Below are 57,671 nucleotides of genomic sequence, written 5' to 3'. Positions count from 1 at the left end.
GCCGCGTGCGCGATCATCACCACCACCAGGTTCTCGGTCACGTGGTAGACCCAGCCGAGATACAGGCCGATGAGGGTGGCGAAGACGAAGTACAGGTGGCTGACGTAGTGCGCCAGCCCGAACAGCACCGAGGCCAGCAGGATTGCGGCCCCGGGCGGCAGGTGCAGACCCAGCCACTGCTGTAGCACGCCGCGTACCAGGAGCTCCTCGCCGACCCCGGCGAGCACCGCGATCAGCACTACCGAGCCGGCCGGGGCCCCGCGAAACAGCAGATCCAGGAACTCCTGCAGCTGTGCCCGAATGTCGCGAAACGCCGGGTGGTCGGTCCAGCCCAGCACGGCGACCAGCAGGAACATCGGGGTGGTGACCAGCAGGCCCAGGGCCACGGCCTCGATGCTCCAGTCCATCGCGCCCAGAAGTGGCACGCCGGCGAGCGCCGCCAGCGCGAACGCCACGGGGATGAGTGCACCCTGGAACAGGGCCCCGGCGAGCAGTGGATGACGGGCGATGAACGGTCGCAAGGTGGCGGGAGGGGCAATGGTTGGTTGCGGGCGGGCCGGCCGGGCGATCGCCGCGGCCGGCCGTCCGCCCGGGGCTTTGCCTCAGGCCAGGCGCGCGCGGTGGTCGAGGATCACGCGCACGCCGTGACGCTTGCCGCCGGGCAGGGCACCGAGCACGTCGCGGCGCTCGGATTCCGCCAGGTGTTCGCAGGCCTGCGCCAGACCATGGCTGGGCAGACGGTCGGCCAGCCGCGCCAGGGTATCGGGATCCAGCGCCTGCAGCACCTCGGCCTGCGCCCGTTCGGTCAGCTTGAGGAAGCGCATGCGGGCGGCGGCCAGCTGGCCGGCGTCCAGCGCGCCCAGGATACCCGCCACGGCGGGGTCGGGACGCATGTCGGCCCAGTGCACGCCCCCAGCGGCATGATCGCCGCGGAATTCAGTGGCCGTGGGGAAATCCTGCACGGTGTCCATTGCCAGTTCGGTCATCTTCGGTCTCCTCGCATCGATTCAGTGAAATTAACCAACAACACGATGCGAAGGCCGTCCGGAGGTCCCCGATCGGGGAGCGGGCGGTGGGGCAGGCACGACCCGGTCACTACCGGGATGTGCGGGAACCCGTGATCCGGCGTGTATCCAGGTCACGACGGACCGGGTTCCGGGGCCTCGTTCAGACGAGGAGGCGGCGGGTCCGGGTCCGACGGACAGCTGGATACACGTCATCCGCCGCGCCGGCGGCCTTCGTGCATCGGCAACTGCAACTGTCCATGGGTGTCGTCATACCTCGTATGGCTCAACATGCGCTCGTGGCACCCGGCCACGAACGGGCGCGAATCATAGCCAAAGCGCGGGTGGCGAAACAAGCCTTGCGGCGGAATGCGTTGACAGGTTTCGGTGCGGGTTATAGTTTGACCCGTTTCCCGGCGCGCGCCGGATCAGGGTGCGCGTACCCTGATCGCGCCGGTCGCCAGCGCCGCAAAGCCTACGCCCGGTGATCCCGGGCCCAATCAGGAATCGACCCGTGACCGACGTCTTTCCCCGCATCGAGCGACTGCCCCCCTACGTCTTCAACATCGTGAACGAGTTGAAGGCCGAGGCTCGAGCTCGCGGCGAGGACATCATCGACTTCGGCATGGGTAACCCGGATCAGCCCACCCCGAAGCACATCGTCGACAAGCTGACCGAGGCAGTGCAGCGCGGCGACACTCACCGTTATTCGGTATCGCGCGGGATCCCGCGGCTGCGGCGTGCCGTCACCCGCTGGTATCAGGATCGTTTCGATGTAGAACTCGATCCGGAAACCGAGGCGATCGTGACCATTGGCTCCAAGGAAGGCCTGGCGCATCTGGCGCTGGCCACCCTGGGGCCGGGAGATGCGGTGCTGGTGCCGAATCCGGCGTATCCCATCCACCCCTATGGCTGCGTAATCGCCGGCGCCGACGTGCGCCACGTGCCGCTGACGCCGGACGTCGATTTCTTTGCCGAGCTGGAGCGCGCGATCCGCGATTCCTGGCCCAAGCCGAAGATGCTGATCCTGAACTTCCCGGGGAATCCGACCACGCAGTGCGTGGATCTGGAGTTCTTTGAACGGGTGGTGGAGATCTGCCGCGAGCACGGGATCTGGATCGTGCACGATCTGGCCTACGCCGAGATCGCGTTCGACGGCTATCGGGCCCCCTCGATCCTCGAAGTGCCGGGCGCCAAGGACATCGCGGTGGAGTTCTACACCCTGTCCAAGACCTACAACATGCCCGGCTGGAGGGTGGGATTCATGTGCGGCAATCCCACGCTGGTGGCGGCCCTGGCGCGCATCAAGTCGTATCTCGACTACGGCACCTTCACGCCCATTCAGGTGGCGGCGATCTCCGCACTGGAAGGGCCGCAGGACTGTGTCGACGAGATCCGCGAGACCTATCGCGTGCGCCGCGACGTGCTGTGCGACGGCCTGAACAAGCTGGGCTGGGCAGTGGAAAAGCCGAAGGCGACCATGTTCGTCTGGGTGCCGATCCCCGAGCCCTATCGCGAGATGGGGTCGCTGGAGTTCGCCAAGAAGCTGCTGCGCGACGCCAAGGTGGCGGTCTCGCCCGGGATCGGCTTCGGCTCCTACGGGGATGACCACGTGCGCTTCTCCCTGATCGAGAACGAGCAGCGCACGCGCCAGGCCCTGCGGGGGATCAAGGCGATGTTCCGGGCGGATTCCGTCCTCGCCGATGCCTCCGCGTAACCAGGCATTCGAAGACCAAAACCCGGATGCGGTGCATCCGGACGATCAGGGAAACAGGATCATATGACGCCGGTAAAGATCGGAATTCTCGGACTGGGTACCGTGGGCTGTGGCACGGTGAACGTGCTGGCCCGCAACGGCACCGACATCGCCGGGCGCGCCGGACGCGGGATCGAGGTCGTGGCCGCGGCAGCCCGTGACATCGAGCGCGAGCGCGACTGCGACACTTCCGGAATCCGCCTGACCACCGACCCTGGCGTGGTGGTGGACGATCCTGAAGTCGAGGTGGTTGTCGAGCTGATGGGCGGAACCGATGCCCCGCGCGACCTGGTCCTGCGGGCGATCGACGCCGGCAAGCACGTGGTCACCGCGAACAAGGCGATGATCGCCCTGTACGGCAACGAGATCTTCGAGCGCGCCCATTCGCGCGGCGTGATGGTGGCGTTCGAGGCAGCGGTCGCCGGCGGCATCCCGATCATCAAGGCGATCCGCGAGGGCCTGGCGGGCAACCGCCTCGAATGGCTGGCGGGGATCATCAACGGGACCGGCAACTTCATCCTGACCGAGATGCGCGACAAGGGTCGTGACTTCGAGGACGTGCTGGCGGAGGCCCAGTCGCTGGGTTACGCCGAGGCCGATCCGACCTTCGACGTGGAGGGTATCGATGCCGCCCACAAACTGGCGATCCTGGCGTCCATCGCGTTCGGCATCCCGCTGCAGTTCGACCGCGTGGCGGTCGAGGGCATCAGCGGGATCACCCGCGAGGACGTGGGCTTCGCTGCGGAGCTGGGGTACCGCATCAAGCATCTGGGCATCGCGCGTCGCATGCCGGACGGCTACGAACTGCGGGTGCATCCGACCCTGATCCCGGAACGCCGGCTGATCGCCAATGTGGACGGGGTGATGAATGCCGTGCTGGTGCAGGGCGACGCGGTGGGGCCCACGTTGTACTACGGCGCCGGAGCCGGTGCCGAGGCGACCGCCTCGGCCGTGGTCGCCGATCTGGTGGACGTGGTGCGCGCCCTGACCACCGACCCCGAGAATCGCGTGCCGCATCTGGCGTTCCAGCCGGACGCGCTGTCGGAACGCCCGGTGCTGGCGCTGGAGGACGTCCAGACCTCGTTCTACCTGCGCCTGCGTGCCCAGGATCGTCCGGGGGTACTGGCCGACATTACCCGGATCCTGGGCGAGCATGGCATCAGCATCGAGGCGATCCTGCAGCGCGAGCCCGACCCGGAGCGGGGCGAGGCGACCATCATCATGCTGACGCACGCCGTGCGCGAGGGCGCGATGAACCAGGCGATCACGGCGGTGGAACAACTGCCGCACCTGCTGACTCCGATCACGCGTATCCGCATGGAAGCGCTCTGAACAACCAACTGATCCGATCCACGACACGAGAATCCGCATGGCCCACGGACACCGCTACACCGGACTGATCGACCGCTACCGCGATCGGCTGCCGGTCCACGACGACACCCGCGTGATCTCCCTCGGCGAGGGGGCCACGCCGCTGATCCGGCTGAACAACATTCCCCGCGAGCTGGACAGCGAGGTGGAGATCTACGTCAAGTACGAGGGTCTGAACCCCACCGGCTCGTTCAAGGACCGGGGCATGACCATGGCGGTCACCCGCGCGGTGGAAGAGGGTTCGCGGGCCATCGTGTGCGCCTCCACCGGCAACACCTCGGCCGCTGCCGCGGCCTATGCCGCCCGCGCGGGGATCACCGCGTTCGTGGTCATACCGGACGGCAAGATCGCGATGGGCAAACTGGCGCAGGCGATGATGCACGGGGCCACGGTGATTCAGATCGCCGGGAATTTCGACGACGGCATGCGGCTGGTCAAGGAAGTGGCCTCGAATACCCCGGTGACCCTGGTCAATTCGGTCAACCCGTACCGTCTGCAGGGCCAGAAGACTGCGGCGTTCGAGATCATCGAGGAGCTGGGTCGGGCACCGGATTATCACTGCCTGCCGGTGGGCAATGCCGGCAACATCACCGCGCACTGGATCGGCTACAGCGAGATGGCCGCCCGCAGCAGCGAGGACGTGACCGACGCCTGCGCCTACTGCCAGGGGCACTGCAAGTATGCCGGCGGCGGCATGGTCGGGAACCGGCCGCACATGGTGGGCTATCAGGCCTCGGGTTCGGCGCCGTTCATGCGCGGGGCCATGGTGGACGATCCCGACACCGTCGCGACCGCGATCCGCATCGGTCACCCGCAGTCCTGGGACATGGCGTGGAAGGTGCGCGAAGAGTCCGGCGGCTGGTTCGACGAATGCGCGGATGACGAGATCCTGGCCGCGCAGAAACTGCTGGCGGAGAAGGAGGGGGTGTTCTGCGAACCGGCCTCCGCCGCCTCGCTGGCCGGCGCCCTGCGCGACATTCGCTCGGGGCGAATCCCGGCGGGGTCCACCGTGGTCTGCACGCTCACCGGCAACGGCCTCAAGGACCCGGACACCGCGATCAGTCAGAGCGTGGTCCAGCCGACGCGGGTGCCCGCAGAGCTGGGCGCCGTGTCGCAGGCGATCCGCGACAACCTCGCCTGAAGCCGTCGGCCTGAACCCCGGGGGCCGGTTCCGGCCCCGCGGGCAGGGTCAGTTTGCCGGTCGTTCGGGGATCTCGATCCGGGCGGCCTCGCGCAGGCGTTCGATCTCTTCCTGGATCGCGCGGCTTTCCAGGATCTCGATCAGTTCGGCCCGCACGTCTTCCATGGGCGGCGGGTCGACCGGGCGCGTCTCTTCCAGCCGGATCAGGTGCCAGCCAAAGCGACTTTCCACCGGATCCGTCGTCGTCTCGCCGGGTTCCAGGCGCTGCACCGCATCGCTGAAGGCCGGCACCATGCGGCCGGCTTCGAACCAGCCCAGGTCACCTCCGCGTTGGGCGGAGCCGGGGTCGGTTGAATGCGTTTCGGCCAGCTCGGCAAACGAGGCCCCGTCCTCGAGTTCGGCCAGCAGGTCCCGGGCGGTCTCCTCGCTCTCGACCAGGATGTGGCGGGCGCGGTACTCCTCGGCGGCCATCTGCTCCACCTGCCGCTCGTATTCGGCGCGCAGGTCGTCCTCCGTGAGTTCCAGTTCGGCCGTCAGGCGTTCCATCATCTCGGAGGCGAGGAAATTGGTGCGGACCATCTCGAGGATCCGGCGCGTTTCTTCTTCCTCGTGCAGGCCACGCCGCTCGGCTTCCTGGCGCAGCAGCCGCAGGCTGATCAGTTCGTCGATCACGCCATCATCGCCGGCCAGCCCGGGGTCGTCGTCCAGGCCGGAGTAGGTAAAAACATCGGCCCGGGTGATCGGTTCGCCATCGATGCGCGCGAGGATTTCGGCGTCTTCGGTCGTCGTGGCGGCATCGGTTTCGTGGCCATTGCGTTCGTCAGACGGACCATCGTTGCCGCAGGCGGCAAGCGAGGTGACGGCGGCCAGGATCGCGGCCGCGAGCAGGCCGCGGGGTGCGGACAGGGGGAACGTTGATGCGGCCATTCAGAACACCTGCTTGAAGGGGCGGACATCCACCGAGGCATACACCCCGGCCCGGACATAAGGATCGGCATCGGCCCATTCGCGGGCCGCTTCCAGCGACGGGAATTCGGCGACGATCAGGCTGGCGCTGAAACCGGCCGGCCCCGGATCGGGGCTGTCGATCGCGGGGCACGGACCGGCCAGCACCAGGCGTCCGGCATCGCGCAGGGCCTGCAGGCGTTCCAGGTGTTCCGGACGCGCCGCCAGGCGGGCGTCCAGCGAATCGGGGGCATCGTGGCCCTGGATCATGTAGAGCATCGGCATTCCGTGTCGGGGGGACAGGCGGGCATTGTAACGTCACGGGCGGGTGCGGCGTGATGGTCGGGTCACAGTTGCGCTACACTGCGCGCTTTGTCCGATCTGCGGTTCCCCATGAGTACGTTCGCGATCCACCCCGAGAATCCCCAGCCACGGCTGATCCGCCAGGTCTGCGACCGGCTGCATGAAGGTGCGGTGATCGCCGTGCCCACCGATGCCTGTTATGCGCTCGCGTGCCTGCCCGGTGACAAGACCGGCGCCGATCGCATCCGCCGCATCCGCGAGGTGGACGAGACCCATCATCTCACCCTGCTGTGCCGTGACCTGTCCGAACTGGGGGTGTACGCCAAGGTGGACAACAGCGCCTTTCGGCTGATGAAGACCCTGACGCCGGGGCCCTACACCTTCATTCTTCCCGCCACCCGCGAAGTCCCGCGGCGGCTGCAGCATCCCAGGCGCCGGACGATCGGACTGCGGGTGCCGGACAGTCCCATCGTGTCCGCGCTGCTGGCGGAACTCGGTACGCCGCTGATGTCCGCCACCCTGCAGCTGCCGGGGGACGATACCCCGCTGACCGAGGTGTGGGAGATCGAAGAGCGTCTTGCGCATGCGGTGGACGCGATCCTGGACGGAGGAGCAGGGACGCTGGAGGCCACCACGGTGCTGGACCTGACCGGTGACGGCGTGGAAGTGGTGCGACAGGGCCTCGGGGACGTGGCCTTTCTGGAAGAATAGCCATGCGTAAATGGATCATCCTGGCCGCTCTGCTGGTCGCCATTGGTGCGGCATGGCCCTGGTACGTCGGGGGACAGGTGGAAGACACCCTCGACGCGCGCATGGAGCTGCAGGCGGACGGTCTGGAGCTGCGCCACGAGCCCGTTCGCTACGAGCGGGGCTATCGCGAGGCGCGTGCGGAAGGAACACTGCACCTGCGTCGGGGCGAGGACGCTTACGAACTACCGGTGGTGCACGAGGTGCAGCACGGGGTGCTGGGCGCGAGGATCGCCACCCGCCTGGATCACGCGGCCCTCGACGACGCCCTCGCGGAGCATGACGGGCTGGCCGCGATCCTGCAGCGTCTTGCGCCCGAGGCGGAGAGCCGGACCGGCCTGGGTGGCGGCGTCACGACCCGCCTGCGCGTGCAGGATACGCGCCTGGATGTTGCGCAATGGGCGGCAGTGGCACCGCTCCGGGACGCGGAGGGCCCGTTGTGGCTGGAGTTCGAGGACGCCCTGGGGCAGTTCGCCTGGTCGGACGAGCAGGCGATGGCGAGTCTGTCGGTCCCGCGTCTGCGACTCGATCAGGCGGACGGAACCCTGGTGTTCGAGGGGCTGCGGCAGGTCCTGGCGCTGGAGCCCGACGCCGACGGGGTCTATGGCGTGCTTCCGGATTATGAAGGCGGCGTGGCGGCCGACCGGATGGAATGGACGGGTCCGGGATGCGAGGGCAGCCTGCTTATGGAGCGTGCCCGGATCAATGCATTCCAGAGCACCCATGGAGACCGGCTGGACGCCCGCGCGCGCCTGGAAATCGACCGGATGACCGTGACGCGGGGCACGCAGCGTCTCGTGCGCCATGGCGGACCGATGGATCTGCAGCTGGGGCTGGAGCGCTGGGACCGCGCAGCCATGGAGCAGCTCGCCGGAACCCTGCGTGACCCGGCGCACCGGCGCCAGGAGGCCGAGCAACGCCGCGATCTCACCCATGCCGCGATGATCGATGCCGTGAGCCAGTCGCTGGAGCGCAGCCCGGCCGTGACGCTCGGGGCGATCATGAACGACGAGCCGGAGCAGCGGCTGGAGCTGGAGGGCAACCTGGTCTTTTCCGGTACGCCCGAAGGCTTCCGCATGCGCCCGGTGGAGGCGATCGCGCTGGACATGCAGGCCGCGGTCGGGCTGCAATGGCCGGAGTCGCTGGCCGGGCTGACCGACCCGCAGCCGTTCGGCCGGGTGCTGGCCGCGGCCGAGGCGGATGCCTGGCTGGAACGCGACGGCGAGATCCTGAGCGGGACTCTGGCGATGCGGGACGGCCGCATCCACGTCAACGAGCGGGACCGCACCGCCAGTGCCCTGGGCCTGCTGTTCGCCGCCGCCGGCGGCATGTTCTGACACCGACCATCTCAGCCTCATCAGTCAACCATCAGGAAGGATCGCGACCGTGACCACCAATCAGGGGACGAATCAGCGTGTCATCTCGGGGATGCGGCCCACCGGGCGTCTGCATCTCGGGCATTATCACGGGGTCCTGAAGAACTGGATCGAGCTGCAGCACAACTACGAGTGCTTTTTCTTCGTTGCGGACTGGCATGCGCTGACCACGCATTACGAAGACCCGGGCGACCTGCAGCAATACGTGACCGAGATGGTGATCGACTGGCTGGCCGCGGGGGTGAGTCCGGGATCGGCCACCCTGTTCGTGCAGTCGCGTGTGCCGGAACATGCCGAGCTGCATCTGCTGCTGTCCATGATTACCCCGCTGGGCTGGCTGGAGCGGGTGCCGACCTGGAAGGACCAGCAGGAACAGCTGCGCGAGAAGGATCTGGCGACCTACGGGTTTCTCGGGTATCCAGTGCTGCAGAGTGCCGACGTGCTGGCCTATCGCGCCGGCATGGTGCCGGTGGGCGAGGACCAGGTCTCGCACCTGGAGGTCACGCGCGAGCTGGCGCGGCGCTTCAACCATCTGTACGGGCGCGAACCCGGGTTTGCCGAAAAGGCCGAGCAGGCCGTGGACAAGATGGGCAAGAAGGCAGCCAAACGCTACCGCGATCTGCGCAAGCGCTTCCAGGAGCAGGGCGAGGACGAGGCCCTGGAGGTCGCCCGGGCGATGCTGGAATCCCAGCAGAACATCTCGCTGAAAGACCGCGAGCGGCTGTTCGGCTACCTCGAGGGCGGGGGCAAGATCATCCTGCCCGAGCCGCATCCGAAGCTGACGCCCACCGCGAAGATGCCCGGGCTTGACGGGCGCAAGATGTCCAAGAGCTATGGCAACACCATCAGCCTGCGGTCCGAGCCGCAGGAGGTGGAGAGCCAGATCCGGACCATGCCCACCGATCCGGCGCGGGTGCGCCGGACCGATCCGGGGACGCCGGAAAAATGCCCGGTGTGGGAGCTGCATCAGGTCTACACCGGCGAGGAAAAGCGGGGCGAGCTCTACGAGGGCTGCACCACCGCCGGGATCGGCTGTCTGGACTGCAAGAAGCCCCTGATCGCGGCCATCCAGGAGGAGCTGGAGCCGATTCAGCAGCGCGCGCGCGAATACGCCAGTGATCCCGGACTGGTGCGCTCGATCATGGTCGAGGGCTCGGAGGCCGCCCGCGAAGAGGCGCGCGAGACCCTGGAGGAGGTCCGCCGCGCGATGGGGCTGGACTACCTGCGGTAGAACCGGTGAGCGAACATGCCGAAGACGCCACCGTCGACCCCGTTGATCCGGCCGCCGCCGGGGAGGGCGAGCACGTCTGGCGTGTTCACGGCGAACCGGTCGCGGAGCTGCCCGAGGACCTGTACATCCCTCCGGATGCACTGGAAGTGTTCCTCGATTCCTTCGAGGGGCCACTGGACCTGCTGCTGTACCTGATCCGCCGGCAGAACCTCGACATCCTGGCGATCCCCATCGCCGAGATCACGCGCCAGTACATGGCCTACATCGAGGTGATGCGTGCCCTGCGCCTGGAGCTGGCGGGCGAATACCTGGTGATGGCGGCACTGCTGGCCGAGATCAAGTCGCGCATGCTGCTGCCACGCCCGGCGGAGTCGGGCGAGGAAGACGCCGGTGATCCGCGCATGGCCCTGATTCGGCAGCTGCAGGAATACGAGCAGTTCAAGACCGCGGCCGAACGCCTGGACGCACTGCCGCGCATGGAGCGGGATTTCTTCGCCGCCGGCGCCGCGACCGACGCACTGGAAGGCCCGCCGCCCCCGGCGCCGTCGCTGGATGCCCTGATGGATGCGCTCGCCGGGGTGATGCGGCGTGCCAGCCTGAACGCCCACCACCACGTGGCCACCGAACAGCTGTCGGTGCGCGAGCGCATGACCCGGCTGCTGCACGAGCTGGACAGCGAGACCTTCACCGACTTCGTCGGCCTGCTGGAACGGGCCGAGGGCCGCCAGGGCGTGGTGGTGTCGTTCCTCGCCATCCTCGAGCTGGCCAAGGCGGGGCTGGTGGAGTGGGGGCAGAGCGAACCCTACGCCCCCATCCGCCTGCGTCGGCGCGGCGGCGACGCCTGACCCCGACGCGCCCCGCCACCCCGTGCCCCCCTTCCGCGGGGCTGCGGTCAGCTCGCGTGGTGGGTGGACGTGGCGCCGCGATCGAATGCCCCCTCGTACAGGCGCAGCAGCGCCGGGATCACGAACAGTACCAGCACCGTGGCCACTGCCAGCCCGAACACGATCGAGATCGCCATCGGGATCAGGAACTGCGCCTGCACCGAGCGCTCGAACAGCAGCGGGGTGAGGCCCGCGATGGTGGTGACCGAGGTCAGGATGACCGCGCGCAGGCGCTGGCAGGAGGCCTCGATGATCGCCTCGCGCAGGGCCAGACCGCTCTCCCGCAATCCCTGGTAGAAGCTGACCAGGATGATGGAGTTGTTGACCACGATCCCGGTCAGGCCGAACAGGCCGAACATCGACAGCACGGTCAGCTCCACCCCGAGGATCCAGTGGCCCAGCAGGGCCCCGAGGATGCCGAACGGGATGATGGCCATCACGATCAGCGGCCAGCCCCAGGAGGCGAAGACCCAGGCGAGGATGATGTACATCAGGCCCAGCGCCAGCACCAGGCCCGTGCGCATGTCGGCAAACGTCTCCTCCTGATCCGCCGCGCGGCCCTCGAAGGACCAGTCCACCCCGTGGCGCTCGGCGACCGCGTCCAGCGGACCGTCTTCCAGCGCGGCGCGGATGCGCGCGGCATTGTTTACCGAGCGGTCGACTTCGGTGGATACCTCGATCGCGAGGCGGGTATCGGCATGCCGCAGGGTCTCGAAGCCGGGACGGGATGCGAGTTCCGCCACGTTCTCCAGCGGGGTCAGCTCGCCGTCCGGCAGGCGGATCTGCAGGCGGTCCAGGCTTTCCGTCGCGTGGCGTTCGTCGTCGGGCAGACGCACGCGCACCTCGACCTCCTCCAGGCCATCCTGATAGATCTGCGCCAGATGGCCGTCGTAGGCGTCGCGCAGCTGCGCGCCGAGCTGCTCCGTGGTCAGTCCGAGGGCGCGGCCTTCCGGCAGGATGCGGAAGGTCAGCTGCTCGCGGCCGAACGGGGTGTCGTCCTGGGTGGCGAAGGTGCCCGGGAACTCGTCGAACAGATCGGCCACGTCCAGTGCCGCGTCCTTGAGGATATGCGGGTCATCGCCGGTCAGACGCACTTCGAGATCGCGCCCGGGCGGGCCGGCCTGACGCTCGTCAATAGAAAAGGTCTCGATGCCGGGGGCCTCGCGGACGTTGTCCCGCCATGCCTGGATGAACGCCCGGTTGCGCACCTCTCGGGCCTCCGGCGAGATCAGCTCGACCTGGATGTTGCCGAACTGGTCGCCCTGCGGGGCGTTGCCGTCGCCGGGGTCGATGCCGCGTCCGAGCCGGGTCACCGAGGCACGCACCAGGCCGCCGCCGAGTTCCTCGTCGGTTTCCTCCAGCGCCTGTTCGACGTGGATGAGGAATTCTTCGACCCGTTCCGGCGGGGTGCCGGCCACGAAGTTCACGCCGGCATGGACGACCGTGCCCTCGGGCGAGGGGAAGAAGGTGAAGCCGATGCGCCCGGATGCCGCGAGGCCGATGGCCAGGATCACCGCGCCCACCGCCAGGGCGAGGGTGACCCCGGAGTGGTCCACGGCGCGCGTGACGGCACGGCGGAACGGGCCGTTGCGCAGGTTTTCGAAACCCCGGTCGAAGCGCGCCCGCAGGCTGCCGGCCGGCGGTTCCTCGAGGCGATCCATCACGCCCTTGAGATGGGCCGGAAGGATCAGGAAGGCGATCAGCAGGGTAGCCACGATCACGCAGATCACCACCAGCGGGATGTCGAACAGGATATTGCCGATGATCCCGCCGATCAGCATCAGTGGCATGAAGGCCGCGACGGTGGTCAGTGACGCGGCGACGACCGGACCGACCATGCGCTGAGCGCCCTGACGCGCCGCCCGACCGGCCGACAGGCCCCTCTGATGCAGGCTGTAGGCGTGCTCGGAGACGACGATGGCGTTGTCGACGATGATCCCCAGCGACATGATGAAGCCGAACAGCGACATCATGTTGATCGAGCCACCCACCAGCCACAGCACCACGAATGCGGCGGTGAAGGCGATCGGGATGCCGAGGGCGACGCGCAGGGCGATGTGGCGGTTCAGGAACAGGAACAGGATCCCGAGCACCAGCAGGAGTCCCCCGGCACCGTTTTTCAGCAGCAGGGTGATGCGCTCGGACAGCAGCTCCCAGAAGGCATCGGTCTCCTGCAACTGGACACCCGGGGGCAGGGCGGGCCGGGTGCGCTCCAGCCACTGTTCGAGGATGCGCGCGGATTCCAGGGCGTCGCCGGTCTCGCTGCGCATCAGCTGCATCTCGATGGCCCGCGTACCCTGGGAGCGGACACGCACCTCGCCGTCGCGGGGGCGCAGGTCGATGTCGGCGATGTCGCCCAGCAGCACCCGACCACGTTCGGGGTCGCCCTGCAGCACCAGGCGTTCGAAGGACACGATGTCGCGAGCCTGCTCGAGGCTGCGCAGCTGTCGGGCGGTGTCGTCGCGTCCGACCGAGCCGGCGGGCATGTCGCGGCTCATGCCGGCGATGGCCGTGCCGATGTCGGCCAGGGTCATGTCCAGGCGGTAGAGATTGAAGGCCGGCACCTGGATGGCCATCTCGTCTTCCGTGAGGCCGGTGAACTCGACCCGCGCGATGCCGGCGTCCAGCAGTTCGCGTTCGTACTGCCGGGCCAGCGTCCGCAGCTGTTCCGGGTCGTCGGGGCCGGTGATCAGCAGGCGCGAGACCGGCTCGTAGTTGATCACCTGATTGACGATCGGGGTCTCGGCATCCGCCGGCAGGTTGCGCTGCTGATCGACCCGGTCGTTGACCTGTTCCAGCGCATGCGACATGTCGGCGCCGGGTTCGAACTCCAGGGTGATGGTCGCCACCCCAAGCGCGGAGGTGGAGGTCATTTCGCGCAGGTCGTCGACCGTGCGCAGGTCCTGCTCCAGCGGGTCGGTGATCGACTGTTCCACGTCTTCGGCGGCAGCGCCCGACCACACGACCTGGACCGTGATGATGTCGAGATCAAAATCGGGGAAGAACTGCGAGTTCAGCTGGTTCAGGGCATAGGCGCCCGCCAGCAGCATCAGCGCGATCAGCAGGTTGGCGGCCAGGCGGTGTTCCAGGAACAGCCGGATCGGACCGCGCCCGGCCGCGCCCTCCGCATCGCCCCCGGCCGGGGCGCCGCCCGGCATGGGTGCGCTGGTTTCACTCATCGCCGGCGTCCTGCGGCTGGAGGTCCGGGTCGCCTTCGCGCACGGCTTCGGCCGCGGTGGGCAGGTCCTCGCGGTCCTCGACCTCCACGCGCAGGCCATCCACCGCATTGGGCAGGCGGGTGGCGATCAGGACGTCGCCGGCCGACAGGTCCGGATTGCGAACCAGCGCCAGGGTGTCCCCGGCCTCGCTGCGGTATTCGCCCAGACGTTCGACGTTCAGGGACTGCAGGCGGCCGTCGATTACGCGGAACATGGTGTCGCGCCCGTACAGGGCCTCGAACGGAACGGCCAGGCTGTCGTCTTCCTCGGGCAGGCGCAGGTTCAGCTCAAGGAAGCGGTTCAGACCCAGCGAGCGCCCGCCTTCGCGGATCGCGAACACACCGTGCGAAGCGCTGGCGCCAGGCCGGGTTTCGCCTTCGATGCGGACCAGTTCGCTGGTGATCTCGCGCCCGCCGTTGCGGGCCGAGGCTTTTAGCGTTGCCCCCTCGGCCAGCAGCGCCTCCAGCCGCGGTTCCAGTGACACGGGAAGTCCGGCCCGGATCTCCAGGTCGTCGACGTCGAACAGGCGTACCAGTTCGTCGCCCACCCGGGCGCGTTCGCCCGGCGAGGTCCGGACCGCGGTCACGCGGGCATCGAACGGGGCGCGGATCTCGGTGCGTTCCAGGTCCAGTTCCGCCTGTTCGGCCGCGGCCCGCGCCCGGTTCAGCCGGGCCTCGGCCCCGGCCAGCCGCATGGGGGCGTCGGCGATCGCCTGTTCCCGGTTCTGGATGGTGAGTTCGGCCTGCTGCAGCCGCTCCTGGGCTTCATCCACGTCACTGTCGGATGCCATATCGCGTTCGCGCAGGTTGCGGGTGCGTTCGAGGTTGCGGCGAGCAATCTCGCGCAGTTCGCGTTCGCGCACCAGGGCCTCGCGATCGAATCGCGCGCGCAGCTGTTCGCTTTCCAGCGCGCCTTCGAGTTCATCGACCTCGGCGCGCGCCTGCCGCAGGGCCAGGCGCGCCTCGGCGGGGTCGATCCGGATCAGGACGTCGCCCCTGGCGACCCGCTGGCCTTCGCGCGCGGAGACCCGGGCCACGTCGCCCTGTACTGCGGCTCGCAGGGTCGCGTCGTGGGCCGAGGCACTGCGCCCGTAGAGCATCACCGAGGGCTCATGGGTCCCGGGTTCGGCGACGAAGCCGCGCACCGGCCAGGCACGTTCCTCGCCCTCGGGCGCGGGGGCCTCGGGGCCGGTGGCGCGCAGGATCATGAATCCGGCCACGCTGAGCGCGACGATCAGTACGGGGATGAGGGCACGGCCGACTCGCGGCATGACACGGGACATGCAGTTCTCGCTCGGGTCCTGGGCTGGATGGGGCGCGGGCCTGATGCCCGGGCCTTGGAGACGGTGCACCGGATGAAGTTCCCGTCCGCGGGAGACCGGTATCAGTGTCTCCTGATATGGCCAATCCTAACATCGGCGGCACGAGGGCCGCAGGCGTGGGGAATGCCTTTCTCAGGCCAGGTTATAGCGATGCAGCTTGCGCCACAGGGTCGTACGGTCGATTCCGAGACTGCGCGCGGCCCGCGAGCGGTTGCCATTATGAGCGGCAAGGGCCTGACGCAGGCGCCGCGCCTCTTCGGACTCCCTCGGGGATACCTGCGGGGCCGCGTCCGTGGGGGGCCCTTCCGGGAAAGCCGTTGCCGGGGCGGCGGCCTCCGGCTGTGGTGAAACGGTCCCGGGAGGGCGGCCTTCGGGCAGGGGAAAATCCTCCACGCGACCGTTGACCGCGTGCAGCTGGAGGCAGGCGAACACGTTTTCCAGTTCGCGGAAATTGCCGGGCCAGGGGTGGGCTTCCAGTTTGCGCCTTAACGCCGGCGCCAGCTGCAGCGCGTGTTCCTCGACGAAGCGGTCGAGGGTGGCGGCCAGGTCACGCGGCCGGGTCCTCAGGGGCGGCAGCTCCACCGTGGCGACAGCCAGGCGGTAGAACAGGTCGGCGCGGAACTGTCCCGCATCCACGCGGGCCTGGAGGTCCTGATTGGAGGCGGAAAGGATGCGTACGTCCACCTGCCGCGTGGTGTTCTCGCCCACGCGTTCGAACTGTCCGTCCTGCACCGCGCGCAGCAGCTTGGCCTGCAGACGCAATGGCAGTTCGCCGATCTCGTCGAGGAACAGGGTGCCGCCGTGGGCGGATTCGAAACGGCCCTCGCGATCGTTCACCGCGCCGGAAAAGGCCCCGCGCACATGGCCGAACAGCTCCGATTCCAACAGCTCGTCGGGGATGGCCGCGCAGTTGACTTCGACGAAGGGTCCGGCGGCACGCGGGCTCCATTCATGGATGCCCCGGGCCAGGCGGGTCTTGCCGGTTCCCGACTCGCCCAGCAGCAGCATGCGAATGTCGCTGCCCGCCGCCCGGCGGGCGAAGACCATCTGGTGATGGCAGTCCGGATCGGCCGAACGGAACGCGTCCGGCAGACCCTCCCCACGGTTCATTTTCATGGCCTTCCTCTCCGGGAAATTCACCGGGAGTATGGCAGCGGCGTTGCAACGCCGCCACCGTTGTTGCAACAAAAAAATTTCGGCAGTAACAGATGCTTATATTCGAATCTCCGGGTGCCACGTGTTGCAACACCCTGAGTGCGCCTTGTTTTTTCACGGAGACAAATATCTGAAATTTAATAATATTCTAATATTGGCATCTCTCTTGCTTGTGTCGAGGCGTGCTTTTCTTTACAACGGAACAACACGAAACGGAACAGGCACGCTGTCGGGGGGAGGTGCGAATGACGCTGATGCGAACGGCCAGCCTGATGCTGTGTATGGTCACCGTGGCCGGCACGGCCGGTGCACAGACCGCCTGGACGCCGGCCCAGAGCGCGGGAACCACGAGTCCGGACCGTACCGGTATCCATGTCGCGCAGCCGCTCGCCGCGGAGCGCCATACCGTCAGCGGCACGGTGATCCCGTTCAGTGAAGTGACCCTGCGGGCGCAGTCGGGGGGCCGGGTGATCGCGGTTGAAGGGGTCGAGGGCGACCGCTTCGAGGAGGAAGAAGAGCTGGTCGCGATCTCCGACGATCGCCTCCAGGCTCAGCGCCAGGCGGCGCTCGCCGAGATGCGCACCACCGAGGCGGCGATCCGCGAAGCACGCATGCAGTACGACCGCGAGGTCATTTCCCCGCGCTCGCAGGACATCGGGCAGATGCCGGGCATGGGCATGCCGTCGATGTTCGACCAGGTGTTCACGCGCAACATGGGGCAGTTCATGGGATTCGGTGACCCGACCCTGGACCGCACCACGGATCTCTTTTCCCGCCACATCGGCGTCGATCAGGCCCGGGCGCGCTGGGAACAGGCCCGGGCCCGCGTCGAGGAGCTCGACGTCGCGCTGGAAGACACCCGCTCCCGCGCTCCGTTCGACGGGGTGATCATGCACAAGCACGTGGAACAGGGCGATACCGTCCAGCCCGGGCATCCTCTGGTCACCTTCGGGCACCTGGATTACCTGCGGGTGGAGGCCGCCGTGCCGGTTCGCCTGGTGCGTCAGCTGGACGTGGGCGACATCGTGCCGGTGACGCTCGACGGTCATGCCGAGGAAGTCAACGCCCGGGTCTCGCGGATCTTCCCGCTGGCCGATCCGCAGCGCCATACCGTGACCGTGAAGTTCGATCTGCCGCAGGAGGTCCGCGGCGGCCCGGGCATGTATGCCGAGGTGCATCTGCCGGGCGAAGTGACGCGCGAGGACCGGGTGGTGATCCCGGAGAGCGCGATCATCCCGGGCGGGGCCTTGCCGCGCGTGGCCGTGCTGGATGCCAATGACGAGGTGCGCATCCGAATGGTCCGGCTGGGGGCATCGCGTGATGGCGGCGTGGTCGTGACCTCGGGGCTGGAGCCGGGGGCGCGGGTGCTGCAGCACCCCGGCGGCCGCCATTGATGCGCTTCGAACTCGGACAATGACAGGACGTTGGCCTCGGACATGAGCGACCAGGAACCTCGCAACCAGGAACGGCCCGGCGATCACGCGACGGACCCCGGCATTGCCGGGCGCATGGCCCGCGCATTCGTCCATTCGCCGCTGTCGCCGCTGCTGCTGCTGGCCAGCATCGCCATCGGCATACTCGGCCTGATCGTGACGCCACGCCAGGAGGACCCGCAGATCTCGGTCCCGATGGTCGACATCATGGTGGAGTATCCCGGCGTGCCATCGGAGCAGGTGGCCAGTCTGGCCGCGCGGCCGCTGGAACGTCTGATGAGCGAGCTCTCGGGTGTCGACAACGTCTACTCGGTCTCGCAGCGAGGCGAGGCGATGGTCACCGTCCAGTTCGACGTCGGCGAGGAGATGGAATCCTCGGTGGTCAAGGTGCATGACCGGCTGATGTCGAACCGCGACCTGATGCCTCCGGGGGTCAGCGAGCCGATGGTGAAGCCCAAGGGTGCGGATGACGTGCCGGTGGTGACGCTGACCTTCTGGTCGCACGAGGTCGATGACGCGATGCTGCGCCAGATCGCCCTGGACGCGCAGCAGCAGCTCAACGAGGTACCCGACACCGCGCAGAGCTTCGTGGTCAGTGGCCGCGAGGAGCAGCTGCGCATCGAGGTGCGGCCGGAACGGCTGGAAGGTTACGGGGTCACCCTGGACCAGATCGCGGGCGCGGTGCGTCAGGCCAATTCGGAACGCGGAGCGGGCGCGATCGAGGCGGGTGGACGGCACATGTCGGTGCACACCGGTTCGTTCCTGACCAGTGCCGAGGATGTCGAACGCCTGCTGATCTCGGTGGAGGACGGTCGCCCGATCTATCTGCGCGACGTGGCCGAGGTCAGCTATGGCCCGGGGGAGGTGGATCGCTTCGTACGTCACTATTCCGGCCCGGCCGCAGAGGCACCCGATGCCGCACCGGAGGGGGCGTCCGCCGTGACCCTCGCGATCGCCAAGAAGCCCGGCAGCAACGGGGTCACGGTCGCCAATGGCGTGCTCGAACGCCTCGAGCGCCTGAAGGGCTCCGCCATCCCCGACAACGTGGGCGTCGAGATCTCGCGCGACTACGGCAAGACGGCCAACGAAAAGGTCAATGAACTGATCTTCAAGCTGTTTGTCGCGACCTTCGCAGTGACCCTGCTGGTCGCACTGTTCCTCGGGCTGCGCGCCGCGCTGGTGGTGCTGATCGTGATTCCGGTGGTGATCCTGTTCACCGTGTTCAGCGCATGGCTGCTCGACTACACCATCGATCGGGTGAGTCTGTTCGCGCTGATCTTTGCGATCGGGATCCTTGTGGACGATGCCATCGTTGTGGTGGAGAACATCTACCGCCGCTGGCTGATGAAGCGCGGCCTGGATGCCGAAACCAACGTGGACGCGGTACGCGAGGTCGGCAACCCGACGATCCTGGCGACCTTTACCGTGATCGCGGCGCTCCTGCCCATGGGCTTCGTCTCCGGGATGATGGGTCCCTACATGCAGCCGATCCCGGTTCTGGGGTCGGTCGCCATGCTGTTCTCGCTGGTCGCGGCCTTCGTGTTCACCCCGTGGCTGACCCAGCGGCTGCGCCCGAGCATGGCCTACCTGGAGAAGGCCACCGAAAAGGAACACCGGCAGGCCGAGCGGCTGGGCACGTTCTTCCGCCGGGTGATCCCCGGGCTGGCGGACAATCCCGCCCGGGGCTACGCCTTCCTGGCCGGGATCGTGGTGGTGTTCTTCCTGATGGCCAGCCTGTTCTACACCACGGATGTCCGGGTGAAGATGCTGCCGCTGGACAACAAGCCCGAATTCCAGGTGATGATCAACTTCCCCGAGGGCACGGCGCTGACCGAGACGGCCTCGCTCAGCGAAGCGATGGTGGCGGAACTGCGGGAGTTCGAGGAAGTGACCGGGCTGCAGGCGTATGTCGGCACTGCAGCGCCGTTCAATTTCAATGGTCTGGTGCGTCATTACTACCTGCGCCAGGACCCCTGGCTGGGCGACATCCAGGTTCAGCTGGTGGACAAGGGCGATCGTGCGCGCTCCAGCCACGAGATCGCCACCGAGGCCCGTGAGCGTCTGACACCGCTGGCCCGCGAGGCCGGCGCGCGCATCGAAGTGGTGGAGATGCCGCCGGGGCCCCCGGTCCTGCAGTCGGTGGTCGCCGAGGTCTATGGCCCGGATGCCGATACCCGGCGGCAGGTCGCGCGCGACCTGGAAGAAATGTTCCGCGGGGCCGAACACGTGGCCGATGTCGACAGCTTCCTGCAGGCCCCGCACGACGTCTGGCATTTCGACGTGGACCGCGACAAGGCCCTGCGCCGCGGTGTCACCGTGGAGACCGTGAACCAGACGCTGGAGACCGCGATCGGTGGCCGGGTTCTGGGCGACATCAAGGCGCGTTCGCTGGTGGAGCCGCACCTGATCGAGCTGCGCCTGCCACGCCCCACGCGCTCCGATATCGGGCGTCTGGAACAGCTGCCGGTGGCCTCGCAGCATGGCGGGACGGTCAGCCTGGGCGAGCTGGGCCGGTTCGTCGAGCGCCCGCAGGACGAACCCATCTATCACAAGAACCTGCGGCCGGTGGAGTATGTCACCGGCGAAGTGGTGGGGCGTCTGGCGGCGCCGGTCTACGGGATGCTCGAGGTGCAGGAGCAACTCGCCGATTACGAGCTTCCCGACGGCAGCCGGGTCCAGCCGCACTGGCTGGGGCCGCCGCCGAACGACGGGTCCACGGCGTTCGAATGGGCCGGCGAATGGACGGTCACCTACGAGACCTTCCGCGACATGGGTATCGCGTTCGCCATCGCCCTGATTCTCATCTACATGCTGGTGGTCTGGGAGTTCGGCAACTTCGTGCTGCCGGGCATCATCATGGCCCCGATCCCGCTGACCCTGATCGGGATCATTCCGGGCCACTGGCTGTTCAACGCCGAATTCACCGCGACTTCGATGATCGGGTTCATCGCCCTGGCAGGGATCATCGTGCGCAATTCCATCTTGCTGGTCGATTTCGGCCGCCAGGCGGTGGATCAGGGACATGACGTCCGCGAGGCGATGATCCTCGCCTGTCAGGCGCGCACGCGGCCCATCGTCATCACCGCGTTCGCACTGCTCGCCGGTTCCAGCGTCATCCTGTTCGACCCCATTTTCCAGGGCATGGCGATCTCGCTGATGTTCGGGACCATCGTGGCCACGCTGCTGACCCTGGTCGTCATCCCGCTGGGCTGCATCTCCGGGCGGCGCGCGTTCTGTCCCGCCTCACTGGAAGACGGCGACGGCACCAACGGCTCCGGCTGTGCTACCCCGACGAATGGCAGTGCCGGGACCGGCCGTGACGACAATCCCTTCGGCCCGGCCGAGGGCGGACCGGTCACGCGCGCAGTCCAGTACTTCGGGCTCTACCTGCGCTGCCTGGCGGTCGCCTTCGTCGAGGGCATGCGCGACCTGTTCCTGGCCTTGCTGAAGCTGGTGCGCGGACGTTTCGGGACGCGCCCGGGGCCGGGCGGTGGCCCGGGATCCGGCGGTTCCGGCTCGGGCTCCGGGCCTTCTCCAGCCCCGTCGTCCGGTCCTGCGCCGGGTCCCCCCGCGTCGGGGGCCTCGGACGCCCCCTCCGGCCGTGAAGGGGACGCGGGCGCGAACGCCGAATCCACGCCGGACGACGGGCTTGGATCGAAGGAGGGAGATACGGAGGCGCCGCGGAAATCCGGAAGCGATTCCCGTTCCGCCGGATCGGAGAACTCCGGGACGAGTGCGCCGCCGGATCACGATTCCACCACGGATTCCACCACGACGGACCAGAAGTCGGACTCGGGGGAAGACCAAAAAGACGCGTCGTCTCCGGAGGACGGTCCCGGTGCACGCCAGTCGGGTGGCCGCCGACGCCGGGGTATTCGGCTGAAATGAGCAATCACTGAAAGAACCTCAAGGAGGTTAATGATGAAGAAGCGATTCAACGCACGCATGCTCGGTCTGGCCATGGCCGGCGCCGCAGTGGTCTCGATGTCCGTGCTGGGCGCGGCCCAGGCGGAAGAAGGGAACCAGGGCGCTCAGGGGCAGCCGATGGCCCAGCATGCTCCGGTTCCCGGGCCCTGGGGCCAGCCGGGTCCGTATGGACAGGGCATGGGCGGGCATCAGGGCGGCGAAATGATGCAGCGTCGCGATGCCTCCGGTGACTTCAGCTTCGGCATGTCCGGGCGCAGCCACGGGCAGGGCTACGGTCAGGGCCGCGGTCATGGCTACGGTCACGGCTATGGCCCCGGCCATGGGTACGGGCCCGGTCATGGTCCCGGCTACGGCTACGGTCCGCAGCAGGGCCATGGCCCCGGCATGATGCACGGCCCCGCGTACGGGCCCGGCCATGGCGCCGGCATGCGCGGTCCGGCGGCGTACGGCCAGATGCCGGAGTTCGACCCCGAAGATCTGCCCGAGGACATGCCGGAGGAGATGCGCGAGCGCATCGAGAAGATGCATGCCGAGCGGCAGGAACGCATCGAGGAAATGGAAGCCATGCGCGAGGCCCGTATGGAGGCGATGAAGAAGGGGCGCCAGGCCTACATGGAGGAGATGGAACGCCAGCGCGAGATGCGCATGGAGCAGATGGAAGAGCGTCGCGACTCGGGGGATTACTGAGCACCGGGTGACGCATGGGAGCGAGGCGAATGGCGTTCGGAAGCAACGGCATGCAACCGGGAGCAACGGCGGGGCGGAGCGTCCTGCTGCTCGCCCTGGTGACGGTCGGATTGATCGTGGCCGCTGCGGCCGCCGAGGCCCGGGAACGCCACAATCCGTGGCATGCCGGACCGCCATCCGCGGCCGATGCGGGAGAGCCGGGAGGCTTCTCCCGGGGCGAACCCCGGTCGGCCGGATCGTTCCCTCCGCCGGACTACGATCCGGCCCGGCGGGGACGCGAGGAGCGCTCGCGCGTTCCCGCAGGTGAAGCACGCCCGGCTCCGGGGATGTCGCCCTACGGTTACGGGTTCGGTCCGTATCCGTATGGCGGCCACCGGGGACCGGGGGCAAGTGAACCGGGCATGTCGGGGTACGGATTCCCGTTCTTTGGCGGCCCGGGCGCATGGGGACCCTTTTCGGGGCCCTGAATCACCTGCCTTCGGGCAGGGTCCGGTGCGTGATCGCCCTCCGCGCATCGGTGGCAGAAATGGGAGGGCATGTCTCCGATAGGAGGAGGTAACACTATGAGTAAGTTTCTGAAAGCAGCCGTTCTTGCGGCATCCATGGCCGGTCTGGCCGCTGCCCCGATGATGGCTTCCGCGCAGTGGGGCGGGCCGGGCTATGGCGGTCCGGGCTACGGGGCTCCCTACGGTCCCGGTTATGGCTACGGCCCCGGCTACGGTGGCATGCCGTTCTTTGGCGGTCCGGGTTACGGCCGCGGCCACAACATGGGCGACATGTTCGGCGACATGATGGGCGATTTCGACTTCTCCGCCCGCGGTCGCGGTCATGGTCACGGCTACGGTCACGGCCGTGGTGACGGCTACGGCTATGGTCGTGGTCATGGCTACGGTCCCGGCTACTATGGCCATCCGGGCTACGGTTACGGCCCCGGCCACGGCTATGGCCCGCAGCAAGGTATGCCGCAGCAGGGCATGCCGCAGCAGGGCATGCCGCAGCAGCAGCAAGAGCAGTGATCTGCTCGCACGGGCTCGCCCGTGCATGATCGGCTGCCCGGTTCGCCGGGCAGCCCGTTTTAGAATTCAATGGATCCGGGAGCCGCAATGCTGACCGTGGTGGCCAACCTCAAGGGCGGAACGGGCAAGAGCACCGTCGCTTTCAATCTCGCGCTCTGGCTGCTCGCGAAAGGGCACCGCGTACAGGCCGTGGACCTGGATCCGCAGGGGACTCTCGGCGATGTCCTGGAAGTGCGGCAGGAGGAGGGGTACAGCCCCGCACTTCCCGCCACGACCGATGCCGACGTCGCGCTGGGTCGGCAGGGGGAGTTCGATCACTGGCTGGTGGACGTCGGACCCTCCGCCATGGACACCCTGATGCAGGCGGTCGTCGCTGCGGACCGGGTGCTGATCCCGGTGCCGCCGAGTCAGGCCGACGTCTGGTCCACTCACCGTTTCGTGCGCGAGATCCAGGAGCGTCGGACCGGTCGCGACACCGGCCCCGGCATCGAGGTGTTCATCAATCGCGCCGACACGCATCAGTTCGTGCGCGAGACCGAGGAGACTGCGGAGGCCCTGCAACAGATCGAGGGTATCCGTTTTCTGCGCCCTCGCCTGAAGCAGCGCACGGCCTTTCGGCGATCGTTCAGCGAGGGTCTCGCGGTGAACGAGCTGGAGCCTTCCGGCAAGGCGGCGGAGGAGCTGGACCGACTGGCCCGGGCGATTTTCGGATAAGAAGGGGCTATCCCCTCCAGGAAACGAGGTGACAAATGGAATCAGGTGAAGACAAGCCGCGCCACGGTTTCATCAATCGCTACTGGGTGCTGATCGTGATCGTCCTCTGGTTGATCGCCTGGTCCGCCCGTGACTGGCTGGCGCCGGCCGAGCCGGAGGACCCGCCCGCGGAGTCCGGCGTGGTCCTGGAGGAAGAGTCCCCCGCCGTGGACGAAGAAGCCGCTCGGGAGGAAGCCGCTCGGGAAGAAGCTGCTCGGGAAGAAGCCGCCAGGGAAGAAGCCGCCAGGGAAGAAGCCGCCAGGGAAGAAGCCGCCAGGGAAGAAGCCGCCAGGGAAGAAGCCGCCAGGGAAGAAGCCGTGGAGGAGCCGGTTGAGGTCGAGGCGCTGCTGACCGAAGCACGGGAGACGTACTGGCGCGAGGGTGCCGCAGCCGCGTTGACCGTCCTCGAAGGCGGGCTGGAAACGCAGGCGTACGAAAGCCGGGAACGGGCGGACATCCTCGGGGAACTGGGCAATCTGCAATACGCCACCGGCGACGTTGAAGCCGCCATGGGCAGCTGGGATCGGGCGCTGGAGAAGCTTCCGGAGGGCGAACGCCGGGCGATGATGGCCCCACTGCGTCCGATCTATGCCCGGCATCATCCGCAAGGGGCGGACCACCTGGAACGGTTCCGCTGAGGTTTGCGGCGCCCTCCACATCACGTGTGCTGTAGTGACCGACCGGAGGAACGATGGGTGCGAACGACAGGCCTGCTGACGGCGACAGTCAGTATTACGAGGTCAAGGAAGAGGCGGACGATGCGCAACGACGGGCCCGACGGCTCGAACTGATCGTCTATGCTTCCCTGGTCGCATTCGTCGTGCTGGCGGTGTACGGTTTCTGGTTGATCACCAGCCTGACCCGGGACGTGTCACAGCTGACCGAGGAGATCTCCTCGATGACCCGGGTGGTGGACCGCGACATGTCGGCGATTGTGCGCCACATGGAGGCGATGGAGGGCCGCATGGTGGACATTGCCGGGTCCACGGCCGAGATGGAGCAGAGCGTTGCGTCCATCAGCGCGGACACCGGCAGCATGAGCACGGACATCGGGTCGATGACCCGGGATACCGAGGTCATGGCCGGGTCCGTGATTGGCATGCAGCGCGACATGTGGAGCCTGAATCGCAACGTGGGCGGTCCCATGGGTATGATGAACATGTTCAACCCACTCTCGGGGCAGGGCGGTCCCTATCCGGGGTCGGGCGGTCCCTACCGTCCGCCGTCGGCGCCGCGCTAGCCGTGCGCGCGGTCTGCCCGGACCCGAACCAACACGGAGATCGGAATGTTCAATCGACCTGGCAGCCGCGTCCGCAAGCAGCTCAAGCTCCTGAGTGAACGTCTGGCGGAGGAAAACCCGGTCCTCGAGGGCGTGGTCAATCCGTTCCGGGAGCTGGATCGGGTCGGATATGCCTCGGGCCTGCTGGATCCGGAAGAAGAGTCCTACGCCTTCACCATTTCCTGGTGGCCGATGATCTCGGTCCTGGGGACCTTCTCCTCGGGCAAGTCCACGTTCATCAACGAGTTCGTGGGCGATACCGTGCAGCGCAGCGGCAGCCAGGCGGTGGACGACAAGTTCACCGTGATCTCCTACGGCGGCAGCGAACGGGTGCAGGAACTCCCGGGGCTGGCACTCGACGGAGACCCGCGCTTTCCGTTCTATCGGGTGTCCGACGAGATCGAACGGATCACCGATGGCGGCGGGCGCACGGTGGATCATTTTCTGGCGATGAAGACCGCGCGCGCGGAGCAGCTGCGGGGCCGCATACTGATCGACTCGCCCGGGTTCGATGCCGACGAGCAGCGTACCACCATCCTGCAGCTGACCGACCACATCATCGATCTGTCGGATCTGGTGCTGGTGTTCTTCGATGCACGGCACCCCGAACCCGGCGCCATGCGTGACACCCTGGAGCATCTGGTCAACCGGGTGGCCGAGCGCAACGACTTCACTAAGCTGGTCTTTATCCTGAACCAGATCGACACGACCTGGCGCGAGGACAACCTCGAGGAAGTCGTCGCGGCCTGGCAGCGCGCGGTGGTGCGTCAGGGCAATGCGACGGGGCGGTTCTACTGCATTTATAACGAGAGCGGGGCCGTCGAGATCGAAGACCCGCAGGTGCGCAGCCGCTACGAGGAAAAATCCGCGCACGACCGCGAGGAGATCCATGCCAAGATCCGCGAGATCAGCTCTTCGCGTTCCTACCGCATCATCGGTGCCCTGCAGGCGATCGCCGAATCCATCGAGATGGACGCCCTGCCGGCGATCAAACGCAGTCTCGATCGCTGGCGGCGCCGGGTGCTGCAGTTCGACGCCGGCATGATGGGGGTGCTGGTGGCGGTGCTGGCCGTGATCGGCTACCAGGCGACCGACGGTGTCCGCCCGTGGATCGATGGCCGGGTGTGGCAGACCCTGCTGGACAACCCGTGGTGGACGTCGCTGGGCGTGGTGCTGGTTCTCGGCGCGCTGGGCGGCATCCATTTCTTCAACCGTCGCTGGCTCGCACGGCGGATTGCACGCGAGCTGCCGAAAGAATCGGCGGCCGGGAACTGGCAGGCGGCCTTTCTCAAGAGTACCCGGCCGATGCGTTCGCTGTTCGCACGCGGGCCGCGTGGTCTGGGGCGGCGGAGCCTGGCACGGCTGCATCGCCTGCGTGATCAGGCCGAGGCCTACATCCAGAAGCTCAACAACCAGTTCGTGGACGCGAGCCCCGTGGACCCCGGCAGTGGCCGGGCCTCGGCGGCCGATGTCCATCGCCCGGCGGAACCGGCCACGCGGCCGGCAGCGTCGGAACCCGGTACGGCCACGGAGGCCGCCGGCGAGAGCAGTGATGCAGGGAGCAGCGGAACGCGGTAGGCTTCGGTTGCCCGAGGCCGCCGACAACAACAACGCGGTCCCCGGACGGTCTGCGCCGTTCGCACCGAAGGAGGAGAACGATGATGACCGTGCTGGCGTGGGTCATGTTTGTTCTGGCGATGATTCTGGTGCCGATCTCGATTTGGGCCAGTCTTGCTGCCCTGGGTATTTGCGCGGGTTGCGCCTTCATCCGGGACTGGCGGCGCGGCCGCCAGAATGCCGGGCACTGACACCTCTGGGTAAGGGCGTTCGGGGCCGGGGGGCGCAGGGGGCGCTCCCCGGCCTCGCCATGTATAACAACAGGAGGAAAACTCAATGAGCGACGAACAGAAGAAAATGGCCATCATCGCGACCAAGGGCAGCCTGGACTGGGGGTATCCCCCGTTCATCCTGGCCTCGACCGCAGCGGCCCTGGGCTATGAGTGCGAGATCTTCTTTACCTTCTACGGCCTGAAGCTGCTGGAGAAAAAGCTGGATCTTCAGGTGACCTCACTGGGCAATCCGGGCATGCCCATGCCCATGCCGATGCCGGTTCTTGTGCAGGCCCTGCCGGGGATGCAGAAGATGATGACCGTGATGATGAAGAAGAAGATGAAGGCGAAGGGCGTCTCCGATCTGGAGGATCTGCGCGAGCTGTGCCAGGAGGCCGAGGTGCGGATGATCGCCTGCCAGATGACGGTGGACCTGTTCGAAATGGACACCAGTCACTTCATTGATGGCGTGGAATATGCCGGGGCGGCGGCGTTCTTCGAGTTCGCCGGAGATTCCGACATCTGCCTGTTCATGTAAACGGGCGGGGCGTTCGCGCCATCCGGGCCCCGGAGCCGAGCTCCGGGGCCTTTTTGTTGGCGGGGTTCACGTCGCATTCGTCGTGCCCGCGGACCCGCAAAGCCTGCGTGAGTCGTTATACTCTGCGGCCATGAAACGACTGCATCCCGATTCCTTTCCGACCCTCGAGGATTTCGTCGGCAACACGCCGCTGGTACGCCTGCAGCGCCTGGCCGCGGATCTGCCGTCGACCGTGCTGGTAAAGCTCGAGGGCAATAACCCCGCCGGTTCGGTCAAGGACCGGCCCGCGGTCAACATGATCCGTGCCGCCGAGCAGCGCGGCGACATCCGTCCCGGCGATACCCTGATCGAGGCCACCTCCGGCAATACCGGCATTGCGCTGGCGATGGCGGCCGCGATCAAGGGCTATCGCATGATCCTGATCATGCCGGACAACATGTCGGCCGAACGGCGTGCGTCGATGAAGGCCTATGGCGCCGAGCTCAAGCTGGTCACGCGCGAGGAAAGCATGGAAGGGGCGCGTGATCTCGCTCAGCGCATGGCGGACGCGGGAGAAGGCTTCCTGCTTAACCAGTTCGGCAATCCCGACAATCCCGATGCGCATTATCAGGGCACCGGGCCGGAGATCTGGCGCGACACCGAGGGCACGGTCAGCCATTTCGTGTCTTCCATGGGCACCACCGGGACCATCATGGGGGTTTCGCGGTACCTGAAGGAGCGCGATCCGGAGATCGAGATCGTCGGCGTGCAGCCGGGAGAAGGGGCTTCCATCCCGGGAATCCGGCGCTGGCCCGAGGCCTATCTGCCGACGATCTTCGAGGCCGCGCGGGTGGACCGCACCGTGGACGTGACCCAGGAGGAAGCGGAGACCACCATGCGCCGGCTGGCGGCAGAGGAAGGCATCTTTGCCGGGGTGTCGTCCGGCGGCGCGGTGGCGGCCACCCTGAAGCTCGCCGCACAGGTCGAAGGCGGAACCTTCGTGGCCATTATCTGCGATCGCGGCGACCGCTACATTTCCACCGGCGTCTACCCCGACTGAGGCTGGCATGTCTGCTCCCGTACTGGTTTTTGACCTGGAAACGGTGCCCGATATCGAGGGCGCGCGCCGGCTGTACGACTTTGATGGCCTGACCGACCGGGAGGTCGCGGATGCGCTGTTCGCGATGCGCCGCGCGCAGACCGGCTCGGAATTCCTGCGCCATCCGCTGCATCGCATCGTGTCCATCGGGGTGCTGTACCAGGGCGGGGAAGCGCTCAAGCTGTCGGCCTTCGGCCGCGACGGAGAGGACGGGCACACGCCGGACGAGGCCGAACTGCTGCGCCAGTTCTTCGGCGTGATCGACCAGCGCACGCCCACGCTGGTGAGCTGGAACGGGAGTGGCTTCGACCTGCCGGTGCTGCACTACCGCGCGCTGGTCAATGGCGTGCAGGCGCCGCGGTACTGGGAGCAGGGCGACGACGACCGCGAGTTCCGCTACAACAACTACCTGTCGCGCTTCCACTGGCGCCATGTCGACCTGATGGACGTGCTCGCCGGCTTTCAGGGCCGCGCGGTGACCGGACTGGACACCATGGCCAGCCTGCTGGGTTTCCCCGGCAAGCTGGGTATGGACGGCTCCATGGTCTGGCCGGCATGGCGTGACGGCCGGGCCGGCGAGATCCACGACTACGTGGAGCACGACGTGCTCAATACCTACCTCGTGTGGCTGCGCTTCGAGCACATGCGGGGGCACCTGACCGACGATGCGCTGAAGTCCCGCCAGGACCAGCTGGCGGATTACCTGGCCGCCAGCCCGGCGGAGCACCACCTTGAATTTCTCGAAGCCTGGCGGGGCTGACGGCATGGGCAAGAAGATCGACCGCACACCGTTCGAGGCCGTGATCGAGGACGTTACCCTCGATGGCCAGGGCGTGATCCGGCGTGACGGCAAGGCCTGTTTCGTGCACGGGGCACTGGCCGGCGAGCGGGTGCGCGCGGTGCAGACCGGGCGCAAGCGCCGTTTTGATATGGCTGAAGTGGTGGAGGTGCTGGAGCCCGCGGCCGGCCGGGTGGATCCGCCCTGCGCATTCTTCGGTCTGTGCGGCGGCTGCAAGCTGCAGCACGCCTCGATCGACCTGCAGCGCGAGATCAAGGAACAGGCCCTGTTCGATGCGCTGGAGCGGATCGGGCACGTGACGCCCGAGGCGCGGTTCGAGCCGCTGACCGGGGCGACCCTGGGCTATCGGCGAACGGCCCGGCTGGGCGCGAAGCATGTCCCGAAGAAGGGCGGGACCCTGGTCGGGTTTCGTGAACGGGGCAGTCCCTATCTGGCGGAGATGGACCACTGCGAGGTGCTGCATCCGGCGATGGGGCACCGCATCCGTGCGCTGCGGGAGCTGCTGGACGGCCTGCAGGCGCGTGACCGGATCCCGCAGATCGAGGTCGGCGTGGATGACGACGACCGCGTGGCGCTGGTGTTTCGTCATCTCGATCCGCTGGCCGATGCCGATCGGGCGCGGCTGGCGGCCTGGGCCGAGGAGGAACGGATCGGCGTGTTCCTGCAGTCGGGCGGGCCGGAGACCGTGGTCCATCTGGCGGGGCCGGATGCCCCGCTGGTCTACCGGCACCCGGATTTCGGCGTGGAGGTCGGTTTCACGCCCATGGATTTCGTCCAGGTCCACCCCGAGGTCAACCGTGCCATGGTGCGCCAGGCGGTGGCCGCCATGGAGCTGGAGCCGGAGCACCGGGTGCTGGACCTGTTCTGCGGGCTGGGCAACCTGACCCTGCCGCTGGCGACCCGGGCGGCCGAGGTGACCGGGGTCGAGGTGGATGATGCGATGCTCGCGCGGGCAGCGGACAGCGCGCGCGGGCAGGGGATCGACAACACTCGCTATGCCCGCGCCGACCTGGACGACGCCGAGGCACTCTCGCGGGCCGACTGGCTGCACGAGGACTGGGACCGGGTCCTGCTCGATCCCCCGCGCACCGGGGCGGCCGCCGCCGTGGAGGCGCTGGGCCCGCGCCGGATCGAGCGCATGGTCTACGTGTCCTGCAACCCGGCGACCCTGGCCCGTGACGCCGAACGTCTGGTGCATCATCATGGCTACCGGCTGGAACGGGCCGGGATCATGGACATGTTCCCGCACACCGCGCACGTGGAATCCATGGCCGTCTTTTCCCGGGCCTGAGGGCGCGGCCGGATCGCGTGGTAACTCCAAGGAGGCAGTGAATGCTCGAGATCGTGAAAAGTGGCGGCTGGCTGATGGTGCCGATCCTGCTGTGTTCGGTGCTGGCCGTGGCGATCATCCTGGAACGTTTTATCTCGCTGCGGCGAGGGCGAGTGGTACCGCAGGGCCTGCTGGCGCGCGTATGGGAACAGATGCGCGAACACGGCCTGTCGATGGAGGACATCGAGCGTCTGCGTGAAAATTCCCCGCTGGGGGCCGTGCTGGCCGCGGGTCTGGCGACCCATGACCGTACCCGCCAGATTACCCAGGAAAGCATCGAGGAGGCGGGCCGGCGGGTGGCCCATGAACTCGAACGCTACATGAACACCCTCGGCACCATCGCGATGATCACGCCGCTGCTGGGGCTGCTGGGCACCGTGGTCGGCATGATCGAGGTCTTCACGGTGGTCACCGAGATCGGCGTGGGCAGCCCGCGGGATCTGGCCGGCGGCATCTCGCAGGCGCTGATCACCACCGCCACCGGCATCGGGATCGCGATTCCGGCGCTGATCTTCCATCGCTACTTCCGCGGCCGGATCGACGAGCTGGTGCTGGAGATGGAGCAGGAAGCCACCAAGCTGGTCGAGATCATGCACGGCGAGCGCAGTGCCAGCAGCGTCGAGGCCGGAGGCCGGGCGTGAAGTTCCGCCCGCCCACACAACGCGAGGAGCCCGGCGTCAATCTCACGCCGCTGATCGATGTGGTGTTCCTGCTGCTGATCTTCTTCATGGTCTCCACCACGTTCGACCGGCACGCCGACATCGACATCACCCTGCCATCGGCCGACCGGGAAGCGGAACAGGTGGACGATCGCGCCTGGATCGACATCGTGGTGGACGCCGACGGCCGTTATTTCGTGGACGGGCGGGAACTGGTGAACCGTCGGGCCGAAACCCTGGAACAGGTGCTGGGCGAAGTTCTCGAGGCCCGCGGCGATGACCCCGTGGTGATCCGCGCGGACGCCAGTGCCAGTCACCAGTCGGTGGTGCGGGCGCTGGACGTGGTGGGCCGCCTCGGTGTCAGCGCGGTGTCGATCGCGACACTGGGTGATGACGGCCGGGCGGCGGACGACTGAGCGGCATGTACACGACCGAACCGGGATATGGGGCCGGACTGGCGGGAGTCTGGAGCGCGGTCGGGCGGGACTGGCGCCGCGGTGACCGGGCACGCGCGCTGGCGCGGCTGGGGTTCCTCAGTCCGCCGGAGGACCGTGGCCGCCTGATCTGGATTCGGGCCGGGGCCGACCCCGAGAGCCTGCGCCTGGGGATCGAACTGCTGGGATTCGTGCGCCACAAGCGTCAGGACGTGCGCCTGGTGCTGACCTTCGAGCGCGACTGCCCCGAACTGTTCGAACAGCACATGCAGCCGTTTCGCAAGGTGGGCGTGGGGTACGGCCCCTGCGATCGGCCACGGGTCGTGCGCCGCGTGCTGGACCGCTTCCAGCCCGCGGGCATCATCCTGGCGGGCGGCGTGACCCCGCCCAACTTGCTGGAAGCCACACAGGCCCCGGTGATCGCGGTGAACGCGGCACCGCCGACGCGGCCGGCAGCGCGGGGTCTGGAGCTGGCCTGGCCTCGCGATCCGGAAGAGAGCCGGCGCTGGAACGAGCACGCCGGCGAGGGTGGTGCCGCGCGGTGGCTGGAACCGGCGGATCCGATGGCGCGTTTCGTCGAAGCGCAGGCGGATGTGGTGCTGCGCTCGCTGGTGGGTGGCGAGGTACGCCGGCTGTGGTGGTGGCATGGCACCGCGGCCGGCTGGCCGGCCTGGCGCGCCGCCTGGGAGGCCTCCGGTTTCGCGGAGGAGGACATCCTGCTGGCCAGTCTGGAAGAGGACCCCGGTCACCCGCTGCCGGGGCGTTCATTGCGGGTGAGCGAATGGGATCGCAATGCGCTCGCGCCCGGGAATGTCGTGCAGCTGGACGACCCGCGCTGGTTCGCCGCGGCGGCCAGCGCGGCGCAGGCGGTGCATCTGGATGCCCCGGGATCGCGGGTGCTGTGGCAGGCGCTTGCCGGCGGGACCGCGGTCAGTCTCGGGCGCGAAGGGACCCTGGAACTGCCGGTGGAGGTGCACGCCGATCCGCAGGCGGTGCTGGCCCGCTGGACGGCGTTGCGTGACGATGCCGCCGTCCGCCGGCAGCTGGGGGATGCCGCCCGCCGCCGGTTCTGGGACGAGCGCCGGCGGGTGGATGACCATTTCGAGACGCTGCTGGCCGAGGTCTGGGACTGGTGAGCCCGTTGCCGGGGAACGGAGGCCGCGCATGAATACGGCCTGGCTGAGTCGATGGTGGTGGCGACACTGGAGCCACCGCGGCCCGGTGGCCGCGACGTTGTACCCCCTGTCGCTGGCCTACGCCGGACTTGCGGAATATAACCGCATGCGCCTGGAAGAGATCCGCCGGAATACCCGACTGCCGTTGAAGGCGGTGATTGTGGTCGGGAATCTGACGGTCGGCGGCAGCGGCAAGACCCCGATGACGGACTGGCTGGCGCGGCGTCTGACGGAGGCGGGATATCGTCCGGGCATCGTGTCCCGTGGCTATGGCCGGCGTGGCGAGGCGGGGCAGGCGGTGCATCCGGATTCGGATCCGGCCGAGGTCGGGGACGAGCCCGTGCTGCTGGCCCGACGGACCCGGCTGCCGGTCCAGGTGGACCGCGATCGCGTGCGTGGCGCACGCGCGCTGGCCGACCGCGGCGCGGACGTGGTGATCGCCGATGACGGCATGCAGCACCATCGACTGCCGCGTGATCTGACCGTGTTGATGGTGGACGGGCGACGGGGCCTCGGCAACGGCCTGTGCCTGCCGGCCGGCCCGCTGCGCGAGCCGAAGGCGGCACGTGCGCGGGCCGATTTCGTCGTGCGGACCGGTGGCGAGGCCGGCACCGACGAGATCCCGATGCAGCTGGTACCGGCCTCGCGCCTGCGGCGGGTGGACGGCAGTGACGAGATCATGCGCCCGAGGTTTCTGGGCGGGCAGGAGGTCCACGCGGTCGCCGGCATTGCCGACCCGGAACGTTTTTTTTCCATGCTGGAGCAGCGCGGCATCTACGTGATCCGGCACCCGTTTCCGGACCACCATCGCTTTCGCGCGCGTGATCTGGCGTTTGATGACGACCTGCCGGTTCTGATGACCGAGAAGGATGCCGTAAAATGCCGGTCGTTCGCGCAATCCCGCCACTGGTACTGGCCCGTGGCGGCCAGCCTTCCAGCCACTTTCGAGCCGGCCCTGCTGCAGCGTCTGACGACCAGCATCCGGCTCCGCCATCTGGGGTAAGTACAACATGGACAACCGCCTTCTCGACATCCTCGTCTGCCCGGAGACCAAGGGCCCGCTGAAATACGACCGCGAGAATCAGGAGCTGATCTCGGTTCAGGCCGGTCTGGCGTACCCGATCCGGGACGAGATCCCGGTGATGCTGGTGGACGAGGCCCGGCGCCTGTCGGACGAGGAAAAGGAACGCTGGCGCGACGTCTGAGGGCGCCGTGGAACCCTTCGTTGTCGTCATCCCGGCGCGGCTGGCCTCCAGCCGTCTGCCGGATAAGCCGCTGGTGCCGGTCGCGGGCCGCCCGCTGATCGCGCATGTCGTCGCGCGCGCGCTGGAGAGTCGTGCCTCCCGCGTCATCGTGGCGGCCGACGATGAACGGGTGCTGGCCGCAGCCCGCGAGGCGGGCGCTGAGGCGGTGTTGACCGCCGCGGACCTCCCGTCGGGCACCGACCGCATCGCCGCCGTGGCGGCGACGGAGGGCTGGGGTGACGAATCCCTGGTGGTGAACCTGCAGGGGGACGAGCCCCTGACGCCCGGCGGGCTCCTCGACGAGCTGGCGGCCCTGCTGGCGGAATCGCCGGAGGCCGGGATGGCGACCTTCGGGGTGCCGCTGGGCAGTGCGGCCGATCTGCACGATCCGAACCAGGTCAAGCTGGTGACCGATGATCACGGGCGGGCGCTGTACTTTTCCCGCGCGCCCATTCCCTTCGACCGTGAGGCCGCGCGCGACGGCCGCGACCCCGACACGTCGGCGGCCGTGCGTCACCTCGGACTGTACGCGTATCGCGCCGGGTTCCTGCGGCGCATGAGTGCGACCCCGCCGGCGCGCCTCGAACGCCTCGAGCAGCTGGAGCAGCTGCGAGCCCTGGCGATGGGCGCGCATATACAAGTGGGGCTGCGCGCGGAGGCGCATCCGCCCGGTGTCGATACCCCGAGCGATGTAGAACGCGTGGAAGCCGCGCTGGCGCAGGGTCGGGGATCATGACCGGCGAGTGGCCGCGTCGCCGGACGGCGCGTTACGCCGCGGGTGTCCTGATACTGGCGCTGGTGTTGACCGGATGTGGCGAGGGGCCGTCGGAGGCGCCCGCACCCGAGCGGCCCGTCAAGCTGGTCACCGTGAGCGAGCGGGACACTCTGATCGAGCGCCGCTTCTCCGGGCGTACCCAGGCGGCGGAACGCGCCTGGCTGGCGTTTCGCGTCGGAGGTGTGGTCGAGTCGGTGGCGGTGGAGCGCGGCGAACGCGTGGACGAGGGCGACCTCCTGGCCCGTCTGGACCCGCGCGACTTCCAGCGCCGGGTGCGTGAACTGGAGGGCGGTCTGGTGGAGGCCCGCGCGGAGCAGCTGATGCTGGAGCGCGGCGCACGCGAGGAAGAACGGCGCCAGCTGGAGGCGCGGCTGGAGGCGGCCGGGGCCCGCGAGGAACAGGCCGAGTCCGAATACCGCCGGGTGGCGCGCATGCACGACGACGGTCATGTGAGTCAGTCGGAATATGACCGCGCCCGCCGGGCCCTGCGCGAGGCCGCGGCGGACCGGCGTTCGGCGCAGGAGGCGCTGACCATCGCGCGGGCCGGCGGCCGCGAGGAGGAGCGCGAGGCCGCCCGGGGCCGGATCCGGCGCATCGAGGCGCAGCTGGAGCAGGCGCGCGACGCACTGGAAGACAGCGAACTCAGGGCCCCGTTCACCGGTTACGTCGCCGAACGCGATCTGGAACCGCATGAACCGGTGCAGGCGCATCACCCGGTGGTTCTGTTCGAGGATCTGGAATCCATCGAGATCGAGGTCGGCATCCCCGAGGGGCTGCTGGTCTTGCGGGACCGGCTGGAGGCGGTGGAGGTACGCATTCCGGCGCTGGACGACGCGCGTTTCTCCGCCAGCATCCGGTCGGTCGGGGTGGACGTGCTGCCGGGACGGCAGACCTATCCGGTCAAGGTGCGGCTGGAGACCCCCGACCCGCTGACCCTGCCCGCGACGGCGCTTGACCCCGACCGGGTCCTGCCGGGGATGACCGCCGAGGTCGCCTTCCGGGCGCGCCCCGAACCCGGTGTCGGCGTAGTGCTTCCGCCGTCCGCTCTGGTGGAACACGCGGAGGGCTACGCGGTGTGGGTGCGGGACCCCGAGGACGGCCGCGTCGCCCCGCGCCAGGTGGAAGTGCTCGGCGCGGACGGCCACGGGGTGCGCGTGCAGGACGACCTGGAGCCGGGTGACGAGGTGGTCTCCGCGGGCGCCGGACGGCTGCGCGAGGGCCAGCGTACCCGTCGGTTCAATGACGAGGCCCCGGCTTCGGGACGCGACACCGGGGCCGGGGGCAACCGGCCGTGAACCCGCCCGGCGGCGACAACGCCGGGTCCGGGTTCAACGCCGCGACCTGGGCCATCCAGCGGGCCCGGCTGGTAGTGTTCCTGACGGCCCTGCTGGTCCTCGGCGGGACCTGGGCCTTCATCGACATGGGCAAGCTCGAGGATCCCGAGTTCACCGTGCCGACCGCGCTGGTGCAGACCGCGTATCCCGGTGCTCGAGCCACGCGGGTGGAGGAGGAGGTCACCGAGGTCCTGGAGCGCCATATCCAGCAGCTCGACGAGCTGGATGAACTGGAGTCGGTGAGCCGCCATGGCGAGTCGGTGATCTTCGTCCACGTCGACGAGGCGCTGGGGGATCAGGCCCAGCGCCAGGTATGGGACGAGCTGGAACGCACCGTGCGCGCGGCGGTGCCGGATCTTCCGGAGGGGATCCGCGGTCCGCTGGTGGACGACGACTACGGGGATGTCTTCGGCACCCTGCTGGCGATCCACGGCGAGGGCTACAGCCACCGCGAGCTGCACGACTACGCCGATGAACTGCGCCGTGAACTGCTGCGCCTGCCCGGGGTGGCACGAGCCGAGCTGTTCGGCGATCGCGGCGAGCGGATCTTCGTCGAGACCCGGCGTTCGCGTCTGGCCGCACTGGATCTGCATCCGGGGGTGATCATCCAGGCTCTGGAGCGCCAGAACGTGGTGGCGCCCGGCGGGGCGATCGAACTGGAGGAGGACCGCGTACGGCTGTTCGTCTCCGGGGTGTTCGAATCAGTGGACGACGTTCGCCACCTGGCCATTCACAACCCCGAGACCGGCGAGCGTTTCCAGCTGCGCGATGTGGCCGAAGTGCGCCGCGGTGACGCCGAGCCGCCGGAACGCATGCTGCGCTACAACGGCCAGCCGGCGGTCGCGCTGGGGGTGAGTCCGACCGAAGGGACCAACGTGGTCGCCCTGGGTGACGACGTCCTGGAGCGAATCGAGGCGTTGCGCGGGGATCGCCCGGTGGGGATCGACATCGACACGGTCAACTTCCAGCCGGAGACCGTGCGCGCGGCCATCCTGGATTTCGGCGGCAACCTGGCCACGGCCGTGGTCATCGTGCTGGGGGTGCTGCTGGTGGCGCTGGGCTGGCGCACCGGCCTGATCGTCGGCATGGGCGTGCCGCTGACCATCCTGGCGACCTTTTTCGTGATGTGGGTGGCCGGCATCGAACTGCACCGGGTCTCGCTGGGGGCCCTGATCGTGGTTCTGGGGATGCTGGTGGACAACGCGATCGTCGTTGCCGAACTGATGATGACCCGCATCCAGCGCGGCACCGAGCGGCTGCAGGCGGCGCGCGAGGCGGTCAGCGAGACCGGCGGGCCGCTGCTGATCGGGACCCTGATCGCAGCGCTGGCATTCTCGCCGATCAGCATGACGCCGACCCTGGTGGGCGAGTTCACCCGCTCGCTGTTCTGGGTGGTGGCGATCGCGCTGGGCCTGTCGTGGCTGCTGGCGGTGACCCTGACGGCCCTGCTGGCGTGGCGCTGGTTGCCGGCTCCGGCGAATGGCGACCCGACCGGTACGGAGACGCCCGGAATCGGCACGCAGCTGCTCGCGTTCTATCGCCGGGCGCTCACGGCCATGCTGCGCCATCGCCGCCGGACCCTGGCGTCGGTGGTCGGCCTGATGCTGGTCGCGGTCGCGTCCTTTGCGCTGGTACCGCAGATCTTCTTCCCGCCGGCCGACCGGGCGCAGTTCATGATCGATCACTGGCGGGGAGAAGGGACGCGCATCGAGTCCACCGCAGCCGATGTGGCGCGTCTGGAATCCTGGCTGTCGCAGCACCCCGAGGTGGAAAGCTACACGGCCTTCATCGGCGAGGGGTCGCCGCGGTTCTATCTGCCGATGATGCCCGAACTTCCCAATCCGGCGCTGGCCCAGATCCTGGTGCAGGTCGAAGACGTGGATCGACTGCATGACATCATCGCGGAGACTCGCGAATGGATGGACGGTCGCTTCCCCGGTGCGGAACCTCGGGTGCGGCCGATGCAGCTGGGGGAGCCCGTGCGCTATCCGGTGGAGTTGCGACTGTCCGGGCCGCAGGACCGGGCCGAACTGCGCGCCACCGCCGACCGCGTGCTGGAATGGATGGAAGGTCACCCCGACCTGGAACGGCCCCGGCATGACTGGCGCGAACGCACACTGACGCTGGACGTACAGGTGGATCAGGACCGGGTCCGAGCGGCCGGGCTGTCCAGCGCCGAGGTGGCCGAGACCCTGGAGGCCGGAGTCAGCGGCATGCCGATCGGGGTCTTTCGCGATGGCGATCAGGCCCTGCCGGTGCTGTGGCGCTTTCCGGAGGATGAACGCCGGGATCTGGCACAGCTGCACACCCTGGAGATCTGGCCGCGCGACGGCGGTGCCGCGGTGCCACTGGGCCAGGTAGCCGAGGTGGAGCCCGTGTTCGACGAGGCGGTGATCTGGCGCCATGACCGGCGCCCCACCGTGACCCTGCAGGCGGACCTTGCCCCCGGTGCCACCGCCAGCGGTTTCGTGCGCGAGGCCGACCCGGTGATCGACACCTTGCTGCAGGGCACCGGGAACGCCGGGCAAGTGGAGCGGGCATGGGGCGGCGAGTTCGAGGCGGCCGCTGATGCGCAGGCCAGTGTGCTGGCGCCGGTGCCCATTGTCCTGGGACTGATGGTGGTGTTACTGCTCTGGCAGTTCAACAGCTTCCGCAACACCCTCGTGGTGGCGCTCAGCGTCCCGCTGGCGGTGGTGGGCGTCGTCGCGGGTCTGCTGCTGTTCCGGCAGCCGTTCGGTTTCATCGCCCTGCTGGGGGCGATGAGCCTGGGCGGAATCCTGCTGCGCAATGCGATTGTGCTGGTGGAGCAGGCCGAACTGGAACGCCGCCGTGGACTGGAACCCCTGGAGGCCCTGATCGAGGCCGCGGTCAATCGTTTCCGCCCGGTGCTCCTGACCGCCCTGACCACCATCCTCGGCATGATCCCGCTGGCGCTGTCCGGACCGTTCTGGGCGCCGCTGGCCATCGCCGTGATGAGCGGCCTTGCCGCCGGTACGGTGCTGATCCTCGGCGTGGTTCCGGTGCTCTACGCGACGCTGCACCGGCTCCCGCGTCCGGCCTGAAACGGCCCGAGCGGGCCCGGTCGACTTAACCGGTGGCCTCTCGCAGTCGTCGGGTCCAGTCGCGCAGGGCCTCCGGCAGTTCTTCGTCGGTGTCGGGCAGTTCCCGTGCCAGCAGCCGCAGGCGATAGCGCACGTCGTTCTGCAGCGCGGCGGTTTCCACGCCGAGGGATGCATCCTCGGCGATGCTTTCGCGGATCAGGTCCAGGGGCAACCCGCGCAGCCCGGCCCGGTCCAGCAGGCGGGTCAGCGGCTCCAGATGGCGCCGGAGGATGGCCTGCGACGCCGGATCGAGCTGTTCCATGCGCTCGAGGCCCTGTTCCACGCATTCGATCCCGGCACGCAGGGCTTCCCAGTCGACCGGAAAGCCGGTCGCCTGCGGGACCGATTCCGCGACGGGGCAGTGGTCCATGGCCTGCAGCAGGACACGGAGGGCGTCGCCATCGAGCTGGCCGGCGTGGCCCTTGAGGATCGCCGACAGGGCCGCGGGATCCTGTCGGCCGCACAGGGCGGAGGCAAGCTCCATCACTGCCAGGCAGCGACCCGCCGGCTCCAGCGTTTCGCCTGTGTGACCGCGTGGGTAGCCGCTGCCATCGAGGCGCTCGTGGTGCTGCAGGACCGCATGGCTGGCTCCCGGGTGGCACGCGGGAAAACGCTTGAGCGTGAGCCAGGCGATCACCGGATGGCTGCGCAGCTGGCGTTCCTGTTCGGGCGTCAACGGGGCGCGGGATTCGAAGATCGCCGGGTCGATATGCAGATAGCCGATGTCATGGAACAGTCCGGCCGTGGCCAGATCGCGGGCAAAGGCGGTGTCCGGCGGGCGCAGCTCCATTCCCAGCAGCGTGGCGCCCAGCGACACCTGGACGGCGTGTTCGAACGCCTCCGGCATGCGTTCCTGCAGAATGGACAGTTTGCCTGCCAGCGCCGGGTCCAGGGTCAGGGAGGAGGGCACCGCGACGGCTTCGCGGGGCCGCGAGGCCACGGCCATCAGGGCGCGGGTCAACGGGTCTTCTTCCGCGATACGTTCGCACGTGGCGCGCAGGGCCGCCCGGTCCACCGGTTCGGCGACGTCGATGCTGGCGTCCAGCGGGCGCAGCAGTTTGTGTGTGGTGAGGCGCTCGAACAGCCGCCGGTCCAGAGGCTGGCCGGCCTCGATGAGCTTCTGGCCGTGAGCGTTGTAGATGGCCTCGCTGGTGCGCATGTCGCGCACTTCGCCGGCTTCTGTCACGTGGGTGACGAAATGGGCGGTGTCGGGCGGGCCGCCGTGTTCCTCCGTGCCGGCATGTTCGGGGCGCTGTGGCATGGGGGCCGATTCTAACAACAAGTCAGTCGTGCAAGCCGAGTATGCGCGGGAGCTGCCCGAGACGGCCCAGACGCGGCGGGGCGGGAACCGGGTGTTCCCAGGGCAGCGCGTCGGGGTTGTACCAGGCGGCGTTGAGACCCGCATCCAGCGCCCCGAGGATGTCCGCCACGGGGTCGTCGCCGACATGGAGGATGGCCGGTGCCGGTACGCCGGCACGCCGGCGCGCCTGTTCGAAGATTCGCGGATGGGGTTTGGCGGCGCCCGCTTCGGCTGCGGGAACGGCGAAATCGAAATAACGACCCAGAGGCGTGCGGAACACGTCGGCGTTGCCGTTGCTGATGGCGCCGAGGGTGAATCGGCCATGCAGGCGGGCGAGCACCGCATCGGCCTCCGGGAACGGGGTCACCTCGTTGCGGGCATGCCAGAAGACCGCGAAGCCTTCCTCCTCGAGGGTGTCCGGACAGACCTGGCAGCGTTGTGCAAGACCGCGCAGCCATCGCTTGCGCAGGCGGGTCAGGTCGTGGCGTTCTTCTTCGGGTGCGGCCCGCATGAAGCCCGCGCGGTCGGCCACCAGCTCTTCGGGCTCGAAGCGGGCGCAGACTGCGGGCGCGCGTTCGCGCAACCAGGCGTAGAAACGGTCTTCGGCATGACGGATGACCGGCATCACCGGCCAGAGGGTGTCGTCCAGATCGAACGTGATGCATTCGATCGAATGATCGGGTACGGAGGCGGGTCGAGCTTTCGAATTCATCGAACGTTATTGTCGGAGTTTTGCGTCGAGCGTCGCTTTTCCGAACCTCAAGCAGGTGTAGAATGAAGGGGAATTTCAATCGTGCAGCTTTCATTCTGCCCGAAAAGGAGAATCACAACATGAAGAAGCTCTTTCTGCGCAGTCTTCCCGTGGCCCTGCTGGGTGCGATGATGATGACCGGTACCGCTCAGGCCGTCGATCCCGAGGACGCGATCGAGTATCGCCAGGGCGTGTTCAAGGCCTTCAGCTGGAATTTCGGCCCGATGGCGGGCATGGCCCAGGGCGAGATCCCGTTCGACGAGGAGATGTTCCTGGAGCGTGCCGATCAGCTGGCGCGCCTGGCCGACATGCCGTGGCAGGGCTTTACCGAGGGCTCCGATCTTGGTGAAACCGATGCCATGATGGAGGTCTGGGAAGATCAGGAGACCTGGGAACAGAAGATCGCGGACTTCGAAGAAGAGGTTTCGCGCATGACGGCCCTGATCGATGAAGGGGCCGATGAAATGCAGCTGCGCCGTCAGGCCGGCGAGATCGGCCAGTCCTGCAAGGCCTGCCACGACAGCTTCCGCGCTGACTGATCGGCAGGCGGGGCCACCCGGCGGTATACGCCGCCGGGTCGGCCCGTGCCGAACGGAGACATACCGGGGCCCGTCGCTGCAGCGGCGGGCCTTTCTGGTTGGGGGCGCGAATCGTGCACGGGCCGGACGCGACTTCAGCGTAACCCGGGGGTCGTGGCGTCCTCCGTCGGGTCCACCCGGATCTCCAGCGATACGTCATCCCGGGCGCGGGTGGTGCGGCGGCGAACGGGCGGATGAACGTCGCGGGCGTCGCTTTCCAGCCGCGAACGGATGCCGGCAAAATCGTGCCAGCTCCCGGGCTCCAGGGTGATCTCCGTTGCGACCCGTTCGTGCTCGGCGCCGCGCTGCAGGGGCGTCTGATGGAGATGGGTGATCGCCACGCGCACGCGGCCATCGGGTTGCATGCGGGGTTCCACGGCGAAGCCGCGCGCCGTGTCGCGATAGATGGGTTCGATGGCCACGCCGGCACGGCCGGCAAACAGGCGGTAACCGGCGGGCAGCGTCTCCCCGACCATCAGAACGGCGCGCCCTCCGTCGCGCAGCCGCAGGAACTGCTCGCGGTCCTCGTCTCGCCGGGTGGTAAAGCGCCGGATACGGCCGGCGGTTTCGTCGTCGTGGTCGCGGCGGCGGCGCACGCGCAGGATCAGATCGGGGGACGCCCGGTCGAGCTCCGCCACCATCTGGCGGATCTCCTCGATCTCGTGCGCCGGCGCGCGCACCAGAAGGCGGAAGCCATCCGGCTGCAGGGTGGCGCCGGGGAACAGTTCGCGCAGGTCGTGCACCACGGCTTCGGCCCGGCGATTCTGCAAGTCGATGACCGTGACACGGTCGGCCGCGTCGCGAGCCGTGGAACGGAGAGGCAGGGCGAGGAGGCAGGCGGCCGCGCTCGCCCGCAGGAACCGTCGGCGTCGGTCAGAGATGGACACGTCGCAGTTCGTCCGAATCCCGGCCGGCTTCCCAGCTCGCTTCGAATTCCTCCGCGCGGCGCCGGGTCCGGCCTCGATGATCGGTTTCACCCCGCAGGATGCGCTGGCTGCCCGAACGCGTGAACTGCATCCAGCCGGACTGATCGGCGATGACCGTCATCACCAGCGGTGCGTTTTCGTCGGGTTCCAGCACCCGCACGGAGACCGCGGTGGTCAGGCGCTTGAGCGTGCCGACCAGTTCGGGCAGACGGTCCTTCAGTGCCAGGTCGTCGTCCACCAGCAGGCGAATGTCGGTGGAGCGGTGGCGCTGGGCCATGCGCGCGAGGGTACCGGGGAGGTCGTCGTCCGCGACTTCTTCCAGCAGCGGTACCGGAGCGTGGATCCACAGGATCCGCCCGGCGTTTTCGCTCATCTCCCGCAGCATTTCGCGGGCCTGCTCGCGCGGGTCTTCCGTGTTCATGCCTTCTCCTTTGTCATCCGGCCCGTTTCATCCGGCGCGGGCCATGGAATTCCGGATGCGCCGCAGCATGCGCCGGTGGGGGATGCCCGCATCCTCGAACGTGTCACTGATGATAAAGAAATCGTGACGGGCATAGAATCCCAGGCGAGTCGCCTGGGCGTTCAGCCAGACCTCCCGCCAGCCGTGGCGGATCGCTGCACTCAGGGCGCACTCGAGCAGATGCGATCCGATGCCGTGACCGCGCCAGGGCCGGCGCACGGCCATGCGTCCGATCTGGCCGCTCGGCAGCAGGCGCAGGGTGCCGATGGGTTCGCCTCCCGGCTCCTCCGCCAGCCAGTGCAGGGCCCCGGCGTCGAGGCCGTCGAATTCAAGGTCTTCGGGCAACTGCTGCTCCTCCACGAAGACTTCGCGGCGGATCAGGGACAGTGCCTTCCGGTCGGCAGGCCAGCTGGCCTCCCGAAAGTTGATGCGCTGGGACATAACCACCTCCTCCTCGTGGCCGGTTACCCAAAGGCCACGCCGGACAGACGAGTCTAGTTCAGACTCGCGTTCCCTGCCCGTGAGGCAGTCCGCGTTCCGGGCGTTCCATGACGGTCTGCATCAGGTCGACCCGAGCGGAACTGAAACCGATTTCGCAGTACGCCAGGTAGTAACGCCACATGCGCAGAAACGCCGGTGAATAACCGAGCGCCTCGATCGCCCCCCGGGTGCGCATGACCTCGCGGTACCAGTGCACCAGGGTGCGGGCGTAGTCGGCACCGAAGAACGCGCGCTCGGTGACCTGCAGGCCGGCCGCGGCCGCCGCGTCGCCGAAGCGCGCCGGGGTCGGGAGCATGCCGCCGGGAAACACGTACAGCTGGATGAAGTCCGCGTTGTGGCGGTAATAGTCGAACGCGGCTTCCTCGATGGTAATGACCTGAACCGCGGCTCGCCCGCCGGGCCGCAGGCAGCGGTGCACCTGCTCGAACCAGGTGGACCACCAGCGTTCGCCGACGGCCTCGAACATCTCGATGGACACGACGTGGTCGAAGGTCTCGTTCAGTTCGCGGTAGTCCTGCAGACGCAGGTCGACCCGGTCCGCCAGTCCCGCCTGCCGGATCCGCTCGCGGGCGTACTCCAGCTGCTCGTCGGACAGGGTGACGCCGGTCACCCGGTAGCCGCGCCGGGCCGCGAACTCCGCAAAGCCGCCCCAGCCACAGCCGATCTCGAGGATGTGGGCGCCGGGTTCCGGAGCCAGGCGCGTCAGCAGGCGTTCGTATTTGTGCTCCTGGGCGCGCTCCAGGGATTCGTCGCCGCGACAGAAAAGCGCGGCGGAGTAGCCCATGCCGCGATCCAGCCACAGGCGGTAGAAGTCGTTGCCGAGATCGTAATGAAAGCGGATATTGGCGCGGCTGCCCCGGCGCGAGTTGCGCCGCAGCCAGTGGCGCAGGGCATCCACTCCGCGTTGCCAGGCGGGGCGCTGGTAGACGCGGCCGAGCCGGTGCTCGTTCTCCATCGCCAGACGCAGCAGGGCATGCAGATCGGGCGTGGTCCATTCGCCGTTGATGAACCCCTCGGCGAAGCCGATGTCGCCGTGGCGGGCCAGTCGCACAAGCGTGGCCCACGGCCGCCGCAGGTGCCAGACCGCCTCGCTGCCTGGGCCCTGCCCGGCGATCTCGCGGCGTTCGCCATGCGGACCGATCAGGGTCAGGTGACCATGGTCCAGTCCATGGATACGCCGCGCCAGCAGGTCCAGGGCCCGGCCCGCCGCGGACCGGGACATGGCCGGAAGCCGTTCGCTGCGTTGCAGTTCCATCAGCTCATCTCCTTTTCGGGCGGGTCGGGGCGCGGGTGGTAGCGCCCGCCGCGCCACCAGATCTTCAGGGCCTGCCAGTGGATCAGGAACAGGACCTGGAGGGTCATCCAGGGCATGCGGGCCCACTGGCGCAGCAGGGTCGCGTCGGTCATCGGCCGGACATGGCCGTGCTGGGTGGCGACCAGCAGCAGCCGGTCGTCCTGGTACTCGCGGATCGCCACGCGCATCGAGCTGCCTTCGCGCAGTTCGGGCGCGGTCACGGCGAACGCGTAGCGTGCGTCCATATCGATGAACGGCGAGACGTGAAACACCTTGTCCTTCTCCCCGCGCAGCATGCCCCCCGCGCTGTCTCCGGCCGGCAGCAGATAATGGTGATGCTGGCCGAAGGTGTTGCGGACTTCCAGCAAAACGGCCTGCAGATGCCCGTCGATGTGATGGCAGTACCAGATGCTCAGGGGGTTGAAGGCATGGCCGAGGACCCGGGGCGTGGCCTGCAGAAGAATCGCGCCGCCATCAGGTTCCAGTCCGCCCTCGCGCAGCCGGGCCTCGACCCACGGCCGCCAGGGCGTGCCGTCGCGGCGGCCGTGGTCACGGGTGTGCAGGCTGAACAGGTTGAAGCGATCCAGCGAGAACCAGCGGCGGTTGCGCGCCAGATCCTCGACGCGGTCGATGTCGAACAGCGCGCTCACCAGCCGGTAGCGAAAACGATAGTCCGGCCCGTGCAGGCGACGGTGCATGACATGGCCGGGAAGCAGGGCGGCATCCATCAGGTTTGTCCCGTCACGGTGCGGACGGAGGTTCCCGCGGGTTGCCTGGTGTCCGCCCGGGGAGCAGCCAGGGGTTCGGAACCCGCCGTCCAGGGCATTTCCAGTCCCAGTGCGCGCCCCACGCTCCGTGCCGAACGCAGGCCATCCTCGTGAAAGCCGTCGCCCATCCACGCCCCGGCGAAATACAGGCCGTCCTCGCCCTGGTGTTCGGCCAGTGCGGCACGCGCCCGTTCGGCCGGTGCGTCCATCACCGGGTGTTCCCACAGGAACTCGCCCAGGGTCAGCGACGGATGCGGGTCGTGCAGGGGATTGAGGCTGACGATGTAGTTCTCGCGACGCTGCAGCCGGTGCAGGGCGTTCATCCAGTAGGATACCGAGACACCGCGTTCGCCGGTTGCGCGTGCGCGAGAGAGGTAGTTCCACGAAGACCAGACCCGCCGGGAGCGCGGCATCAACCGGACGTCGGTATGCAGCAGGGCGCGGTTTTCCTCAAACTGGCAGGCGGCCAGGCGGGCGCGGGTGGCTTCGGGGCCGCCGTCGAGCAGCCGGCGGGCATCGCCCGCGTGGCAGGCGAACACCACGCGGTCGAACTCCTCGGGTTCGCCGGATCCGTGCACCCGCCACTGCGAGGCGCGAGCCTCCACCGCGGATACCGCGCCGTGCGCCACCGAGCCGGGGACCAGACGCTGCGCCAGACGCCGGACGTAGCTGCGCGAACCGCCGACCACCGTGCGCCACTGCGGGCGATCGCGCAGATCCAGCAGACCATGATTGAGGAAGAAGCGCAGGAAGCTGGCCGCCGGGAATTCGCGGATGCGCGCCGGCGGACACGACCAGATGGCCGCGCCCATCGGCAGCAGATAGTCTTCGGTGAAGCCGCGCCCCAGGCGATGACGGGCCAGGAACTCGCCCAGCGTGCCCTCCGGCATCTCCTGACGTGCATTCAGTTCGTGGCCCAGGCGGTTGAAGCGCAGGATATCGGCAACCATCCGCAGGAACCGCGGACGCAACAGATTGGTGCGCTGGGCGAACAGCGTGTTCAGGTTGTTCCCGGCATATTCGATGCCGGCGGGTTGTTGCGAACAGGCAAAGCTCATGTCCGTGGGACGGGTCTCGACGGCCAGCTCCGCGAACAGGCGGGTGAGCAGCGGATAGTTGCGTTGGTTATAGACCACGAACCCGGTGTCGATGGCGGTCGGCCCCTCGGGGTCGGCCACATCCACGGTATGCGCATGGCCCCCGAGCTGCGGCGCCTGTTCGAACAGACGAACGTCGTGGTGCTGCTGCAGGATCCAGGCCGAGGCGAGTCCGGCAATACCGCCGCCGATGACGGCGATGCGCTGTCTTTGCATGTCCGGGCTCTCCAGCGGCCGGGGTTGATATCTATCTTATACAATACCTGTACAATGGCTGTAAATGATGCCGAAGGAGACAAGCATGGCGGAGACCGACCCTGACTGGCCCGAACCGGTGCGCCGCGCACTGGAGGAATACCCGATCGTGCTGGTGACCTCCGGTCTCAGCGATACCCGCGAAGCGGAAGCCCTGCTGGATCAGCAGCGGCCCGGCGAGTGGACCCGCCTGGAATGGGGCATGGGGTCGGCCGAGAACCGCGCGGCGTTCCACCAGTTGCAGCAGGCCACCGGCATGCGCATGCTGCCCCTGGTGGTCACGCGGGAAGGCGCCCTGGGCGGGGTGCCCGAACTGCGCGCCTGGCTGGGCGAAGCCACGCCGGACACGCCGCGGATCGACGCGCGGGACCCGGTCCTGACCGTGCTCGGCGCCGGCGGATTGATCCCGTTCGTGTTCTTCGGCGCAGGGGCATGGATCGCCCATCCGGAATGGCAGGCTTTCGCACTCAACGCGCTGGCGCTATATGGTGCGGTCATTCTGGCGTTTCTGGGGGCGGTTCACTGGGGCATCCACCTGGCGGACCGTTCCCATCGCGTGGGGCCGCTTTCGGGCCCTGCCTGGGCGGTCATCCCGCCCGTGCTGGCCTGGCTGGCGGTCCTGCAACCGTTGCCCGAGGCGATCATGACCCTGGCGGTCCTGTTCCTGGGCGTGTTGTGGGTGGACCGGCTGAGCCTGCGTGACCGGCGACTGCCGCCGGGCTATCTGACCCTGCGCATGGTGCTGACCACCGGCGCGATCCTCTCCCTGGCCGCGGGCCTGGGGGCGGTCACGGTCGGTTGATCCGATCCGCTCTGATCCAAGGAGAACATGATGGATGCCGCTTCGCACAGCGACTCGCACAGCGACGAGGAACCCGATAACCGCACGCTGGCCAGCGAACTGGCCGGGCACTACCGCGAGATCCTGGCCGGGCTCGGCGAGGACCCGGAACGCGAGGGCCTGAAGGACACCCCGCTGCGTGCCGCGAAAGCCATGCAGTACCTGACCCGCGGCTACGAACAGGACCTGGACACCATCGTGAACGGGGCACTGTTCACCTCCGACAACGACGAGATGGTCCTGCTGCGCGACATCGAGCTGTATTCGCTGTGCGAACACCACGTGCTGCCGATCATCGGCAAGGTGCACGTGGCCTACCTGCCGGACGGCAAGGTGATCGGCCTGTCCAAGATCGCACGCATCGTCGACATGTTCGCCGCCCGCCTGCAGATCCAGGAAAACCTGACGCGTCAGATCGCCGAGGCCCTGCAGCAGGTCACCCAGGCCAAGGGCGTGGGCGTGGTGGTGGATGCCCGCCACATGTGCATGACCATGCGCGGCGTGGAAAAGCAGCACTCCTCGATGGCCACCTCGGTCATGCTCGGCGCCTTCCGCGAGGACTCGCGCACCCGGCGCGAATTCCTCAACCTGATCGGTCGCAGCTGACAGTTACCCGCAGCCCGCCCGGTTCGGGGGCAGGCACTACGGGGCAAGGGGCTCCGGTTCTCCGCCCGGGGCCTCGATCCCGCGGTGGTGCAGCAGGGTCCCGGAGGCCTGCAGCAGGGCGGTGCGGGCCTGGCGGAAGGCCACGATGCTGTCGGTGCGCTCCAGGCGACTTTCCAGCAGGTCACGCTGCGCCCGGGCCAGGGCGAGGGCGGTGCCGGTGCCGGCACGGAAACGGGCCTTCTCCACGCGCAGCTGTTCCTCCTGAAGCTTCACCGTCTCCTCGCGGGCGTTGATCTGCTCGCGCAGGCGCGCGGCCTCGAACCAGGCCGCGCGCACGTCCTCCACCGCCAGCTGCTCCAGGTTGGCCAGGGTCTCGTGGACCTGCTGGCGGGTCAGCCGCGCGCGGCGATGCTCGGCCTGCGCCGCGCGCTGCCCGATCGGCAGCTCGAACTCCAGACCGGCGGCCAGATCGTAGCCGGAGCCGCCATCGCCGGTGGCACTGGAGGCAAGGCTGTCGGCATAGCCCGACTGGCCCAGGGTCACGAAAAAATCCAGCCGTGGGAGCAGGCCGTTGCGGGTACGCACCAGTTCCAGCTCGTCGCGACGGGCCCGCACCCGCGTCTCGTTGAGGTCGGGCCGGTGGTGCCGGGCCAGGGCCACCCAGGTCTCCATAGGCTCCAGGGAATAACGCTCCAGCTCGGGCTCGGAGACCGGCTCCAGCCGGGTATCCCACAACCCGCCCTGGCCGTGAATGCGGCGCGCGAGCGCGTCCTGTGCCACCGCGCGATCGCTGCGGGCGTCGATCAGCCCCTGGCGGCGCAGCGCGACCTCGGCGCGCGCCGACACCTCCTCGGTCTCCGGCAGGTCGCCGGCGCGGATCCGGCCGCGGGTCTCTGCCAGCTGGCGTTCGGCCACCTCCAGCGCCTCCTCGAAGATCCCGACCCGCTGGCCGGCGAGGACCAGATCCCAGTAGCGCGCCTCCACGTCGTTCAGCAGTTCTTCCACGTAGCCGCGCAGCTCGTGTTCCGAGGCGCGCACGTCCAGCCCCGCCTGTTCCAGCCGGACCCGGTTGGATTCGATGCGTCCGCCGCGCAGCAGCGCCTGGGTCAGGGTGACCCCGCCGCGCGCGGTGTACTGCGCCTGGTCCACGCGGTTGCTGTCGCTGCGCTGACTACGCACGGACAGGGTGAGTTCGGTGCCGGTCGGCAGCTCCTGGCGCAGCCCGACCTCACCACTGCGGCGGGTCGAGACCACCTCGTCGGTGACCCCGATCTGGTCGAGCTGGCGCACGCTGCGGTCGCGGCCGGTCTCCACCTCGGCGAACAGTGCGGGGTCGAACACCGCCTGCTCCTGGGCGACAAAGGTGTCCTGGATCGCCGGCTGCAGGCGTTCCGCGCGCAGCCCGGCGTGGTTCTCCAGCGCCGAGGTCACCGCTTCCTCCAGCGTCAAAAGAAGCTGGTTCCCGGTATCGCCGGCGGGAGTCCCGCCCGACGGGGCGACGCCTTCGGGCACCGCCAGTACCTCGTCCGGCAGATCGAGCTCCAGCGCGGAGGCGGCGGGTGCGGCCAGCAGCCCGGCCAGGGCCGCACCCGCGAGCAAGGCGACCATCGTGGACGGTGAGCGGCGATCAGTCATGGGCATCCACCATGCGATAAACGGGCGGTCGTTGCTGCGAGCGGCGGTAGAACAGCAGATAAAGGGCCGGAATCAGGAACAGCGTGATCAGCGCGGAGGACAGCAGGCCGCCGATCACCACCCGCGCCATCGGTGCCTGCGCCTCGCCGCCTTCGCCCGCGCCAATGGCCAGCGGGAGCAGGGCGAGGATGGTGGTCAGGGTGGTCATCAGGATCGGTCGCAGGCGTTCCCCGGCGGCGGGGATGACGGCCTGCACGAGCTCCATGCCGTCCGCGCGGTGGCGCCGGGCCATGCGGTCCACCAGCAGGATGGCATTGTTCACCACGATCCCCACCAGCAGCAGGATACCGATCAGCGACTGCACGTTCAGGGTGGTGCCGGTGACCCGCAGCGCGAGGACCACCCCGATGATGGCCAGCGGCACCGAGAACATCACGATCAGCGGGTCACGCAGCGATTCGTACAGGCTGGCCATCACCATGTAGACCAGCAGCACCGCCAGCAGGGTGCCCAGCAGCAGCTCCGAGAACGCGGCTTCCTGTTCCTCGATGTCGCCGGTGACCGAGTAGTCGATCTCCGCCGGCAGCGGGATCCCCTCCAGCGCCGCACGCACGTCCGCGGCCACCTCGCCCAGGGAACGCCCGCCGATGTTGGCGTGCAGGGTGCTGATCCGCGCCTGTTCGCGGCGCTCGATCGAGTCCGGCCCGATCGCCCGGTCGAAGTCGACCACGCTGCGCAGGGCCACGCGGTCGCCGTCATCGTTGCGCAGGGTCAGGTCGCGCAGGTCATCCAGGGTGGCGGTGACCGCGTCGCGCAGCTGCACCCGCACCGGGACCTCGTCTCCGGCCGTGCGCAGGGCCCCGGCACGGGTACCACCCAGGGCGGTCTCCAGGGTCTGCGCAATGGCCTCGACTTCCACGCCGAGGTCGGCGGCCCGGTTGCGGTCGATGCGGGTGGCGAACTCCGGCTGGCCACCGTCCTCGGCGACCCGTGTGTCGGTGATGCCGGGGACGTCGTCCAGTGCCTGTTCGAAGCGTTCGGTAACCGCGCGCATGGTGTCGAGATCGAAGCCGCGCACCTCGACCGCCAGGCTCTCCTCGTCGTCGCCACCAAAGCCGCGGAAGAAGATTCCGCCGCGCGCCCGCACGCGGATCTCCGCGCCGGGGGGATCGCCCAGCGCACTGCGCAGGGCATCGGCAATCTCTTCGGACGAGCGCTCGCGGGCATCGCGCGGGCCGACATTGATGCGCATGTTGGCGGCCGCCGGCGACGAGGCGCGGAAGGCCGAGGCGCCGATACTGTTCACCAGGTGCTGCAGTTCGGGTACCTCGTCACGGACCTGCTCTTCCAGATCGAGCATCACCGTCTGCAGGTCGTCCAGTGGCGTGCCCGGCTCCATCGACAGGTTCACGCGGATCTCGCCCTCGTCGGTGGCGGGCATGAACTCGGTGCCGACTCCGCGCAGCCCCGCCAGCGCGATGATCAACAGCGCCAGGCTGATGCCCACCACCGACCACGGATTATCCAGCGCCGGACGCAGCGCCCGCGCATAGGCCCGTTCCATGCGCTCGCGCATGCGCGGCGCGGACGCGGGGCGGCGCATGCGCGCCATCAGCATCGGCACCAGGGTCAGCGCGACGATCAGGGAGGCGAACAGGGCAAAGGCCACCACCACCGCCAGGGGCCGGAACAGATGGCCGGCCAGCTCCTCCGCAAAGAACAGCGGCAGGAAGATCGCCAGGGTGGTCAGGGTGGAGGCGACGATCGCCGGTGCCACGCGCCCGGTGCCCTCGGCCGCCGCGGTGGTGGGCGCGAGGTCGGGAACCTGTTCGCGTCGCCGCGCGATGCTCTCCATCACCACGATGGAGTTGTCCACGATCAGGCCCACGCCCAGCGCCAGCCCGCCCAGGGTCATCAGGTTCAGGCTGTGGCCGCCGAAATGGATCAGCGCGAAGGTCGAGATCACCGCCAGCGGGATCGCGGTCGCGGCCACCAGGGTATAGCGCAGGTTGCGCAGGAACAGCAGCAGCACCAGCATCGCCAGCGCCGAGCCGTAGAGGATCGCCTGGCCGACGTTGGCGATGGAATTGCGGATGAATCCCGACTCGTCGCTGACCGCGCTGATGCTTGCCTGCGGGAAATCACGGTTGATCGCGCGCAGTTCGGCGTGCACTCGGTCGGCGACCTCGACGGTGTTGGCGTCGGTCAGCTTGCGGATCGCCAGCACCACGCCGTCCTCGAAATCCACCCGGAAGCGGCGGGTCTCGCGTTCGTGGGTGTCCAGCACCCGGGCCACCTGGTGCAGGCGGGTGCGGCCGTCCTCGTCGCGGTGGACCACTACCTCGCCGATCTCGTCCAGCGCCTCGAACTGGGCCGGGGTGCGCAGGTTGAACTCGCGGCGGCCATCCCGGATCGGCCCGCCCGGCGCGATCACGCTGGCCCCGGTCAGGCGCGAGCGGATGTCGTCCAGCCCCAGATCCAGTGCGCGCAGGCGGTCCGGCTCGACCTCCACCCGGACCTCGCGCTCAAGTCCTCCGCGCACGTCCACCGCGGCCACCCCCGGCAGGCGCTCCAGGCGCGGGCCGATGCGGTCGTCGATCAGCCCGCGCAGGTGGATCGCGTCCAGTCCGCTGGCCACGCCCAGCAGCATGATGGGCGAATCCGCGGTATCGAACTGGCGCACGCGCGGGCGCTCCGCGTCGTCCGGCAGGCTGCTTTCGATGCGCGCGATGCGGTCGCGCAGGTCATCCATCGCCGCGCGCAGGTCGCTGCCCCAGGCGAGGGTGATGCGCACCCGCGAGTTGCCCTCGGCCGAGGTCGAGCGGATCTCCTCGACCCCGGTGACCGCGGCCGCGGCCTGTTCGATCGGCCGGGTCACCAGCTGTTCCACTTCCTCCGCGCCGGCGTTCGACCACGAGGTGTTCACGGTCATCACCGGCAGGGCGATGTCCGGCAGCAGGGCGACCGGCAAACGGGTGAGGGCGGACAGCCCCAGCACCAGCACGATCAGCGCCACCATGCTGGTCAGCACGGGGCGGTGAACCGTGAACTGCGCCGGATTCACTGGCCGGACCCCGGCGCGTCGTCGCGGATCCGCAGCGGGGTGCCGTCACTCAGCAGATGCTGGCCCAGCACCACCACCCGGGTCCCGGGTTCCAGTTCGGGTTCGCGCAGTTCGATGAAATCGCCGTCGCGTACCCCGGTGGTGACCGTGTGGCGGCGGGCGACCGGTCCGTCATCCCCGTCTTCCCCGGCATCCTCGACCACGAAGATGACCGCGCCGGCTTCGCGGTGCATGACCGCGTCGCGGGGGATGGCGAGCCTTTCCGCATGCCGGTCGAGTTCCACCGACAGTTCCGCGAACATCCCCGGCCGCAGGCGTTCGTCGTCATTGGGCAGCTCCACCTCCACACGGGCCTGACGCGAACCCGGACGGAACTCCGGCGCGATGCGCGAGATTTCCCCGTCGAAGCGTTCCCCCGGCCAGGCCGGCGTGGTCACCTCCACGGGCATGCCCCGCTGCAGCCGGGCGTAGTCGCCCTCGGTGACGGACAGCACCGCGCGCATGGGGGTCAGCCGGACCAGCGTCAGCAGTGTGTCGCCGGTGCCCACCAGCGCGCCACGATCGACCTGGCGTTCGGCCACGTAGCGGGTGGCTCCGGGTTCTCCGTCGTCGGTGCGATCGGCGTGAATCCGGGTGTATTCCAGCTGGATGGCCGCCGAACGCACGGCGGAGCGGTTCTGCCGCAGGCGCGACTCGGCCAGCGCCACCGCGGTGACCGCCAGCTCCCGTTCGGTCTCGGCCGCCTCCAGCTCGGAGGACGATGCAATCCCCTGTTCCCGCAGGTCGCGGGTGCGAGCCAGCTCCCGACGCGCGGCCGCCTCGCCGGCGCGAGCCTCGGCCAGCCCGGATTTGGCCACCGCCAGCTCGGCCTCGGCACGCTCCAGTTCCTGTTCGAACTCCTCGGCATCCAGGCGCAGCAGCAGATCCCCGGGTTCCACCCGGTCGCCCAGTGCCACCGCCACCTCGCGCACGTGGCCGGTGAGCCGGGGCGTGATCTCGATCCGGTCACCGCCTTCCAGCGAGCCGGTGAAGCGCCGGCGCTCGACCAGCTCGCGGCGCTCGGCCTCGGCGGTCACCACCGCTACCGGCCGTGCGTCACCCCCGCTACGCCGCTCGGAGCCGTCGGGATCGCCGCCGCCGGGCCACCACCACACGGCCACGGCCAGCACGGCCAGGGCCACGAACAGAACAGGGATCACGGACAGACGACGCATGGCAACCCGGGCAGGGACGAGGACGAGGCAGGATTGTACCTTGCCCGCCACCCCCTGAACGTCCCGTGAATACCCGATGAGTGCGGGGATCGACGTAACGCCGACGTGGCCCCGCGTGCCGCGATCAATCCGTCACGATCGATGGATGCCCGTGCAGGCGAATCTCAGGCTCGGGCACAAGCGGCGAGGGGGCGGGGCTCGCAGCCTGTGCCCGACGGTCCGGTCGCGACGCGCGTCAGCGCCGGTCGCCGGTGGCTTCGGCGGCCATCTGTTCGTAGCTGGTGTGGCGCACGTTCTTGCCCTTGACGAAGTAGACGACGTATTCGCAGATGTTGCGGGCGCGGTCGCCGATGCGTTCCAGGGAGCGGGTGGCCCAGACGATGTCCATCAGGCGGGGGACCGCGTCGGGGGCGGCGGTCATCTGTTTCATCAGTTTGTGGGTGACGGATTCGTACAGGCTGTCGATCTGGATGTCCTGCTGGGCGACCCGCACCGCCTGCTCGGTGTCCATGCGGGCGAAGGCGTCCAGCGCGCCACGGGTCATGTGGCGCACGTGTTCCCCCATTTCCGCGAGATCGCTCATCGGGGCGGTCTGGCGGTCGGCTTCGAGCAGATGCAGGCCCATGCGGCCGATGCGCTCGGCCTCGTCGCCCATGCGCTCGAGGTCGGTGATGGTCTTGATTACGGCGATCACCAGGCGCAGGTCGGAGGCAGTGGGCTGGCGTCGGGCGAGGATGTGCGTGCACTGCTCGTCGATTTCCACCTCCATCGCGTTGATGCGGTAGTCGGTGGTAATCACGGTCTCGGCCTGTTCGGTGTCACCCTCGACCATGGCGTTCACGGCATCGGCCAGCTGCTGTTCCACCAGTCCGCCCATTTCCATCACGCGCTTGATGATGTCTTCCAGCTCCTCGTTGAACTGCTGGGAGATGTGCTGCTTGAAGAAACTCTTGTCCATGGCGTGGGGCTCCTCAGCCGAAGCGGCCGGTGATGTAGTCCTCGGTCTGCTTATTCGCGGGCGAGGTGAACAGGGTGTCGGTGTCGGCGTATTCGATCAGTTCGCCCATGTACATGAAGGCGGTGTAGTCCGATACGCGCGCGGCCTGCTGCATGTTGTGGGTGACGATGACCAGCGTGTAGTCCTTCTTGAGCTCGATCATGAGCTCTTCGATCTTCAGCGTGGCCAGCGGGTCCAGCGCCGAGCAGGGCTCGTCCAGCAGCAGTACCTCGGGATCGATGGCGATGGCGCGGGCGATCACCAGGCGCTGTTGCTGGCCGCCGGACAGGCCGAAGGCGTTCTCGTGCAGGCGGTCCTTGACCTCGTCCCACAGGGCCGCGCGGCGCAGCGACTTTTCCACCACGTCGTCGAGCCGGCGCCGGTTCTTCACGCCCTGCAGGCGCAGGCCGTAGGCCACGTTCTCGTAGATCGACTTGGGGAAGGGGTTGGGTTTCTGGAACACCATGCCCACGCGGCGGCGCAGCTCGGGCACGTCGACATCGGCGCCGTAGATGTCCTCGCCGTCGAGGCGAATGGTGCCCTCGATGCGGGCGGCGTCGATCAGGTCGTTCATGCGGTTGAAGCAGCGCAGGAAGGTGGATTTGCCACAGCCGGACGGGCCGATAAAGGCGGTGATCCGGTTCTTCGGGATGCGGATGTCGATCCCCTTGAGCGCCTGGTCGTCGCCGTAGTATAGCTTCAGGTCTTCTGCGGTCAGGCAGATGTCTTCGCGATCGATGTTCAGGTCGCGCGGGGCCTGCTCCTGGGGCAGGTTGACGGCGTGGGTCCGGGTGTCACTCATTTCGGGTACTCCATGGGGAATGGGGTTCGACACATCGCGTCGGCGCGAAGCGTGCGGCAGCGGTCCGGAAAAGCACCGTCATCGCGAGCGCCGCAGGCGCGTGGCGATCTCCGGGGCGGACGCCGCCGCAGGCGACTGGAGCGAACGTCGGGGTTGCGTCGCGAGGTTGCCGCGGCCCCTGCGGGGCCTCGCAATGACGGGGAAAGCCAGGCGTCATCGCGAGGCGCGCAGCGCCGTGGCGATCTCCGGGGCGGACGCCGCAGGCGACTGGAGCGAACGTCGGGGTTGCGTCACGAGGTTGCCGCGGCCCCTGCGGGGCCTCGCAATGACGGGGAAAGCCAGGCGTCATCGCGAGGCGCGCAGCGCCGTGGCGATCTCCGGGGCGGACGCCGCAGGCGACTGGAGCGAACGTCGGGGTTGCGTCACGAGGTTGCTGCGGCCCCTGCGGGGCCTCGCAATGACGGTGCCTGAGAGAGACGTTGAACATGGCCCGTCTCAGTCGCTTTCCGCGCGGTATTTCTCGCGCAGATGGTTGCGGATGGAGATGGCGGTCAGGTTCAGGACGATGATCAGCAGCACCAGGACCAGCGCGGTCGCGTAGACCAGCGGCCGGCCGGCCTCGACGTTCGGGCTTTTGAAGCCCACGTCGTAGATGTGGTACCCGAGGTGCATGAACGCACGGTCCAGGTGCAGATAGGGGAAAGTGCCGTCCACCGGCAGGTTGGGCGCGAGCTTGACCA

The 57,671-nt window shown here is 68.4% G+C and carries 52 protein-coding genes (2 of these 52 running past the window's edge); 31 read left to right on the top strand and 21 right to left on the bottom strand.

Translation table 11 applies throughout. The features are described from left to right. On the bottom strand, positions 1-521 hold the 5' portion of the coding sequence (locus F788_RS0110095; RefSeq protein ID WP_019570072.1) for a CPBP family intramembrane glutamic endopeptidase. Its footprint begins 46 nt before the window's first position; 521 of the gene's 567 nt are visible here — the first part of the coding sequence; the start codon lies at positions 519-521; its stop codon lies beyond the left edge, outside the window. A gap of 81 nt (positions 522-602) precedes the next feature. After that, positions 603-986: a magnesium transporter MgtE N-terminal domain-containing protein gene (locus F788_RS0110090; RefSeq protein WP_019590075.1), complete on the bottom strand. Its 384-nt coding sequence runs from the start codon at positions 984-986 to the stop codon at positions 603-605. A gap of 532 nt (positions 987-1,518) precedes the next feature. On the opposite strand from F788_RS0110090, the gene alaC reads away from it, so the two are divergent. From alaC to thrC, 3 genes are all read left to right on the top strand, one after another. Then, positions 1,519-2,721: an alanine transaminase gene (gene alaC / locus F788_RS0110085; RefSeq protein WP_018869602.1), complete on the top strand. Its 1,203-nt coding sequence runs from the start codon at positions 1,519-1,521 to the stop codon at positions 2,719-2,721. 63 nt (positions 2,722-2,784) lie between these two features. Next, a complete protein-coding gene (locus tag F788_RS0110080) occupies positions 2,785-4,092 on the top strand; it encodes a homoserine dehydrogenase (protein ID WP_019590074.1) in 1,308 nt (435 codons plus the stop codon). 37 nt (positions 4,093-4,129) lie between these two features. After that, complete coding sequence (thrC, locus tag F788_RS0110075) at positions 4,130-5,272, top strand: threonine synthase (RefSeq protein ID WP_019590073.1); 1,143 nt, start codon at positions 4,130-4,132, stop codon at positions 5,270-5,272. Between the two features lie 48 nt (positions 5,273-5,320). Here the strand turns inward: thrC and F788_RS0110070 are convergent, their stop codons facing one another. Next, positions 5,321-6,199 carry a peptidylprolyl isomerase gene (locus F788_RS0110070; protein WP_019570068.1) on the bottom strand — a complete coding sequence of 293 codons (879 nt, stop codon included), beginning with the start codon at positions 6,197-6,199 and terminating at the stop codon, positions 5,321-5,323. Further along, the gene (locus F788_RS0110065) at positions 6,200-6,496 is read right to left on the bottom strand and encodes a YciI family protein (protein ID WP_018869598.1); all 297 of its coding nucleotides are present in this window, start codon (positions 6,494-6,496) and stop codon (positions 6,200-6,202) included. Positions 6,497-6,610: 114 nt separating this feature from the next. Between F788_RS0110065 and F788_RS0110060 the strand changes: the two genes are divergently transcribed. Genes F788_RS0110060 through F788_RS0110045 form a run of 4 tightly spaced genes read left to right on the top strand, consistent with a single transcriptional unit; the run spans position 6,611 to position 10,719 of the window. Further along, positions 6,611-7,231, top strand: coding sequence for an L-threonylcarbamoyladenylate synthase (locus F788_RS0110060; protein ID WP_019590072.1), 621 nt, complete (start codon positions 6,611-6,613; stop codon positions 7,229-7,231). 2 nt (positions 7,232-7,233) lie between these two features. Further along, positions 7,234-8,604: a DUF945 family protein gene (locus tag F788_RS0110055; RefSeq protein ID WP_019590071.1), complete on the top strand. Its 1,371-nt coding sequence runs from the start codon at positions 7,234-7,236 to the stop codon at positions 8,602-8,604. Positions 8,605-8,653: 49 nt separating this feature from the next. Beyond that, the gene (locus tag F788_RS0110050) at positions 8,654-9,874 is read left to right on the top strand and encodes a tryptophan--tRNA ligase (RefSeq protein WP_018945873.1); all 1,221 of its coding nucleotides are present in this window, start codon (positions 8,654-8,656) and stop codon (positions 9,872-9,874) included. Between the two features lie 5 nt (positions 9,875-9,879). After that, positions 9,880-10,719: a ScpA family protein gene (locus tag F788_RS0110045; RefSeq protein WP_018945874.1), complete on the top strand. Its 840-nt coding sequence runs from the start codon at positions 9,880-9,882 to the stop codon at positions 10,717-10,719. 47 nt (positions 10,720-10,766) lie between these two features. Here F788_RS0110045 and F788_RS0110040 read toward each other — a convergent pair whose 3' ends face one another. From F788_RS0110040 to F788_RS0110030, 3 genes are all read right to left on the bottom strand, one after another. Beyond that, complete coding sequence (locus tag F788_RS0110040; RefSeq protein ID WP_019592904.1) at positions 10,767-13,937, bottom strand: efflux RND transporter permease subunit; 3,171 nt, start codon at positions 13,935-13,937, stop codon at positions 10,767-10,769. Then, on the bottom strand, positions 13,930-15,246 hold the full coding sequence (locus F788_RS0110035) for an efflux RND transporter periplasmic adaptor subunit (RefSeq protein WP_019592903.1): 1,317 nt from the start codon (positions 15,244-15,246) through the stop codon (positions 13,930-13,932). The genes F788_RS0110040 and F788_RS0110035 overlap by 8 nt, the downstream gene beginning before the upstream one ends. Before the next feature lie 183 nt (positions 15,247-15,429). Continuing rightward, positions 15,430-16,413 carry a sigma-54-dependent Fis family transcriptional regulator gene (locus F788_RS0110030; RefSeq protein WP_019590068.1) on the bottom strand — a complete coding sequence of 328 codons (984 nt, stop codon included), beginning with the start codon at positions 16,411-16,413 and terminating at the stop codon, positions 15,430-15,432. A gap of 284 nt (positions 16,414-16,697) precedes the next feature. Between F788_RS0110030 and F788_RS0110025 the strand changes: the two genes are divergently transcribed. From F788_RS0110025 to F788_RS0109925, 21 genes are all read left to right on the top strand, one after another. Continuing rightward, positions 16,698-17,846, top strand: coding sequence for an efflux RND transporter periplasmic adaptor subunit (locus F788_RS0110025; protein WP_019570062.1), 1,149 nt, complete (start codon positions 16,698-16,700; stop codon positions 17,844-17,846). Positions 17,847-17,888: 42 nt separating this feature from the next. Further along, positions 17,889-21,773: an efflux RND transporter permease subunit gene (locus F788_RS0110020; protein ID WP_019590067.1), complete on the top strand. Its 3,885-nt coding sequence runs from the start codon at positions 17,889-17,891 to the stop codon at positions 21,771-21,773. A 33-nt stretch (positions 21,774-21,806) separates the two neighbouring features. Continuing rightward, complete coding sequence (locus F788_RS0110015) at positions 21,807-22,499, top strand: hypothetical protein (RefSeq protein ID WP_019570060.1); 693 nt, start codon at positions 21,807-21,809, stop codon at positions 22,497-22,499. 563 nt (positions 22,500-23,062) lie between these two features. Continuing rightward, positions 23,063-23,515 (top strand): sulfur globule family protein, encoded by a 453-nt coding sequence (locus tag F788_RS0110010; RefSeq protein ID WP_026332761.1) that lies wholly within the window; start codon positions 23,063-23,065, stop codon positions 23,513-23,515. 87 nt (positions 23,516-23,602) lie between these two features. Continuing rightward, positions 23,603-24,229, top strand: coding sequence for a ParA family protein (locus F788_RS0110005; RefSeq protein WP_019590065.1), 627 nt, complete (start codon positions 23,603-23,605; stop codon positions 24,227-24,229). 35 nt (positions 24,230-24,264) lie between these two features. Next, entirely contained in the window at positions 24,265-24,906 is a 642-nt protein-coding gene (locus F788_RS0110000) for a hypothetical protein (RefSeq protein ID WP_019590064.1), read from the top strand. Between the two features lie 53 nt (positions 24,907-24,959). Then, positions 24,960-25,508 (top strand): hypothetical protein, encoded by a 549-nt coding sequence (locus F788_RS0109995; protein WP_019570057.1) that lies wholly within the window; start codon positions 24,960-24,962, stop codon positions 25,506-25,508. Positions 25,509-25,553: 45 nt separating this feature from the next. Next, the gene (locus tag F788_RS0109990) at positions 25,554-27,125 is read left to right on the top strand and encodes a dynamin family protein (RefSeq protein ID WP_019570056.1); all 1,572 of its coding nucleotides are present in this window, start codon (positions 25,554-25,556) and stop codon (positions 27,123-27,125) included. An 80-nt stretch (positions 27,126-27,205) separates the two neighbouring features. Continuing rightward, positions 27,206-27,355: a hypothetical protein gene (locus tag F788_RS13955; protein ID WP_019570055.1), complete on the top strand. Its 150-nt coding sequence runs from the start codon at positions 27,206-27,208 to the stop codon at positions 27,353-27,355. An 85-nt stretch (positions 27,356-27,440) separates the two neighbouring features. Continuing rightward, on the top strand, positions 27,441-27,914 hold the full coding sequence (locus tag F788_RS0109980) for a DsrE/DsrF/DrsH-like family protein (protein ID WP_018869582.1): 474 nt from the start codon (positions 27,441-27,443) through the stop codon (positions 27,912-27,914). A gap of 130 nt (positions 27,915-28,044) precedes the next feature. Next, on the top strand, positions 28,045-28,953 hold the full coding sequence (gene cysM, locus F788_RS0109975) for a cysteine synthase CysM (RefSeq protein WP_018869581.1): 909 nt from the start codon (positions 28,045-28,047) through the stop codon (positions 28,951-28,953). 7 nt (positions 28,954-28,960) lie between these two features. Further along, positions 28,961-29,752, top strand: a complete 792-nt coding sequence (locus F788_RS0109970; RefSeq protein WP_018869580.1) for a 3'-5' exonuclease — start codon at positions 28,961-28,963, stop codon at positions 29,750-29,752. A 4-nt stretch (positions 29,753-29,756) separates the two neighbouring features. Then, positions 29,757-31,082 (top strand): 23S rRNA (uracil(1939)-C(5))-methyltransferase RlmD, encoded by a 1,326-nt coding sequence (gene rlmD, locus F788_RS0109965; RefSeq protein WP_018869579.1) that lies wholly within the window; start codon positions 29,757-29,759, stop codon positions 31,080-31,082. Between the two features lie 41 nt (positions 31,083-31,123). Continuing rightward, a complete protein-coding gene (locus F788_RS0109960; RefSeq protein WP_018869578.1) occupies positions 31,124-31,762 on the top strand; it encodes a MotA/TolQ/ExbB proton channel family protein in 639 nt (212 codons plus the stop codon). After that, on the top strand, positions 31,759-32,196 hold the full coding sequence (locus F788_RS0109955) for a biopolymer transporter ExbD (protein ID WP_018869577.1): 438 nt from the start codon (positions 31,759-31,761) through the stop codon (positions 32,194-32,196). Before F788_RS0109960 ends, F788_RS0109955 begins: the two co-directional genes overlap by 4 nt. Positions 32,197-32,201: 5 nt before the next feature. Further along, the gene (locus tag F788_RS0109950; RefSeq protein ID WP_019590063.1) at positions 32,202-33,350 is read left to right on the top strand and encodes a glycosyltransferase N-terminal domain-containing protein; all 1,149 of its coding nucleotides are present in this window, start codon (positions 32,202-32,204) and stop codon (positions 33,348-33,350) included. A gap of 28 nt (positions 33,351-33,378) precedes the next feature. Beyond that, a complete protein-coding gene (gene lpxK, locus F788_RS0109945) occupies positions 33,379-34,392 on the top strand; it encodes a tetraacyldisaccharide 4'-kinase (protein ID WP_026332760.1) in 1,014 nt (337 codons plus the stop codon). A gap of 7 nt (positions 34,393-34,399) precedes the next feature. Further along, a complete protein-coding gene (locus tag F788_RS0109940; RefSeq protein ID WP_018869574.1) occupies positions 34,400-34,594 on the top strand; it encodes a Trm112 family protein in 195 nt (64 codons plus the stop codon). A gap of 7 nt (positions 34,595-34,601) precedes the next feature. Then, a complete protein-coding gene (gene kdsB / locus F788_RS0109935; protein WP_019022151.1) occupies positions 34,602-35,369 on the top strand; it encodes a 3-deoxy-manno-octulosonate cytidylyltransferase in 768 nt (255 codons plus the stop codon). Continuing rightward, complete coding sequence (locus F788_RS0109930; protein ID WP_019590061.1) at positions 35,366-36,703, top strand: efflux RND transporter periplasmic adaptor subunit; 1,338 nt, start codon at positions 35,366-35,368, stop codon at positions 36,701-36,703. Before kdsB ends, F788_RS0109930 begins: the two co-directional genes overlap by 4 nt. Then, positions 36,700-39,804: an efflux RND transporter permease subunit gene (locus F788_RS0109925; protein ID WP_019590060.1), complete on the top strand. Its 3,105-nt coding sequence runs from the start codon at positions 36,700-36,702 to the stop codon at positions 39,802-39,804. The genes F788_RS0109930 and F788_RS0109925 overlap by 4 nt, the downstream gene beginning before the upstream one ends. A gap of 25 nt (positions 39,805-39,829) precedes the next feature. On the opposite strand, the gene F788_RS0109920 is transcribed toward F788_RS0109925, so the two are convergent. After that, positions 39,830-41,104 carry an HD-GYP domain-containing protein gene (locus tag F788_RS0109920; RefSeq protein ID WP_019590059.1) on the bottom strand — a complete coding sequence of 425 codons (1,275 nt, stop codon included), beginning with the start codon at positions 41,102-41,104 and terminating at the stop codon, positions 39,830-39,832. A 22-nt stretch (positions 41,105-41,126) separates the two neighbouring features. After that, complete coding sequence (locus F788_RS0109915; RefSeq protein ID WP_018869569.1) at positions 41,127-41,855, bottom strand: HAD family hydrolase; 729 nt, start codon at positions 41,853-41,855, stop codon at positions 41,127-41,129. A 62-nt stretch (positions 41,856-41,917) separates the two neighbouring features. On the opposite strand from F788_RS0109915, the gene F788_RS0109910 reads away from it, so the two are divergent. Beyond that, positions 41,918-42,433, top strand: a complete 516-nt coding sequence (locus tag F788_RS0109910) for a cytochrome c (RefSeq protein WP_019590058.1) — start codon at positions 41,918-41,920, stop codon at positions 42,431-42,433. A gap of 134 nt (positions 42,434-42,567) precedes the next feature. On the opposite strand, the gene F788_RS0109905 is transcribed toward F788_RS0109910, so the two are convergent. The 6 genes from F788_RS0109905 to F788_RS0109880 are packed head-to-tail and all read right to left on the bottom strand — an operon-like array spanning position 42,568 to position 47,733. Next, entirely contained in the window at positions 42,568-43,359 is a 792-nt protein-coding gene (locus F788_RS0109905) for a secretin N-terminal domain-containing protein (protein WP_019590057.1), read from the bottom strand. After that, positions 43,346-43,819, bottom strand: a complete 474-nt coding sequence (locus tag F788_RS0109900; RefSeq protein WP_019590056.1) for a hypothetical protein — start codon at positions 43,817-43,819, stop codon at positions 43,346-43,348. Before F788_RS0109900 ends, F788_RS0109905 begins: the two co-directional genes overlap by 14 nt. Before the next feature lie 27 nt (positions 43,820-43,846). Beyond that, positions 43,847-44,299 carry a GNAT family N-acetyltransferase gene (locus F788_RS0109895; RefSeq protein ID WP_019590055.1) on the bottom strand — a complete coding sequence of 151 codons (453 nt, stop codon included), beginning with the start codon at positions 44,297-44,299 and terminating at the stop codon, positions 43,847-43,849. A gap of 58 nt (positions 44,300-44,357) precedes the next feature. Further along, entirely contained in the window at positions 44,358-45,614 is a 1,257-nt protein-coding gene (locus tag F788_RS0109890; protein ID WP_019590054.1) for a cyclopropane-fatty-acyl-phospholipid synthase family protein, read from the bottom strand. Beyond that, the gene (locus F788_RS0109885; RefSeq protein WP_019590053.1) at positions 45,614-46,381 is read right to left on the bottom strand and encodes a DUF1365 domain-containing protein; all 768 of its coding nucleotides are present in this window, start codon (positions 46,379-46,381) and stop codon (positions 45,614-45,616) included. Before F788_RS0109885 ends, F788_RS0109890 begins: the two co-directional genes overlap by 1 nt. Further along, positions 46,381-47,733 (bottom strand): NAD(P)/FAD-dependent oxidoreductase, encoded by a 1,353-nt coding sequence (locus tag F788_RS0109880; protein ID WP_019590052.1) that lies wholly within the window; start codon positions 47,731-47,733, stop codon positions 46,381-46,383. Before F788_RS0109880 ends, F788_RS0109885 begins: the two co-directional genes overlap by 1 nt. Positions 47,734-47,818: 85 nt before the next feature. Between F788_RS0109880 and F788_RS0109875 the strand changes: the two genes are divergently transcribed. Further along, positions 47,819-48,574 (top strand): DUF3429 domain-containing protein, encoded by a 756-nt coding sequence (locus F788_RS0109875; RefSeq protein ID WP_019590051.1) that lies wholly within the window; start codon positions 47,819-47,821, stop codon positions 48,572-48,574. 30 nt (positions 48,575-48,604) lie between these two features. Then, positions 48,605-49,219 (top strand): GTP cyclohydrolase I FolE, encoded by a 615-nt coding sequence (folE, locus tag F788_RS0109870; RefSeq protein ID WP_019590050.1) that lies wholly within the window; start codon positions 48,605-48,607, stop codon positions 49,217-49,219. A gap of 36 nt (positions 49,220-49,255) precedes the next feature. Here folE and F788_RS0109865 read toward each other — a convergent pair whose 3' ends face one another. The 6 genes from F788_RS0109865 to pstA form a co-directional block, all read right to left on the bottom strand. Then, positions 49,256-50,860 (bottom strand): TolC family protein, encoded by a 1,605-nt coding sequence (locus F788_RS0109865; RefSeq protein ID WP_369772469.1) that lies wholly within the window; start codon positions 50,858-50,860, stop codon positions 49,256-49,258. Beyond that, on the bottom strand, positions 50,847-53,918 hold the full coding sequence (locus F788_RS0109860) for an efflux RND transporter permease subunit (RefSeq protein ID WP_019590048.1): 3,072 nt from the start codon (positions 53,916-53,918) through the stop codon (positions 50,847-50,849). The genes F788_RS0109865 and F788_RS0109860 overlap by 14 nt, the downstream gene beginning before the upstream one ends. Then, positions 53,915-55,132: an efflux RND transporter periplasmic adaptor subunit gene (locus F788_RS0109855; RefSeq protein WP_019590047.1), complete on the bottom strand. Its 1,218-nt coding sequence runs from the start codon at positions 55,130-55,132 to the stop codon at positions 53,915-53,917. Before F788_RS0109855 ends, F788_RS0109860 begins: the two co-directional genes overlap by 4 nt. A 235-nt stretch (positions 55,133-55,367) precedes the next feature. Beyond that, positions 55,368-56,090 carry a phosphate signaling complex protein PhoU gene (phoU, locus tag F788_RS0109850; RefSeq protein ID WP_019022135.1) on the bottom strand — a complete coding sequence of 241 codons (723 nt, stop codon included), beginning with the start codon at positions 56,088-56,090 and terminating at the stop codon, positions 55,368-55,370. Between the two features lie 13 nt (positions 56,091-56,103). After that, complete coding sequence (gene pstB / locus F788_RS0109845) at positions 56,104-56,931, bottom strand: phosphate ABC transporter ATP-binding protein PstB (protein WP_018869558.1); 828 nt, start codon at positions 56,929-56,931, stop codon at positions 56,104-56,106. A 495-nt stretch (positions 56,932-57,426) separates the two neighbouring features. After that, positions 57,427-57,671, bottom strand: partial view of a phosphate ABC transporter permease PstA gene (gene pstA, locus F788_RS0109840; protein ID WP_019590046.1) — the final stretch only. Its footprint extends 1,423 nt past the window's final position; only the last 245 of its 1,668 coding nucleotides appear in the window; its start codon lies beyond the right edge, outside the window; its stop codon occupies positions 57,427-57,429.

This window comes from Thioalkalivibrio sp. ALE10 (assembly GCF_000381385.1).
Taxonomy (GTDB): Bacteria; Pseudomonadota; Gammaproteobacteria; order Ectothiorhodospirales; family Ectothiorhodospiraceae; genus Thioalkalivibrio.
The sequence above is the reverse complement of the archived record's forward strand: the minus strand, read 5'-3'. Positions and strand labels throughout refer to the sequence as shown.

Coding starts and splice junctions, on each gene's coding strand:
- F788_RS0109900 (WP_019590056.1), bottom strand. CDS start 43,819: ATGAACACGGAAGACCCGCGCGAGCAGGCCCGCGAAATGCTGCGGGAG.
- F788_RS0110065 (WP_018869598.1), bottom strand. CDS start 6,496: ATGCTCTACATGATCCAGGGCCACGATGCCCCCGATTCGCTGGACGCC.
- thrC (WP_019590073.1), top strand. CDS start 4,130: ATGGCCCACGGACACCGCTACACCGGACTGATCGACCGCTACCGCGAT.
- folE (WP_019590050.1), top strand. CDS start 48,605: ATGGATGCCGCTTCGCACAGCGACTCGCACAGCGACGAGGAACCCGAT.
- F788_RS0110025 (WP_019570062.1), top strand. CDS start 16,698: ATGACGCTGATGCGAACGGCCAGCCTGATGCTGTGTATGGTCACCGTG.
- F788_RS0109875 (WP_019590051.1), top strand. CDS start 47,819: ATGGCGGAGACCGACCCTGACTGGCCCGAACCGGTGCGCCGCGCACTG.
- F788_RS0109885 (WP_019590053.1), bottom strand. CDS start 46,381: ATGGATGCCGCCCTGCTTCCCGGCCATGTCATGCACCGTCGCCTGCAC.
- F788_RS0109910 (WP_019590058.1), top strand. CDS start 41,918: ATGAAGGGGAATTTCAATCGTGCAGCTTTCATTCTGCCCGAAAAGGAG.
- F788_RS0110010 (WP_026332761.1), top strand. CDS start 23,063: ATGAGTAAGTTTCTGAAAGCAGCCGTTCTTGCGGCATCCATGGCCGGT.
- phoU (WP_019022135.1), bottom strand. CDS start 56,090: ATGGACAAGAGTTTCTTCAAGCAGCACATCTCCCAGCAGTTCAACGAG.
- F788_RS0109930 (WP_019590061.1), top strand. CDS start 35,366: ATGACCGGCGAGTGGCCGCGTCGCCGGACGGCGCGTTACGCCGCGGGT.
- F788_RS0110080 (WP_019590074.1), top strand. CDS start 2,785: ATGACGCCGGTAAAGATCGGAATTCTCGGACTGGGTACCGTGGGCTGT.
- F788_RS0109995 (WP_019570057.1), top strand. CDS start 24,960: ATGGGTGCGAACGACAGGCCTGCTGACGGCGACAGTCAGTATTACGAG.
- F788_RS0109960 (WP_018869578.1), top strand. CDS start 31,124: ATGCTCGAGATCGTGAAAAGTGGCGGCTGGCTGATGGTGCCGATCCTG.
- F788_RS0109920 (WP_019590059.1), bottom strand. CDS start 41,104: ATGCCACAGCGCCCCGAACATGCCGGCACGGAGGAACACGGCGGCCCG.
- cysM (WP_018869581.1), top strand. CDS start 28,045: ATGAAACGACTGCATCCCGATTCCTTTCCGACCCTCGAGGATTTCGTC.
- F788_RS0109940 (WP_018869574.1), top strand. CDS start 34,400: ATGGACAACCGCCTTCTCGACATCCTCGTCTGCCCGGAGACCAAGGGC.
- F788_RS0109950 (WP_019590063.1), top strand. CDS start 32,202: ATGTACACGACCGAACCGGGATATGGGGCCGGACTGGCGGGAGTCTGG.
- F788_RS0110070 (WP_019570068.1), bottom strand. CDS start 6,199: ATGGCCGCATCAACGTTCCCCCTGTCCGCACCCCGCGGCCTGCTCGCG.
- F788_RS0109915 (WP_018869569.1), bottom strand. CDS start 41,855: ATGAATTCGAAAGCTCGACCCGCCTCCGTACCCGATCATTCGATCGAA.
- F788_RS0110020 (WP_019590067.1), top strand. CDS start 17,889: ATGAGCGACCAGGAACCTCGCAACCAGGAACGGCCCGGCGATCACGCG.
- F788_RS0110015 (WP_019570060.1), top strand. CDS start 21,807: ATGAAGAAGCGATTCAACGCACGCATGCTCGGTCTGGCCATGGCCGGC.
- F788_RS0109865 (WP_369772469.1), bottom strand. CDS start 50,860: ATGCCCATGACTGATCGCCGCTCACCGTCCACGATGGTCGCCTTGCTC.
- F788_RS0110060 (WP_019590072.1), top strand. CDS start 6,611: ATGAGTACGTTCGCGATCCACCCCGAGAATCCCCAGCCACGGCTGATC.
- F788_RS0109895 (WP_019590055.1), bottom strand. CDS start 44,299: ATGTCCCAGCGCATCAACTTTCGGGAGGCCAGCTGGCCTGCCGACCGG.
- F788_RS0109855 (WP_019590047.1), bottom strand. CDS start 55,132: ATGCGTCGTCTGTCCGTGATCCCTGTTCTGTTCGTGGCCCTGGCCGTG.
- F788_RS0110030 (WP_019590068.1), bottom strand. CDS start 16,413: ATGAAAATGAACCGTGGGGAGGGTCTGCCGGACGCGTTCCGTTCGGCC.
- F788_RS13955 (WP_019570055.1), top strand. CDS start 27,206: ATGATGACCGTGCTGGCGTGGGTCATGTTTGTTCTGGCGATGATTCTG.
- F788_RS0109970 (WP_018869580.1), top strand. CDS start 28,961: ATGTCTGCTCCCGTACTGGTTTTTGACCTGGAAACGGTGCCCGATATC.
- F788_RS0110055 (WP_019590071.1), top strand. CDS start 7,234: ATGCGTAAATGGATCATCCTGGCCGCTCTGCTGGTCGCCATTGGTGCG.
- F788_RS0110090 (WP_019590075.1), bottom strand. CDS start 986: ATGACCGAACTGGCAATGGACACCGTGCAGGATTTCCCCACGGCCACT.
- pstB (WP_018869558.1), bottom strand. CDS start 56,931: ATGAGTGACACCCGGACCCACGCCGTCAACCTGCCCCAGGAGCAGGCC.
- F788_RS0110000 (WP_019590064.1), top strand. CDS start 24,265: ATGGAATCAGGTGAAGACAAGCCGCGCCACGGTTTCATCAATCGCTAC.
- F788_RS0110035 (WP_019592903.1), bottom strand. CDS start 15,246: ATGCCGCGAGTCGGCCGTGCCCTCATCCCCGTACTGATCGTCGCGCTC.
- F788_RS0109980 (WP_018869582.1), top strand. CDS start 27,441: ATGAGCGACGAACAGAAGAAAATGGCCATCATCGCGACCAAGGGCAGC.
- F788_RS0109880 (WP_019590052.1), bottom strand. CDS start 47,733: ATGCAAAGACAGCGCATCGCCGTCATCGGCGGCGGTATTGCCGGACTC.
- F788_RS0110005 (WP_019590065.1), top strand. CDS start 23,603: ATGCTGACCGTGGTGGCCAACCTCAAGGGCGGAACGGGCAAGAGCACC.
- rlmD (WP_018869579.1), top strand. CDS start 29,757: ATGGGCAAGAAGATCGACCGCACACCGTTCGAGGCCGTGATCGAGGAC.
- lpxK (WP_026332760.1), top strand. CDS start 33,379: ATGAATACGGCCTGGCTGAGTCGATGGTGGTGGCGACACTGGAGCCAC.
- F788_RS0109890 (WP_019590054.1), bottom strand. CDS start 45,614: ATGGAACTGCAACGCAGCGAACGGCTTCCGGCCATGTCCCGGTCCGCG.
- F788_RS0109990 (WP_019570056.1), top strand. CDS start 25,554: ATGTTCAATCGACCTGGCAGCCGCGTCCGCAAGCAGCTCAAGCTCCTG.
- F788_RS0110040 (WP_019592904.1), bottom strand. CDS start 13,937: ATGAGTGAAACCAGCGCACCCATGCCGGGCGGCGCCCCGGCCGGGGGC.